This window comes from Pseudomonas sp. FW215-R2 (assembly GCF_058789255.1).
Window position 1 is genome coordinate 227020 of the sequence record NZ_JBYTBO010000003.1, and the last position, 56456, is coordinate 283475.

Consider the following 56456-nt stretch of genomic DNA (forward strand, 5'->3'; position numbering starts at 1 on the left):
TCGTGGAGCCTCCCATGCCTGTTCAAGCCTTGTTCAAACCGTTCCAGCTCGGTGCCCTCGAACTGCCGACCCGTGTGGTCATGGCGCCGATGACCCGTTCGTTTTCTCCGGGTGGCGTACCCAATTCCAAAGTGATCGAGTACTACCGTCGTCGTGCGGCGGCCGGTGTCGGCCTGATCATCACCGAGGGCACCACCGTCGGCCACCAAGCCTCCAACGGTTACCCGAATGTGCCGCAGTTCTTCGGCGAAGCGGCACTGGCCGGCTGGAAGAAAGTTGTCGACGCGGTGCACGCCGAGGGCGGCAAGATCGTCCCGCAACTGTGGCACGTCGGCAGCGTTCGTCGCATCGGTACCGAGCCGGATGCCAGCGTGCCGGGCTACGGCCCGACGGAGAAACTCAAGGACGGTCAGGTCGTGGTGCACGGCATGACCAAGCAGGATATCCAGGACGTGATCGCAGCCTTCGCCCAGGCCGCCAAAGATGCCCAGAGCATCGGCATGGACGGCGTGGAAATCCACGGCGCCCACGGTTACCTGATCGACCAGTTCTTCTGGGAAGGCAGCAACCAGCGCACCGACGAATACGGCGGTAGCCTGGCCAACCGTTCGCGTTTCGCCATCGAGCTGATCCAGGCCGTGCGCGCTGCGGTAGGTGAAGGCTTCCCGATCATCTTCCGTTTCTCGCAATGGAAGCAGCAGGACTACACCGCACGTCTGGTGCAAACCCCGGAGGCGCTGGGCGAGTTCCTCAAGCCGTTGTCCGACGCTGGCGTGGACATTTTCCACTGCTCGACGCGTCGTTTCTGGGAACCGGAATTCGACGGTTCCGAACTGAACCTGGCCGGCTGGACGCGCAAACTGACCGGCAAACCGACCATCACTGTCGGCAGTGTCGGCCTGGATGGCGAGTTCCTGCAGTTCATGGTCAACACCGACAAGGTCGCACAACCGGCCAGTCTGGAAAAACTGCTGGAGCGTCTGAACAATGACGAGTTCGATCTGGTGGCGGTAGGTCGCGCGCTGCTGGTGGACCCGGACTGGGCGCAGAAAGTGCGCGAAGGCCGCGAGCAGGACATTCTGCCGTTCAGCCGTGAGGCGTTGATGACGCTGGTTTGATTGCAGTGGGGGGCTTGTCGCGCAGGTCGCGGCAAGCTCCCTGCAAATGGTTTTCAAACTGCTCGATGATGGCCGCCCAGCCTTGGCGACTGGCATGCTGGCGGGCGTTCAATCTGACGCAACGCAAGGTTTCATCCTCTTCCAGCAGCCACTGCGCTGCATCGCAAAACGCCTCTTCATCCCCCGGCATCGCCAACACGCCGTTGTAGCCGTGGCGAATATGCTGCGCAGCCGCTGCCTGATCGTAGGCCACCACGCCAAGACCCGAGGCCAGCGCCTCCAGCACGACGTTGCCGAACGTCTCGGTCATGCTCGGAAACAGGAACAGATCGCCAGACGCATAGTGCGCTGCCAGCGCTTCGCCGCGTTGTGAGCCGCAGAAAATCGCCCCGGGCAATTCTTTTTCCAGGGCCACCCGCTGCGGTCCGTCCCCGACGATGATCAGCTTCAGATTGCGCTGTGGATAAGCACTGGCGAGCTTGTCGAAGCAGCGCTTGAGCAGGCCGAGATTCTTTTCTGGCGCCAGGCGTCCTACGTGAATCACCGCGATGTCCTGCTCGCTCAGTCCCCATTGCTCACGCAGGGCGTTCAGGCGTTTGGTTGGGTGGAACAACTGACTGTCGACCCCTCGGGACAGCAGTGCGAGACGATCGAAATGTCGTCGTTCCAGTTCCAGACGCTGGCTGACGCTCGGCACCAGGGTCAGCGCCGACCGATTGTGGAACCAGCGCAGATAGTGGGTCAGCAATCGCGTCAGCAGGCCGAGGCCGTACTGGTTGGTGTACTGCTGGAAATTGGTGTGGAAGCCGCTGACCACGGCGATGCCCAGGCGGCGCGCGGCTCGCAGTGCCGACAACCCGAGCGGGCCTTCGGTGGCGATGTACAACACATCCGGGCGTTGGCGTGTCCAGCGGCGCAGCAACTTGTGCATCGACGACTGACCCCACTGCAACCCCGGATAACCCGGCAGCGGCCAGCCTCGGCACAACAGCAGCGCATCGTCTTCACTGCGCTGCGGATCGTCACCCTGACGTGGCCGCACCAGTTCCACCCGATGCCCGCGCGCGCGCAAACCGTCGCACAAGCGGCCAAGGGTATTGGCCACCCCGTTGATTTCCGGTGGGAAGGTTTCGCTGATCAGAGTGATGTGTAGAGCTGTCGTCATGGCCTCAGTGTCGGCTGAGGCCATGTCGTGGTTGTGACGTTCGGATGATGGATTTGTGAACGCGACTTCAGCGTTGCGTCACGAGGTTTTCGGCACCGCGCTCGCGCACCCAGAACAACGTAGCCCCGGCCACCGCCGCCGGCATCATCAGGATGTTGACCACTGGAATCAGCAACGCCAGGTAAACGATCCCGCCAAAGCTCATGCTCTGCCAGCGCTTCTGCCGCAGCCAGGCCAGCATCTCGTTCCAGCCCAGCTTGTGGTTGTCCGCCGGGTAGTCGATGTACTGGATCGCCATCATCCACACGCCGAACAGCAGCCACAGCGGTGCGGCGACGATGTTTACCACCGGGATGAACGAGAGGATGAACAGGCCGATGGCGCGCGGCAGGAAGTAGCCCAGTTTGCGCATTTCACGGGCGAGGGTGCGCGGGATCATGGCGATCAGTTCGCCCCAGCTGAAGGCCGGGAAGTCGTCGGTGCCGCGCACCACGACTTCGACTTTTTCTGCGAGAAAACCATTGAACGGCGCCGCGATCACGTTGGCCAGCATGGTGAAGGTGAAAAACACCATCAATGCCACCAGCACCACGAACAGCGGCCACAGGATGTAGCTCAGAAAGCTCAGCCAGTCGGGGAGCGACGGCATCAGGGTATCGACCCACAGGCTGAACTGGTGGCCGGCGAAATAGATCAATCCGACGAACAGCACCAGGTTGATGGCCAGCGGCAGCAGCACAAAAAGGCGCAGGCCAGGGCTCAAGACCAGTTTGAGGCCTTCACGCAGGTATTGCGGGCCAGACATGACAGGGGCGGGCATAAGGTGCTCCGAGCAAGGGAAATCGCGCCGACCTTACCGACTTTGCATAACCTGTGAAAGCGCGGCAGCGGGATCGACATTCACTGTAACAAAGACGTCCATCTCGTCAGTGTGTCGGCATAGAGACCACCTATGAGCTGGATTGTTAAACCGTATTTCCTTAATCTTGCCCCCCTCGATACGCTGCACCCAACTTTTTACAGGACTGTCGAGCTCATGCCTTCCCCAAGGTTATCCACAGTCCTTTTTTATTCTCGCCGGCAGTCCGGCGTCCGCGCCTGATGTATTGGCCGGTCAACAGGAGACAGGTTCATGTCTGAAGTCCGTCATTCGCGAGTGATCATCCTCGGTTCCGGCCCTGCCGGTTACAGCGCTGCTGTCTACGCTGCCCGTGCCAACCTCAAGCCGCTGCTGATCACCGGCATGCAGGCCGGCGGTCAACTGACCACCACCACCGAAGTCGACAACTGGCCGGGCGACGTCCACGGTCTGACCGGTCCGGTGCTGATGGAGCGTATGCGTGAGCACGCCGAGCGTTTTGAAACCGAGATCGTGTTCGATCACATCAACGCGGTGGACTTCGCTTCCAAACCGTACAGCCTGACTGGCGACAGCGGCACCTACACCTGCGACGCCCTGATCATCGCCACCGGCGCCAGCGCTCGTTACCTGGGCCTGCCGTCGGAAGAAGCGTTCATGGGCAAAGGCGTTTCGGCCTGCGCGACCTGCGACGGTTTCTTCTATCGCAACAAACCGGTTGCCGTGGTCGGTGGCGGCAACACCGCTGTCGAAGAAGCCCTGTACCTGGCCAACATCGCCAGCAAGGTCACCCTGATCCACCGTCGCGAAACCTTCCGCGCCGAGAAGATCCTGATCGACAAGCTCAACGCCCGTGTGGCCGAAGGCAAGATCGAGCTGAAACTGAACGCGACCCTGGACGAAGTGCTGGGCGACAACATGGGCGTGACCGGTGCACGTCTGAAGAACAACGACGGCAGCTTCGACGAAATCAAGGTCGACGGCGTGTTCATCGCGATCGGCCACACCCCGAACACCTCGCTGTTCGAAGGTCAGCTGGAATTGAAAGACGGCTACCTGGTGGTTCAGGGCGGCCGTGAAGGCAACGCCACTGCGACCAGCGTCGAAGGCATCTTTGCTGCCGGCGACGTGGCCGACCACGTTTACCGTCAGGCCATCACCTCGGCCGGCGCCGGCTGCATGGCGGCACTGGACACCGAGCGTTACCTGGACGATCTGCAGAACGCTTCGTTCTAAGATCGCAGGTACAAAAAAAACCGGCCAATTGGCCGGTTTTTTCATGCTCGCGATTCGCTCGGAATCAACGGCGCGTCAGCGGCTGCGCTTCGAACTTCACGCCCGCCAGACCGTGCTGGATCAGCGCACGGATATTGCCGTGATCGCTGCCTTCAGGCGTCGCCACGACCGAACGGTAGTGTTCGCCGAATGCCAGCAGCGCTTCTTCGTCGTTCAAGCCTTCCAGCAGCGCCAGACCCAGCGTCTTGCACGAACCTTCATTCTGCCCGGCCGCGTTTTCCACGCCGCCGTTGTTGAACGCCTGAGGCTGGTAGTCGTAACCGGCGGCGACAAACGCCAGGGTGTCGGCAAAAACGTGTTCGCCGCTCTTGAGGCTGGCGCGCAGGGTGTTCAGATCACTCATTGGGTTTTCCTTTGGCGAACGCCGCTTGTTGTTCGGCGCTGGCTTCTTGCTGATATTGGGCTTTCCACTCGGCGTACGGCATGCCGTAAACCACTTCGCGGGCATCGTCGAGGCTGACGTCGATCTGGCGCTCGTCGGCGGCGGCCTTGTACCACTTGGACAGGCAATTGCGGCAGAACCCGGAGAGGTTCATCAGGTCGATGTTCTGCACATCCTTGCGGCTGTCCAGGTGGGCGACCAGCCGGCGGAAGGCGGCGGCTTCGAGTTCGAGGCGTTGTTGCTCGGTCATGATGGGCTCTGTGCAGTCAAATCGTGGCGCGGATGATAAAAGTCTGACGCTTGAAGCGCCAGACGCACTCAGCGGCTCGCGGCGAGGGTGATCGACACCGACTCGGCAAAACGCAACGCGTGCGGCTTGTCGACTTCGACCTCGGCGTACAGCACCGATTCGTTGACCATCACCAGATCCAGCAATTCCTGGGTCAGGCGTTCGAGCAGCGCGAAGCGGTTGCCTTCCACGTGGGCGATGATCGCCTTGGTGATGGTGCGGTAGTTCAGCGCGTGGTCGATGTCGTTGTCGCGCACCGCTTCCTGCGCGGCGTACAGGATGGTCAGGTTGATCAGCACATCCTGCTTGTTGAGGATTTCGTCCTCGTTGATCCCGATAAAGGTGCGCAGGCGCAGATCCTTGACCCGGATGCGCGCCATTCCCGGTTGAAGTTGTGGCATTTACTTGCTCCGTCCAATCAATTGCAGGAACTCCTGGCGGGTGTTGCTCGACTCGCGGAAGGCGCCGAGCATGACCGAGGTGTTCATGGTCGAATTCTGTTTCTCGACACCGCGCATCATCATGCACATGTGCCGGGCTTCGATGACCACCGCGACACCGGCGGCATCGGTGACTTGCTGGACCGCCTCGGCGATCTGCCGGGTGAGGTTTTCCTGGATCTGCAGGCGGCGGGCGAACATGTCCACCAGCCGTGCGATCTTCGACAGCCCCAGCACCTTGCCCGTCGGAATATAAGCCACATGGGCCTTGCCGATGAAGGGCAGCAGGTGATGTTCGCACAACGAGTAGAGCTCGATGTCCGCGACGATGATCATCTCGTCGGTGTCGGAAGCAAACAGCGCACCATTGACGATCTCGTCGACGCTCTGTTCGTAGCCGTGACACAGATACTGCATGGCCTTGGCCGCCCGCACCGGTGTGTCGAGCAAGCCTTCACGGTCGGGATCTTCACCGAGGCCGATCAGGATCTCGCGGTAGTTTTCGGGCAGGGAACGGGTCATGGAGCATCCTCGCGGGGGCGTTTTACTTGACGTGCCGCCCGCCGTTGACGGTCAGGGTCGTGCCGGTGACATAAGGGTTGTCGAGCAGGTAGCGCAGGCTCTGATAGATCACTTCGCTGCCGGGTTCGATGCCCAGCGCGGACTTGGCCAGCGCCTTGGCGCGGTATGCCGCGTCGTCGTCGGGATTGAACAATAGCAGGGCCGGCGCGATGCCGTTGACCTTGATTGACGGGGCGTAGCGCGCGGCGAAGGACAGCGTGAGACTGTCGAGCCCGGCCTTGCTGGCGCAATAGCCGATGTGTTTGCTGCTGCCCTTGCGGGTGACGTCGTCGCTGATGTGGATGATGTCGGCGGGGTTCGAGCGTCGCAGCAGGTCGGCGCAATGCAGATTGATCAGGTACGGCGCCAGCATGTGGATGTTGAACATGCGGGTGAAGGCTTCGGCTTCGTCGTCCCCGTTTTCCGCCAGCCACTCGGAGGCGTTGTGGACGATGGCTCGCAGGCTGTCGGTGTGGGTTTTCAGTTCGGCGATGAACGCCAGGATGGAAGCTTCACTGGAAAAGTCCGCGAACACGCCGATCGCGCCCAGGTCCTTCAGCGTCTTCACGCCCGGACGTTCGCTACGGTAAGTGAAGATGACCCGGTGACCGTCCTCCAGCAACCGCTGCGCACAATGCAGCCCGACGCGCTGGCCGGCACCAGTGATGAGAATGGGAGCTGCAAAAGAGGTCATGAACGGCTCGCGTCGAGGTTAGAGCAAAAACTATAACAGCGACGCGAGCGATGGTTTCAGCGATTTTGCGTGGACGCCGCGCCAGGCAGTGGACGGGGTGGGGAACTGTTGAGCCAGCCGGCCAGCAGGCGTGTCGACAGTGGAATGAAGAAATAGACCATCAACGGCGTCAGGCACAGTGTGCTGATGAACACGCGGGGCAACAGGCTCATTTCACCGAGCAGCGGACCGAGCACGAAGTTGAACAGCAGGGAAACCGGGAAAAACGCCAGCCAGATGGCCACGGCCTGTTTCCAGCGCGGAGGACGCACGCCGGCTGCACCGAACCAGCCTTCGATGCCGCTGACCCGATGTTCGGTCGGGTGGGCAAACAGATCACTGCCACGGGCAAGCCACGCGGTGCGCGAGGCCGAGTGCTCCCAGGCGTGCAGGGTCTGTTCGTCGACAAAGCGGAAAATGATCTGGAACTCATCGTCGCCGGGAGGCGGAGCCAATACGCCGGAACCCAGGTAGCCGGGAAAGTCGGTGGCCAGTTGTTCGCCTTCGCGCAGCCAGGCGATCAGGTCCTGATAGCGGCCATCGGCGACGCGACGCGCGACCATCAGCGTGACGGGGGAAGTAGACATCGTGTATCTCCGTATTACGTTTGCGTCGTTCCGGGTAGGAACTTCGCCTGACGCAGCGCCGGGGTAGAGGGCTGCGCTTTTCGACAAGCAAGGATTATTCCTGATTATTGTGACGAAACCAGAGAGTTTCGTCCCGTTTCATCGCTTGAACCGACAAGGGGCATCCGGAGTAGAATGGGATCCAACTACGCTAACAACGCCAACAAGGACGTGCCCGCACACATGCCTGTCATTACAGACGTTCGCCCTGCTTCGCAGGCATCTGTTGCGCTTGAGCGCGAGGAGCTTTTCCCCATACGTGAAGTGGCGCGTCTGACCGGAGTGAACCCGGTCACGCTGCGCGCATGGGAGCGACGTTATGGTTTGATCCAGCCGACACGCACCGAAAGTGGGCACCGGCTGTATTCGATGACCGATATCGAGCGCGTTCGCAGCATCGTCGACTGGATTGATCGTGGTGTGTCGGTGAGCAAGGTCGGCAGGATCCTGGCCAAGACCGAGCCGATGAAAGCGCTGGCGCACATCATTCCCGATGACATGGTGCAGGCCGACTATCTGCAATGGCAGGATCAGGTCCAGCGCGCGGTCAGTTCATTCGATGACCAGGAACTGGATCGGGTCTACGGGCAGATTTTCTCTTCCTACACGCTGCCTGTGGTGTTCCAGGACATCCTCATGCCGCTGTGGCTGCGCTTGTTGCAGCGCCAGGATTCATTCGGGCAAACCAGCGAGTGGCTGTTCCTTGATGGTTTCCTGAGGGCGCGGGTGCTGCAGCGCATTGTCGTGTTGCGTGGCTCGCATCCGCGCAAGGTGATTGTCAGCGCCCTGGCCGGGCAATGCCGTGAACTCGAATTGCTGGTGGCGGCGCTGTTTCTCAGTGGCAATGACACGGGCGTTCGTGTGTTGACCACCGGCCAGCCGTTCGATGAGCTGACGCTGGTTTGCGAAAAAATCAAACCGCAGGCGCTGGTGCTGTTTTCCAATCACGCCCCGACTACCGAATTGCCCCGGCGTCTGAACCGCCTGGCCCTGAGCCTGGATTGTCAGTTGATGCTGGCAGGCGATGCGTCGGATCTGGCACAGGACAGCCTGGCCGGTTCATCGGTGGGCTGTCTGGGCAATGAAGGTTCGACCATGCGCCAGCGCCTGAACCAGTTTCTCGCGGGGACGCTGGATACCTGAGACTCAGGTGTGCAGGGCAGGGTGAGTCAGGCGATGTTGCTGAAGGATGAACTGGCGCAGGCGCTCGGTCTCGTCGGCGTCGCTCTGGCTCAAGTCGTAGGCGTAGAAACCACCTTCGGTTTCCCGTTCGAAGGTGCCGCGCAGGGAAATCCGCTCATAGCCTGAAGGGCTGAACCACAGGGCGAAATGCTTCGGTGGCTTGGTCTTGTTGCGCACTTCCAGCAACACGCCTTTGTGCGAAACCTCGTGAACCCACAGCATGCCCGGTTGGCCCTTGGCATTCTCCAGCGCTACCGGTTCTTCAAGGGCCAGACGCCATGGGCGCACCATCGGCCCGTCTTCATAAATGCTTGGCACACCCAGGCGCAAATGCAGGGCGTGGAATTCGTCTTCCACCAGATGCAGCGGAAAGGTCATCTGCTGGTTTTCGAAGTTGGCCTGGATGGTGACTTGCTCATGGGCCGCCAGGCGCGTGAGCAGATCACGGATTTGCGAACCACCATTGACCAACAGGCTCGACGTCGCATCCCGCACATTGAGCTGCGGGTTGTGTTGCATGGTCTGGATAAAATCCAGCTCGTCCTGGGTCAGGAGGGCGTCGCGTTGCATGGCTAGCTCGAAATAAATAATTACAAAGTCATTGGTGATTGTAGTTAATGACACTTAGTTCGCTGTTTTGTTTGCGCCGTTCGTCGCTTTGATGGCCGCCAGCTCTGCCTCGAGTGCCGCGACCTGGGCTTCCAGCTGCGCCACTCGCTGCTGCGCCTTGACCTGAACGGTCACGTCCTTTTGCACGCCGACGAAGTAAGTCTGTCCATCGTCAGCGTTTTTTACCGTCGACAGCGACAGCTCGTTCCAGAACGGTGTGCCGTCCTTGCGGTAGTTACGCAGAATTTCGCGGCACGAGCCGTTATTGCGCAGGGTCTCTCGAATGAGGGGCAGGTTGTCCTGGTCCCGGTCTCCGGCCTGCAGAAAACGGCAATCCTGATACAGGATCTCTTCACTGGTGTAACCCGTCAGGCGTTCGAAAGCCGGGTTCACGTAAATCAGGATGTTGTCCTCTTTACCTTCCCGTTCGGCCACCACGATTCCATCGTTCGACGCGTTGATCACCATCTGCAGCAGGCTGGCATTGATCATCTTTGAATCCTTTCAAGGGTGTCGGTGGCAGGCATTCTAGAAGATCAATCGGCGCTGTCTACTGGCCATCAGCGCTTATCGAGAGCCAATCGCAACATTGCGCCGCCGGCTGTTACTATCGCCGCTCTTTTTTTCAGTTTCAGGATCAGATTGATGAAAGTCGCCATCCTCTCCGGCTCGGTGTACGGCACGGCCGAAGAAGTCGCCCGCCACGCCCAGAGCCTGTTGAAAGCCGCCGGTTTTGAAACCTTCTACAACTCGCGTGCCAGCCTCGCCGACCTCCAGGCCTTTGGCCCTGAAGCCTTGCTCGCCGTGACCTCGACCACGGGCATGGGCGAGTTGCCGGACAACCTGCAACCCTTGTACTCGACCCTCCGCGATCAGCTGCCGGCGGCCTGGCGTGGCTTGCCTGGCGCGGTGATCGCATTGGGCGACGCCAGTTACGGCGACACCTTCTGCGGTGGCGGCGAGCAGATGCGTGAGCTGTTCGGCGAACTCGGCGTGCGTGAAGTGCAGGACATGCTGCGCATCGACGCCAGCGAAAGCGTCACCCCGGAAACCGACGCCGAGCCTTGGCTGGAACAGTTGATCGCCACGCTCAAGGGCTGATCCCGCGTTCGCGCAACAGCGCGAGCCAGGCTTGTGCAGCCTTCGACAGATACGCGCCCCGGCGCCAGATGAAGGCGATGTCCCAGCGCAGGTAATCCGGTGCGTTCAAGGTCAGGCGAACCACGCCTGGCCGCACCAGCCCGCGCGCCACTACGCTCGGCAGCAGCACCACGCCTTGCCCGGCGGCCACCAGCGCCGCGAGAAAATCCGCCTGGCCGCTACGGCCACCTTCTTTCGGGGTGAAGCCCATCTGCTGGCACGCCTGAAGCAAACGATCGTTGAGCACGAAACTGCGCTGATACAAAAGGAACGGCGTCTCAGCCAATTCCTCCAGAGCGATCTCGCCTTTTGCCGCCAGCGGGTGATCCACCGGCAGCAGCGCATCGAGCGGTTCATCGCAGAAGGGCTGGAAGTCGAACTGTGGGTCTTTCGGCCGCAGACTGCCGCCCAGTTCCAGTTCACCGCTCAATACCGCCTGTTCGATATTGCGGCTGCCACCTTCGAGCAACTGCACGCTGATGTTCGGGTAACGCCGCCGGTACTCGGCGAACAGCCCGGCAAACAGTGCATCGCTGCCCAGCAAGGGCAAACCGAGACGCAGCTCGCCGCGCGCCAGTTGGCTGAGGTCATCCAGTTCACTGAGCAATTCATTGCGCAGGCGCAGCATGCCTTCAGCCCGTTGCAACACCACGCTGCCGGCGGCGGTCAGGCGTAGCTGCGAGCCCAGTCGTTCGAGCAGCGGCGTGCCCAGGCTCTGTTCGAGCTGAGCGATCTGCTTGCTCACGGCGGACTGACTGATGTGCAGGGTTTTTGCCGCCTGAGTGAAACCGCCCTGATGCATGACTTCGACGAAGCTTTTGAGCTGTTTGAATTCCATGGCCTGATTCCAGATTGGAATGGCTTTGAGTCTAACAATTCGCTTTGGGGATGGCAGTCCGGTTCGTAAAATAGGCCCCTGAAAGGAGCCCAACCATGAACGCCTCAACACTCAAATATCTCTCTCGCCTGCTGGCCGAACTGGCCGTGCTGCTCGGTCTCTATCTGCTCGGCTGCCAACTGGCTGTGTGGCTGGCATGGCCGATCCCCGGCGGCGTGATCGGCATGGCGTTGCTGCTGTTGGCTTTTGCGTTCGGCTGGGTCAAGCCGGCGGCGCTGCAAATGGGCGCGGGACTGCTGATGGCCGAGATGCTGCTGTTCTTCATTCCGGCCTTGATGAGCCTGCTGGATTACGGTGCATTGCTGCGTGACGACGGCTGGCGAATCCTGTTGGTGATCGCCGCCAGTACGCTGATGGTGATGCTGGTGACGGCGTTCACCGTGGAACTGGCCGTGCGTCTGAGGCGGTCCCATGAAGCTTGAACTGATGCCGATGTTCTGGCTGGCACTCACGCTGCTGGCCTACTTGTTCAGTCGCTGGCTGTATCGTCGGACCGGTCGCTACGTGCTGTCGCCACTGATTCTGGTCCCCGCATTATTGCTGGCCCTCGCCGTGCCGCTGCATACCGCCTACGCCGAATACTCCAGCAACACCCATTGGCTGATGCTGGTGCTCGGCCCGGTCACCGTCGCGTTTGCGGTGCCGATCTGGCAACAGCGGCGCCTGCTGGTGCGACATTGGTCGGCGTTGCTGCTGGGTATGCTCGCCGGCAGTACGGCGTCGATCGCGACTTCGTTTGGCCTGGCCAGGGCCTTGGCGCTGGACAGTTCGGTAACGCTGTCATTGGTGCCGCGCTCGATCACCACGCCGTTTGCCATGCCGCTGGCGCAGGATCTGGGCGGTGTGCCCGAACTGACGGCGGTGTTCGTGATGTTCACCGGGGTGTTCGGCGCGATGCTGGGCGGGGTGCTACTCAAGTGGCTGCCGCTGCGCAGTGCCCTGGCGCGCGGCGCCCTGTTTGGCGTGGGCGCTCATGGTGCGGGCGTCAGTCGCGCCCATGAAGTGGGGGGCGAAGAAGGTTCGGTGGCGGGGCTGGTCATGGTGCTCACCGGACTGCTCAATCTGTTCGCCGCGCCTTTGTTGGCGTCGTTGCTTTGACATGGATCCAAGCGGCTGGCGTGGCTGACTCGTTCAGTCATCAAGCTGGCTGCCAATGCAACTACGCGATCCCCCGGGGCTGACTAGACTGCTGACACCTGCCGAAAAAAACAAAAACAGAGGTGCATACAGTGAGCGTAGCCCCCGTCCCTTCTTCCTTGAATGTCAAAGACCAGGTCAGTGCTGCGGAGTGGCAGACCCGGGTCGATCTCGCCGCCTGTTATCGACTGGTCGCCCTGCATGGCTGGGACGATCTGATCTTCACCCACATCTCGGCCAAGGTGCCGGGCACCGAAGACTTCCTGATCAACCCGTTCGGCCTGATGTTCCATGAGATCACCGCGTCCAGTCTGGTGAAGGTCGACCAGGCCGGCAACAAGCTCATGGACAGCCCTTACGAGATCAACCCCGCCGGTTACACCATTCACAGTGCCGTCCACGAAGTGCGGCATGACGTGGCCTGCGTGCTGCATACCCACACCGCTTCCGGCGTTGCGGTGTCGGCGCAGAAACAGGGCGTGTTGCCGATCAGTCAGCAATCGTTGTTCGTGCTGTCGAGCCTGGCCTTTCACGCTTATGAAGGCGTGGCACTCAATCACGAAGAGAAGGCCCGGTTGCAGGCCGACCTCGGCGAAAACAATTTCTTGATGCTGCACAACCACGGCTTGCTGACCTGCGGCGGCACCATCGCCGACACGTTCCTGATGATGTTCACCTTTCAGCGTGCCTGTGACATCCAGGTCATGGCGCAAACCGGCGGTGCCGAACTGATCGCCATCGAACCGCAGATTCTGGCAGGTGCCAAGGCGATGATCGCTGGCGTCACCAAAAGTGCTCAAGGGATGGGCGGCGCACTGGCCTGGCCGGCACTGCTGCGCAAACTCGATAAACAAGACCCGGGGTATAAACTGTAATGCCTCTCGCCGAGATTCCTCTGAGTGCCTGGCGCAAACGCAGCCAGACGTTTGTCTTCCGTGGCCAGCCGATCCGTTACTGGACGGCCGGGCAGGGCGAGCCGCTGCTGCTGATCCATGGTTTTCCGACGGCCAGTTGGGACTGGCATTACCTGTGGCAGCCGCTGTCCCAGCGCTACCGGGTGATTGCCTGCGACATGCTCGGCTTCGGCGACTCTGCCAAACCGCTGAATCACACCTACAGCCTGCTGGAGCAGGCCGATCTGCAACAGGCCTTGCTCGCGCATCTGCAGGTCGAGCAACCAGTGCACATTCTGGCTCACGACTATGGCGACAGCGTTGCCCAGGAATTGCTGGCCCGGCATTACGATGACCTGATCGAGGTCGCCAGTTGCGTGTTCCTCAACGGTGGTCTGTTTCCGGAAACCCATCGGCCATTGTTGACGCAAAAACTGTTGCTCAGCCCGTTGGGCTGGATGATCGGACGCGCGTTTACCCGCGATGCGCTGGTGAAGAGTTTCCATCAGATCTTCGGCCCGGACACCCGGCCCAGTGAAAGTGAGATGGATGATTTCTGGAGCCTGATCGAGTGCAATCGCGGGCCGCGAATCATGCACAAACTGATCACCTACATCCCCGAACGCCGGGTGCAGCGTGATCGTTGGGTCGCGGCGATGCAGCGCGGCGAGGTGCCGTTGCGGGTGATCGATGGCGAAGTCGATCCGATCTCCGGTGCACACATGGTCGAGCGTTATCGCGAGCTGATTCCCGACGCGGACACCGTGCTGTTGCCGGGCATCGGTCATTACCCGCAAAGCGAAGCGCCGGTGCAGGTGCTCAAGCACTACCTCGAATTTCGCGATCACTTCGTGTTGCCGCCGCGCAAGGTGGCGTGTTCCTGATCGCAGGGCGGAGGCGCTTTGCGCCTCTGCACGGTTTCATCATCCCCCAGCCTTATCGCGCACCATTCAGCCTCAGCCGTGTTCGTTGTGACCGCACGCTCTGTACCTGACACTCAGGGACACTGTCCCTCAGGCCTGCTGGAGTTGCCTCGATGAATGAGTCTGTGCGTTTCGAAGATAAAGTCGTGATCGTCACCGGAGCCGGCGGTGGCCTGGGACGCGCACATGCTTTGCTGTTCGCCAAACAGGGCGCCAAAGTGCTGGTCAACGACCTCGGCGGCTCGACCCAGGGCGAAGGCGCCAACGCCTCGGCCGCCGACCGCGTGGTGGCGGAAATCCGCGAGGCCGGCGGCATCGCCGAAGCCAACCATGACTCGGTCACCGACGGCGACAAACTGGTGCAGAACGCCCTCGATGTATTCGGCCGCGTCGACGTGGTGGTCAACAACGCCGGGATCCTGCGCGACAAGACCTTCCACAAAATGGAAGACGCCGACTGGGATCTGGTCTACCGCGTCCACGTCGAAGGCGCCTATAAAGTGACCCGCGCCGCATGGCCACACCTGCGCGAGCAAAACTATGGCCGGGTGATCTTCACCGCATCGACCTCGGGCATCTACGGCAACTTCGGCCAGTCCAACTATGGCATGGCCAAACTCGGTCTTTACGGTCTGACCCGCACCCTGGCCATCGAAGGTCGCAAGAACAACATCCTGGTCAACGCCATCGCCCCCACTGGCGGCACGCGCATGACCGAAGGCCTGATCCCGCCGCAAGTGTTCGAACAACTCAAACCGGAACTGGTCAGCCCGCTGGTGGTGTACCTGGCCAGCGAACAATGCCAGGAAACCTCGGGACTGTTCGAAGTCGGCGGCGGCTGGATGGGCAAGGTGCGCTGGGAGCGCAGCCTGGGCGCCGGGTTCGATCCGCGCGTGGGGTTCTCACCGGAAGAGGTGGCGGCGCACTGGCAGCAGATCTGTGATTTCGAAGGGGCGGCGCATCCGAAGGACAACATTGAGGCGCTGAAGGAAATGATGGCGAATTTGCAGAAGTATTCGCTTTAAGTAGTTCGGCCACCCGATGTAAGTCGTAGTCGGGTGGTTTTCTGTGTTTTATTCGTAGCGTTTATCTGTCATGAATGCCGGCGGTGTCCAATTAGGGCCCTTGATGGTTTTTCCATTTTCATCGTGAGCCAATACCCCGTCTCTTAAGAGCGACTTGTATATTTCTAAAAAGACAAAGTGGGGGGTGTCCTTTTGATACCTTGCATACATTTGATCGATGCGCATGGGGTGAAATGCTAGTGCGAAGACAGAAATAACATCTGCCATCGGCTCGGTTTTTATAATTTTCTCGACAGTACTCATTGGTCGAAGCTCCTCAGGTCGTGTTGATATTCTCGTTCATCTTGAGTATTCATTGGATTCATTGCCTGTTCGTTGTAGAGGAGAGTTAATTCGCTGTCGAGTTTGTAGTCCTTAAGGGGTGGCGAATCTGCAGAAGTATTCGCTTTGAAAGGCGTTTAAAGCGAGCAGGTAGTGGATACACTGCTCGCTGTCGTTTTCTTATCCCTCAGCTTTAAAGCCTGGCTTCCCGTTGGCTGCCCGCCATTGCTTTATAGCATTCAGCGCTCCGCTGGCGCTGTCTTCGACACCTTCCTCTGGGTAATACAAAATATCGGTGCCATCAGGGTGTTCGGAAGTTGCTACGATATTTTCAACGATTGCGTCATGCTCCATTTCTGATGAGTAATCTCCTTCAAATAAACGAATTATGAGAGCTGAATATTCCAGCTCTGTGTAGTCTTCGAATTTTTTCTTGAATTCAATCATCACTGTTCTCTTTTTTTGAGTGTTTAGCAATGTGCTGCTTTGGAGTTAATAGTGTCAGGTTGGCCAAGTCGTAAACAGCCCCGCCCTCATTGATCGGTTTTATATGATGGATTTCAAGTTTCCTCCTTCTGCCGACCTGCTCTATGAAGCGCGTGCTGGGAGACAGACCTTTTCTGATATCAACCTTGTTGATTTCAGTAAATTGATCTGCCAGTAACTTTTCCTTCGCTATAGCCCTCCAGAATGCCCGGCGAAACGCATTGAAACTTGAAAACTCCCTTCCTCTGAGTCTATCCGCAATCTGCTCAGGAATCGGCGCGCCATGGGGTTTCGCCGCCTCCCCCAACCAACTGTCTGACGCCGGTTTCCCCACCCCGAAGACAACTCCGGGTTCCTGCCGCCGATCCCTGAACATGGTAAAGGTGGGCGGTATACCCGACTCAATCGGAAAAACCGTGATAAACCCACCCAACTCATACCGATCCAGTTCAGGAAACGGATCAATCCGTCCCTCTCCGGGAATCACTTCAGCTCCGTCGTAAACCGGCAGATCCGTATCGGCCTGCGGTAAATCCGTCGAAGGATTCAGTGGATTGACCAATGGCGTCCAGGTCAGCGTGGGGCCGTTGGCGTCGCTGGCAGTGGAAACGTAGGTGTTGGTGCGAGCGTCGAAGTGGGCGGCCCTGACGGGCACATTGGCAGGGACAGTCAGACCATCCGTGGTGACAACAACGAACTCGATTTTGTCGCCCATCGTCGACGAACCGAGCCTGACCGGCAGATTGACTTCCCCTCCAATGGCGGCCAACTGATACAGCTCATCGCTGCTCAAGTCGGGTGCGAGGTCTGACAGTGGAACGCTGGCAGAGTAAAGATCGCCATTGCCCAGTTTCGAGGGGGCGAGCAAAGCGGCGAATCCGACGATCACTGGTGCCGCCGCTGTGGAGATGGCCGCCAGCGCCAGGGACACCGCCGTTCGCAGCGACGTTCTGAGTGCCAGCGTGGTTGCCGGGTTGTTGCCAAAAACACCGAGCGGCCCGGTAAAGGTCGGGCCGAATGCGGCCATCGATCCGGCATTGGCAAAGACGGCAGATTGTCCGCTCAGGGCGTTTTCTGCTTGCCTTCGGGCTTGTTCCCTGGCGTTCTTGCGCGCTTTTTTACGGCGTCTTTTCTGTGCCTTTCGCAGCGCTTTCTGTTGTTTTTCCTGCCGTGTTTTTTCAGCCAGCAGCCGGCGCTCTTCATTGCGGCGCTGAGCATCGGCTTGCGCTTGCAGACGTGCCTGTTCGGCAGCAATCTGTTGCGCGGCAGCGTCGGCGGCGATTTGCGCCTGCTCAGCGGCGAGCCGTTGTGCTTCAGCCAGCGCTGCAAGGCGCGCCTCTTCACGAGCCTGGATTTCCTCTTGTTCCTTTTGCTGCCGTGCCGCCTCTGCGAGTGCTTGCTGACGGTGTTGTTCGGCGGCAACGCGCTCTCGCTCGGCCACTACGCGTGCAGCTTGTGCCAGCGCTTCAAGTCGAGCTTGTTCATTGATCCGCGCCAGTTCGGCAGCAGCTCTCTGCGCTTGTTGCTCTGCAGCGATTCGTGCTTGATCGTTGGCCTGAACGGTCGCCAGCCAGTTGAGCACATTGACTTGCTGCTGGTTGAGCAACTGCAACGATTGCGACAACAGCCTCGCTTCGTGAGCGGCCCGGTATGAGAACGACCAGGTCTGAAAGGCAATGCCATCAGGCTTGAGAGGGCGCTCCATCGTTCGCGCTCGCGCGGTGAAATCGTTCAACGGCCGGTTCAGGGGATCGCTGCCATAAAACGTGTTGCCCAAGGCGGTCTGGCGATGAAACTCGGCAGTCTTGCGCGCCATCAGCGTATTGCGAACACCGAGCTCGCGAATGATTGCCTCGGCGGGCGGCAGAGGGTGAGTTGAAACTTCAAGTCTGGCGGCGGCAAGTTCATGTTCGAGGGTTTGTGCAAGTTGACTGGCTCTGGCCTGAAACTCCTGATCCAGAACTTGAGCGGTGCCTTTCACGATATGTACGTTGCCCGCAAAAGCAGGCGGCCTTTGAAAGGCGCCGCTGCTGCTGATATCGAATGTCGTTGCCGGTAACGGGTTGTAGCCGGGAGGCGCTGGTGCTGTCGTGTGGACAGGTTCGGTCAGCTCCCATGCTGGAGGCCTTTGCATATTCATATCCTTTTGAATGTGCGCTGTTTAAAAGTGATGAGTTGTTCTGCCATTAGAAGTTACAGGTGAAACCTCGGGTGCGGGTCCGAGAGTCCTGTAGGCAGTTACAGAAGAGTGCGGCAGAAAACTCGGTGATAAATAACGAATAGAAGTTGTTCGTTATTTCAATAAGGAAGTTTCCGAAAAGGATTCAGGAAGCATCTGACAGTGGCGGGGGGAGTGACTGATTGCTGACTCGGCGCGATAAACCATCGCCCATAAAAAAGGCCGCTGCAAACGCAGCGGCCAAGGTAAGACGTTGGATCAAGGAGCTACAAATCAACGTCAGTGAACACGGGGGCGATGGAGCGAAAAACGCTTCGGTCCATCAGAAATCGGTTGCCGACGACTCGGTCGCGGGCTTTGTGCTTCGTGGCGGTCTGCCGTGAAAGCCCGCTCAGAATAAGGGCTTGAAGCCAAAGGAAAAATAGCGATTCCGGACATGCACTGTTACGGGGCATGTAACAGTGCTGCGTCTTGAGGTGGGCATCATCCGTTGAATTGATCATGGGTTATCCAGCTTGCCCATGCCTCGCGGCAAGCCCCGTTCCAGGCGGGGATTCATCCTTTCGGGCGACAGCGCGAATACCTCCTTGGTGCGCTTATCGTCCCCGTGTGGCGGCAGTAGGGTGGGGCCTTCTGTCACTCACCGGGGAAGACGCATGACAAAAACAACAATGCGCGCCATCTTCAAACCGCAGGCGCTGGCGGCTGCGGTCGCCTTGGGTTGCTGTGCCCAGGCCCATGCGATCGATTTCAACATCGGCGAAATCGAAGGCACGTTCGACTCATCGCTGTCGGTCGGCGCGAGCTGGGGCATGCGCGATGCAGACAAGTCGCTGGTCGGCACGGTCAATGGCGGTACGGGCCAGTCTTCGACCGGTGATGACGGGCGCTTGAACTTCAAGAAGGGCGAGACCTTTTCCAAGATCTTCAAGGGCATCCACGACCTTGAGTTGAAGTACGGCGACACCGGTGTGTTCGTACGTGGCAAGTACTGGTACGACTTCGAACTCAAGGACGAAGACCGCGAGTTCAAGCCCATCAGCGACAAGGGCCGCAAGGAAGGCGCCAAGTCTTCCGGCGGGCAGATTCTTGATGCGTTCGTCTATCACAACTATTCCATCGCCGATCTGCCGGGCACCGTGCGTGCCGGCAAGCAGGTGGTGAGCTGGGGCGAAAGTACCTTCATCGGCAACTCGATCAACAGCATCAACCCGATCGACGTTTCGGCGTTCCGTCGGCCCGGTGCGGAGATCAAGGAAGGCCTGATTCCGGTGAACATGCTGTTCGGCTCGCAAAGCCTGACTGACAAGCTCTCGGTCGAAGGCTTCTATCAACTGGAGTGGGACCAGACCGTTCTCGACAACTGCGGCACCTTCTTCGGTGTCGACGTCGCGGCGGATGGTTGCAACCATGGTTACACCGTCGCCAATCCGGCGATCGCCCCGCTGGCACCGGTGGCCGCCGCTTTCGGACAACCCATTGAAGTCACGCGCGAAGGCGTCGTCGTGCCCCGTGGCGGTGATCGCGATGCACGGGATTCCGGGCAGTGGGGTACGGCGCTGCGCTGGCTCGGCGACGATACCGAATATGGCCTCTATTTCCTCAACTACCACAGCCGTACGCCCACGGTGGGCACCACCACGGCGGGCCTGTCGACTCTGGCGGCGCTGCCGGGGATGGTCAGCACCGCCAATCGCCTGGCCCCCGGCAGCGGTTCCGGGCTGGCGCAAAGCGTGATGCTCGGACGCGGTCAGTATTACCTCGAATACCCGGAAGACATCCGTCTGTATGGCGCGAGTTTCGCCACCACATTGCCCACTGGCACTGCGTGGACCGGCGAGCTCAGCTACCGCCCCAACGCCCCGGTGCAGGTCAACACCAACGACCTGACGCTGGCGCTGCTCAACCCGATCGCTGGCGGCGCGGCATCCCCGTTGACCACCTCGCCGGGCGCCGACAACAAGGGTTATCGGCGCAAGGAAGTGACGCAACTGCAGAGCACCCTCACGCACTTCTTCGATCAGGTGCTGGGCGCCGAACGCCTGACCGTGGTCGGTGAGGCGGCGGTGGTCCGGGTCGGTGGTCTGGAGTCGCGCAGCAAGCTGCGTTACGGCCGCGATTCGGTGTACGGCCAGTACGGTTTCGGTGGTGACACCGGCGGGTTCGTCACGTCGACCTCCTGGGGCTATCGCGCCCGGGCCATCCTCGACTACGCCAACGTGATCGGCGGGATCAACCTCAAGCCTAACCTGTCCTGGTCCCACGACGTCTCCGGTTACGGCCCCAACGGGCTGTTCAACGAAGGCGCCAAGGCAATCAGCGTCGGGGTCGATGCCGACTACCGCAACACCTACACCGCGAGCCTCAGTTACACCGACTTTTTCGGCGGCGATTACAACGTCCTCACCGACCGTGACTTCGTGGCCCTGAGCTTCGGCGTGAACTTCTGATCTGCCCGAGAAGGATGAAATCAATGCGCAAGATGATTCTGCAATGCGGTGTCCTGGCCTTGAGTCTGCTGGCCGCCAACGTGATCGCGGCGGTGTCGCCGCAAGAGGCCGAGAAACTCGGCACCAGCCTGACGCCGCTGGGCGCCGAAAAGGCGGGTAACGCCGATGGCTCGATTCCGGCCTGGACCGGAGGCATCCCGAAAAACGCCGGGGCGGTGGACAGCAAAGGTTTTCTCGCCGACCCGTTCGCCAGCGAAAAACCACTGTTCACCATCACCGCGGTCAACGTCGACCAGTACAAGGCCAAGCTTTCCGAAGGCCAGGTGGCGATGTTCAAACGCTATCCCGACACCTACAAAATTCCGGTCTACCCGACCCACCGCACCGTCGCCGTGCCGCCGGAAATCTACGAGTCGGCCAAGCGCAGCGCACTGAACGTGACCTCGATCAACGACGGCAACGGCCTGGCCAATTTCACCGGCAATCGCTACTACGCCTTCCCGATTCCGAAGAACGGTGTCGAGGTGCTGTGGAACCACATCACCCGTTACCACGGTGGCAACCTGCGCCGGATCATCACCCAGGTGACCCCGCAGACCAACGGCAGCTACACACCGATCCGCTTCGAGGAAGAGATCGCCGTGCCGCAGTTGATGAAGGAGCTGGATCCGGAGCAGGCGGCCAACGTGCTGACCTTCTTCAAGCAGTCCGTGACTGCCCCGGCACGTCTGGCCGGCAACGTATTGCTGGTGCACGAAACCCTCGACCAGGTGAAAGAACCGCGTCTGGCGTGGATCTACAACGCCGGTCAGCGCCGGGTTCGCCGTGCGCCGCAAGTCGCCTACGACGGCCCGGGTACCGCCGCCGATGGCCTGCGTACGTCGGACAACTTCGACATGTTCTCCGGCGCGCCGGATCGTTACGACTGGAAACTGGTTGGCAAGAAGGAAATGTACATTCCGTACAACAGCTACAAACTCGATTCGCCGAAGCTCAAGTACGACGACATCGTCAAGGCCGGGCACATCAATCAGGACCTGACCCGTTACGAACTGCACCGGGTCTGGGAAGTGATCGGCACGGTCAAACCAAGCGAGCGGCACATCTACGCCAAGCGTCACATGTACATCGACGAGGACAGCTGGCAAGTGGCGCTGGCCGATCACTACGACGGTCGCGGACAGTTGTGGCGGGTGGCCGAAGGTCATGCCCAGTACTACTACGATCACCAGGCCCAGGCCTACACCCTGGAAGCGCTCTACGACATCATTGCCGGTCGCTACATTGCCCTGGGCATGAAGAACGAGGAGAAGCACAGCTTCGAATTCGGCTTCGAAGCCAAGGCGGCCGACTTCACTCCTTCGGCCCTGCGCGCCGAGGGCGTCCGGTAAGGGGAGCGATACACTCGCGAGACAAAAGGCGACCGGTTGGTCGCCTTTTTTATGGGCAGCAATCAGCGTACTGAATACTCGTCAACAAGCATCGGGGAGAGGGCTAGGGTGAACGCACAACGATAAAAAGGCGCACCCGATGACCGCCATGACACCCCGTCTGGATCGAGCAGATTTTTTTCCGAGACTTTCTTCCCATCACCTGCCACGTCCGCGACTTTGCGATGCACTGCTTGAGTCGACGGCACGGGTCAAACTGATCTGCGCGCCGGCCGGCAGCGGCAAAACCGCGCTGCTCACCGAATGCCTGCTGCAGGCACCCGTCAATTGCACCGTCTGTTGGTTGCCGCTGGCAGGTGCATCCTTGAACGCTGGCGAATTTTGCGAACGACTCGCGCAAGCAATGGGGCTGACAACCTCGGACGAAGCGTCACTGCTGTATGAACTGGCGCGACGGTCTACGGTGACCTGGGTGCTGATCGACGATTACTGCCGATCCCCGGAGCCGGCGCTGGATGCATTGCTCGACCGGATGCTGGCGATCAGCAGTCCGGCCGTGACGTGGTGGATCGGCACGCGACGGCGCCCATCCTGCAATTGGCCGCGCCTGCTGCTCGATGACGCCTTGTACGAATGTGAAGGCGCGGCGTTGGCACTGACTCGGGATGAAATCGCAGGAGTGCTGCGTCATTTGCCTCCCGCCCAGGCCGACAGTGTGGCGGGGCGTATCTTTCAGCGCAGTGGCGGCTGGTGTGCCGGGGTGCGGATGCTGTTGATGCAAAAATGCGACTGGTCGCAAAAGACCTTGCCGCAGCAACGCATGGACACCTTGCTGGACTACCTGCAACACGAACTGTTCAGTGGTTTGAGCCCGGAACTGGCCGAGGCCTGGCGGGTGCTGGCGCATTTGCCGCGGTTCAATGCCGGCCTTTGCGACCATCTGTTCGGTGCTGGCGACGGGGCGCAATGGATGCGCAGTCTGCAAACCCTCGGGTGTTTTATCGAGCCCTGGCAAGGGGCGCCGGACTGGTTGCAGGTGTGTGCCCCGCTGTCGCGTTTGATGCGCGACGAACCCTGGCCTGCCGGACGTTCCTGGCATCGCCGGGCCTGTCAGTGGTTTGCTGCCGGACAGCATTGGAAATGTGCGTTCGAGCAGGCGTTGCTGGCCGAAGAGTACGAGGTTGCGGTGAGCCTGTTGCAGCACTTCACTTTCGAGCATCTGTTCGAGGAGCAGACGGTTGTGCTGTTGCTGCGTCTTTATGAGCAACGCGGTGAAGAACTGCTGCTGAGCTCTGCGCAATTGGTCGGTTTGATCACGGCGGCGTTGCTGTTCGCCGGGCGATTTGCGCAGGCTGCAGATTGCATCGGGCAACTTTCGCGCTTTTTGCCGCCACCGTCGGCTGACCAGCAACGGCAATTGATCGCCCGCTGGCAGGCTCAGCAAGGCTGGCTGTCGCATCTGCAAGGACGGATGGAGGAAGCACGCGATCACTTCGAGCAAGCCTTGAACGATCTGTCGCCGCAGGCCTGGACGGCACGCCTGCTTTGTCTATCGGGCCGCACTCAGCAGGCGTTGCTGTGCGGTGATCTGGAGTTGGCTCATTCGATCAATCGTGAAGCACTGTGCCTGGCCCGGGCTGAGGGTTCTCTGTTGTTCGAAGCGTTGCTGGAGCTTGATCATGCCCAGCTGCTGGAGCAACGAGGGGCATCGGCCAGAGCCGAAGAACTGCTGTCCGGCCTTTGCGAAATGCTTGGTTCGTCCGTCGAGCGACCGACGCCGCTGCTGGGGCGGATCGCCCTGCGCCGGGGGCGGCTGGCATTGAGCATGGGGCAACCAGGCCCGGCGGCCGAATTTTTCCAGCAAGGGCTCGACGACTGCCTGTGCAGCTTTGACAAGCGAGTGCTTTACGGATTTCTCGGTCAGGCGCAACTGGCCGCCAATCAGGGCGATTACGCTCAAGCCTTCATGCGACTGCGGGACGCCGAACGGTTGATGCAACAGCGACAGATTCCGGACACGGTCTATCGCGGTGTGCTGTTGCAGGTCAGCAGCGAATTCTGGTTGCAACAAGGACGCCCCGAACTGGCTCACGAGGCATTGAGCCGGGTGCTCAGACATTATCGTGGCCCACATGCACGGCAGGCACCGCCGGCGACGCTTGAGCTGATTCCACGCATCGAATGTTTGCTGGTTCTGGCCGAGACCCGATTGGATCAGATGCAAACGCCTCTGATCCGGTTGGGTGCCTTGCTGGCGTCGGCTCAGGCTCTCGGGCTGACCAGGCTGGAGGCCGAGTTGCTGTTGACACTGACCGAAGTGGCGCTGGTTCTCGGCGAGCCGGCCCAAGCCAGAAAGTTCTTCGAACAGGGCTGCCAGATCATCAAGCGTTGCAACCTGCAGCAAATGTTGGCCGAGCTCTACGCCCGGTGCGCGGAGATTCCCTTGCACTGGCGCGCTGTTGAAACAGCGGTACCTGTGGAAGAACAAAGTACGCCGCTCAATCCCCTCAGTCAGCGAGAACTTAAAGTCCTGGAGTTGATTGCCTTCGGTGATTCCAATCAGCAAATTTCCGAGAAGTTGTTCATTTCATTGCATACAGTTAAAACTCATGTGCGACGCATACATGGGAAATTAGGCGTTGAACGCCGGACTCAAGCAGTGGCCAGGGCGAAGTTGCTAAATTTATGTTGAGTAATTAAGGCTGGGTGTTGCTGTATAGATATGTTGAAATAAGCAGCGTCTTTAGATTTTAAATCAGATGAGTAATCGTTGGTCCTGTAAGGAAGTGGCATGAGGCTATTTCCACATAGACGAATTTACAGGATGTATCCAATGGGTGTGATGTTCAAAAGTTCAACGGCCGACGCCGTTCTGAAAAATGCGGATGGTCAGGTAGCGCTGGAGAACGTACAGCGTGCGGGGGATGAATTGAGAGCGGTGCTGGAACGTTCTCCGTCCTTGAGGGATATCTTGCGGAAAAGACTCTCGGAACGATTCGAACGACTGGGAAAGTCTATTGATGTAGAACGTCTATATATTAATTCCGGTGATGATCCGTATGATATTTTGAACAGGCCGTCCGGTTCGATACTTGATGTTTTTTTTGATTGTCTGGGGCGCGGTGCTTATACGTCTTATGTACTTGGTCTTGATTTTGTCTATTCGCGCCCGGATACAACAGATGCGCGCTTGAGAGTCGGAAATGTCAAGATTTCAGATGTCGAGGATGTTTTGATTCAGGCGTTGCAGCAGGTGGCAACTGATCAGGCGAGTGCACTCCGTCAGTACTGGAACAGTCCGGCCCGCAGCGAATCCGGGGAATCGACAACTCAAAAGGCATTGTTGGAAGTTGCCTTTTCCGAAGCATTGCAGGCCGAGTTGGCCCTGACGGAAGTGGCGGGTTCGCTTAAAAGCTTCCAGGCTCTGCGCGCTAACGAGTTGCTGAAGGCGAAGTTATCCGGGGCCTACAAAATCAGTCTCCGTCAGGCGTCTGGCATTGAGCGGGATCTGGTATCCGGTTTTGTCATGCCCTATTCGAGCATCACAACTTCCGAAATCAAGTTGTCCGGCGACGCTTACGGCTGGTTCCTTTACACGCCGGACAACGGTTTCGAATACTTCTCCAGCAGTGCCGACCTGCATGCAGCAATGTGCAGCCGGCTGGCAGTTGCTCCTGATGCAATCAGGTATCCGGCATTGTCGGTCAGCGTGTTCTCGCACTGTGTGGGCAGCCGACTCAGGGATCAGGAGGCACAATTTGCTGCGCGCATCAGATCCGGTGAGCCACGCAAAGAGGGATTTGTCCGCGAGCTGGAGAATATTCATCAGGTTTTTCCGATGCACTCTGACCTGTACCAGCGGATCAGGGCGTTGCGCATACTGGTCAAACGCCTGGAGTGGCCAGACTGGTTAAAGTCGGCCGGTGAGGCGATACGCGATACCTACGAATCCCTTGAAACTTCGAAAGAGGGATATGAGTTCGAATATGCCCAAGTATCCGATCGGCTGTTTTCGCTACACGACTATGCCGTAGAGCACTTCGGTCGCTGGTGTGACAGCGCTTTGGGAATGCGGCCTGACCCGGATGCAATCAAGGTCCATAGCCTGTACCGGATAGAAGTCGGCGGACGTACGATCCAGCAGGAAGATATTCGCACGTTAACCGAGTTCATGGTTATCGGCCTGCATGATGCTGGCAACCGCGCGACCCTGCGTATCGAAGGCGCTCCGGCGGACAGCGGGTTGACCGTTGCCAAACTGGAAGGTTGGTTGGCCAATCGGGATCTGCGTGTGGAGTTCAGCAGGTCCCTGCCTTCCAGTACTCCGCAGGAGTTTCGCGAGGCTTATTTCAACTATCTGCGTAGTCAGGCGGAGTTCGCGCTGTTCGTTGCCCAACACTCTGCACGTTTCAATGCCACAGACGTTGCGTTGATCCAACGCACCTTGAAAGGTGATCCCTCCGTGGAAATACGGGGAGTGAAACTGAAATACCGGCCAGTGGTATTGCAAAACGTGCTGCTGTTCATGCCGCGCACAGCAACAACTCGTTATGCACTGATGAAGATGCCCCACGGCCAATTCGACTATGTGAAGTTCGCCGACATCTACCAGTTCAATCGTTGGATGGAGTCCATGCTTTCCGATAATCGTGCTTATGCCGAATCGTTGATCCCGCCTGACGATCTGGCTGCTGTCGGTGTATTGAGGGGGGGAGGAACTACGCCGTTACACTACATGTATGAATTGGATTTGGTGCCGGGACTCATGGCGTTGAATGCCGGTGAGCCGTTGTTCAGTCATAGTGAAGTGGCTTACGCGGGTGAGGCCGCTCGTGTCCGAGTGTTGGCGCCGGCTGCCTACTTCTCTGCCGGATCACTGGCGCGGCAAAGATACGCCCGCCTCAGTACTGAACTGAAAGCATTGTCGATGGTGGATTCCCGGGAGAACGGCTATCCGACTTTCGAGCAGTTTTCCCGTGATCTGATCAAGCAGCGAATTGAAGAAGTGTTGTTGTCACGTGGTCAGAGGGTTCAGGTCGATCCCGACAAAATCATGATTCAGACCGACGATTTCCATCTGGATCTGACCACTGTCCTGATTGAGGGCCGCCACTTTGAAGTCCCGGCGACGCCTGGCCGGTCGATTGATGAGAATCCGAAGTTCTACGTGACGGGTGGGCATCCGTCGATTGAAAAACTGGATATCAGGGATCTTTCCAGTTGGTCGAAAACCTTGCGTCCCGGGGACCACTACACCCGGTTTTTACAAAGCGATTACCTGGATCGCAATCACCCGGGCTATGAGTTCAAGCGGGCGGTGCATGCCACGAAAGTCCGCTGTGAGATGCACTACGACGCCTGTCATCAGTATTTCTCCGGGCAGCTTTCTACGGACGTTTTCAAAGGGATTCAACGCCTGGTCGACAACCTGAGTGAGACCGCAGGCAATGACGCTTCTCCTTTTCCATCGAATACAAACGAGGGGATCTACAAGTTCCGCCTGCAGAGCCGTCGAATTGTCGAAGGAGTCTATATTTTCCGGATGTCCATTTATGGGAAATTTCTTGACTATCTTTACACGCCCAACGCGCCTGACGATGTGGCTTTCCGCTCGGTCGACGAGTTTGTCGGTTCCATTCGTTTCCGCTACGGGCCGTTCCGCGATTACTACATGGCGCGAGTGAAGATTGATGATCGCAAGGTTGTGAATGATTACTTCGACAATCTGGTTGCCACGGTCAACACCGTCGCCCCCCCTCAACCGGAAGGCGCTGTGCGGATGCTGGGCTTCTCTATGCTTCATGACGACAGGATCTATCGCATTCTCAGCGACATCGACGCACGGACCACAAGTCTGAATGAGGTGATAGCCGGTCTGGTTTATGACAACGTGATTTTTGCCGCCAACATCATCAGTCTGGTGATTCCTCCGATCGGCATAGCCGTCACCGCCGTGGAGGTGTTCAAGAGCCTTTACGACGGTGCGAGAGCGTATGAGCGGGGTAATTACTCTGCCGCCCTTGATCATGGAAAATCCGCGCTGATCGGACTGGTGAGTCTCGGAAAAGCAGCCGCAGCCGGCAAGCCGGTCAAGGTTACGCCTGCTCAAAAGACCTTGTTTGACCTGGGCAAGGATGCCAGAACTGTGGTGGGCTGGATGTCCCAGGCCACGGGGCAGACGCTGGGAGAAAAGCGTCTGGTCGAAATCATCGAGCAATTGATGAAGGATAATCAGAGCCGCAGTAGTCAGACCACAGTGCACTGATAAGGCGATCGAGCCTCAAGCGTTCAGGCTTGAGGCTCATGGCCCATCCGCCAACTCACGGCCCGTGTCGCCGCCAGCAACCGCTGCGCCGCCGGGCCGTTTTCGTCGGCGTGGAACAGCGAGGTCGGGCCGACGATGGTCAACACTGCCGCGATCTGCCCGAGGGCGTTGAACACCGGTGCCGACAGGGCATCGACGCCGGGCATCAGCAAACCGTGCACATGATGCAGACCGCGTTCGCGGATCTGTTCGCATAACGCCGTATAGGCTTTTTCGTCCGCCAGCGGATGGCCGCCACTGGCGATTTCCTGTTCGCGCAATTCGTCGGTTTCCCGGTGCGGCAGGTAGGTGCTGAACACCAGACCGGTGGATGAACTGAGCAGCGGCAACACCGAGCCCAGTTGCGTCACGACCGTCACCGCGCGCACCGCCGGTTCGATGTGCACAACGGTTGCGCCCTGATTGCCCCACACCGCGAGGAAACAGGTTTCGTTGAGTTCGTCGCGCAGTTCGGCCAGCGGCAGGGCGGCGACTTTCAGCACGTCCATACTGTTGAGTGCGGCCAGGCCCACGCGCAGCGCTTCACGGCCGAGACCGTAATGGTTGGTGGCGGTGTTCTGCTCGGCGAAACCGCTGGCGATCAAGGCCTGCAGATAGCGGTGAACCTTGCTCGCCGGCATCTGCACATGTTCGGCCAGGCGCGACAGCGAAGTGGAGGGCGACAACTCGGCCAGGGCCTTGAGGATGTCGGTGCCGACTTCGGCGGAGCGGACTTTCTGTTTGCCGTTGCTGTCGCTGGTTTTTTCCATGGTGCTGCCGTGTCCCGGAACGAATGGGCGTCTTTATAGCTTGACGCTGGATAGCGAGCAAATTACGTTATGCGTAATTGAATTACGATAAAAATAACCCCGGCGTGCCAAGACCTCTGATCCAGAGCGTCCGGCCATGCCGACTCCCTGTTCAGGAGGCTCCATGAACCTCGATTCAGCCCTGGCTTACCAGTCCGGTTTCGGCAACGAATTCAGCTCCGAAGCGTTGCCCGGCGCACTGCCCGTCGGCCAGAACTCCCCGCAGAAAGCCCCGTACGGTCTCTACACCGAACTGTTCTCCGGCACTGCGTTCACCATGACCCGCAGCGAAGCGCGGCGTACCTGGATGTACCGGATCCAGCCGTCGGCCAATCACCCGGCATTCGTCAAACTGGAGCGGCAACTGGCGGGCGGCCCGTTGGGTGAAGTGACCCCCAATCGCCTGCGCTGGAACCCGCTGGAGATCCCGGCCGAACCGACCGATTTCATCGACGGTCTGGTGAGCATGGCGGCCAATTCCGCTGCCGAGAAACCGGCCGGCATCAGCATTTATCACTACTGCGCCAACCGTTCGATGGAACGTGTGTTCTTCAACGCCGACGGCGAGCTGCTGCTGGTGCCGCAACTGGGGCGTCTGCGCATCGCAACCGAGCTGGGTGTGCTGGAAGTGGCGCCGCTGGAAATCGCCGTGTTGCCACGGGGCCTGAAATTCCGCGTCGAACTGCTCGACCCGCAGGCGCGCGGTTACGTCGCCGAGAACCATGGCGCGCCGCTGCGCCTGCCGGATCTGGGGCCGATCGGCAGCAACGGCCTGGCCAATCCACGGGACTTCCTGACCCCGGTCGCCGCCTACGAAAACCTGCAACAACCGACCACCCTGGTGCAGAAATTCCTCGGCCAGTTGTGGGGCACCGAACTCAATCACTCGCCGCTGAATGTGGTCGCCTGGCACGGCAACAACGTGCCGTACAAATATGACCTGCGCCGTTTCAACACTATCGGCACCGTCAGTTTCGATCACCCGGACCCGTCGATCTTCACCGTGCTCACGTCGCCGACCAGCGTCCACGGTCTGGCCAACCTCGACTTCGTGATCTTCCCGCCGCGCTGGATGGTGGCCGAGAACACCTTCCGTCCACCGTGGTTCCACCGCAACCTGATGAACGAGTTCATGGGCCTGATCCAGGGCGAATACGACGCCAAGGCCGAAGGTTTCGTGCCCGGCGGCGCGTCGCTGCACAGCTGCATGAGCGCCCACGGCCCGGACGGCGAGACCTGCACCAAAGCCATCAACGCGGACCTGAAACCGGCCAAGATCGACAACACCATGGCTTTCATGTTCGAGACCAGCCAGGTGCTGCGCCCAAGCCGCTTTGCCCTCGACTGTCCGCAACTGCAATCCACTTACGACGCCTGCTGGGCCACGCTGCCCGCCACGTTCGACCCGACCCGGAGATAACCCATGACTCAGAATTCCATCACCCGCAGTTGGGTCGCTTCGGCCAACGGCCACACCGATTTCCCGTTGCAGAACCTGCCGCTGGGCGTGTTCAGCCTCAACGGCTCGGCGCCGCGCGCGGGCGTGGCGATTGGTGAACACATCTTCGATCTGCAAGTGGCGCTGGAGGCCGGGTTGTTCGACGGCGTCGCGCGCAATGCAGTCGAGGCCATGCGCGGCGGTCAGTTGAACGCCTTCTTCGAGCTCGGCCGCGACGCTCGCGTTGCCCTGCGCGAACGTCTGCTGGAACTGTTCAGCGAAGGCAGCACCCATCGCGACAATATTGAAGCCCAGGGCGCAAAACTGCTGCCGCTGGCCGCCGATTGCCAGATGCATTTGCCGGCGCGCATCAGTGACTACACCGACTTCTACGTCGGCATCGAGCATGCGCAGAACGTCGGCAAGCTGTTCCGTCCGGACAACCCGTTGCTGCCGAACTACAAACACGTGCCGATCGGCTACCACGGTCGTGCCTCCACCGTGCGTGCTTCCGGCACCGACGTGCGTCGCCCGAAAGGCCAGACCCTGCCGGCCGGTGCGACCGAGCCGACCTTCGGCCCGTGTGCGCGTCTGGACTATGAGCTGGAGCTGGGGATCTGGATCGGTCAGGGCAACGAGATGGGCGAGTCGATCGCCATCGGCGATGCCGCTGAACACATTGCCGGTTTCTGCCTGCTCAACGACTGGTCGGCCCGTGACATCCAGGCCTGGGAATACCAGCCGCTCGGCCCGTTCCTCTCCAAAAGCTTCATCACCAGCGTCTCGCCATGGGTGGTGACCGCCGAAGCGCTGGCGCCATTCCGCACCGCGCAACCGGCGCGCCCGGAAGGTGATCCGCAGCCATTGCCGTACCTGTTCGACAAGCGCGATCAGGATGGCGGTGGTTTCGATATCGAGCTGGAAGTGCTGCTGCTCACCGAGAAAATGCGCGAGCAGAACCTGCCGGCCCATCGCCTGACTCTGAGCAACACCCGCTACATGTACTGGACCGTCGCGCAAATGGTCGCGCACCACAGCGTCAACGGCTGCCAGTTGCAGGCCGGTGACCTGTTCGGTTCGGGCACTTTGTCCGGCCCTGAAAACGGCCAGTTCGGCAGCCTGCTGGAAATTACCGAGGGTGGCAAAAAGCCAATCGAGCTGGCTTCCGGTGAGGTGCGCAAATTCCTTGAAGACGGCGACGAAATCATCCTGCGCGCTCGCTGCGCCCGCGAAGGTTTTGCCTCGATCGGTTTCGGCGAATGCCGTGGCATTGTGCTGGCGGCGCGCTGACAGGAGCGGCTCATGGATCTCTATACCTATTACCGTTCCACCTCGTCGTATCGGGTGCGGATCGCGCTGGCGCTCAAGGGGCTCGACTATCAGGCGTTGCCAGTCAATTTGATCGCGCCGCCCGGCGGCGAGCATCGGCAACCGGCGTACCTGGCGATCAATCCCCAGGGCCGGGTGCCGGCGCTGCGTACCGATGACGGCAAGTTGCTGATTCAGTCGCCGGCCATCATCGAGTACCTGGAGGAACGTTATCCACAGGTGCCGCTGCTGCCCGAGGACCTCGTTGCCCGTGCACAAGTGCGCGGCGTGGCGGCGGTGATCGGCTGCGACGTGCATCCGCTGCACAACGTCAGCGTGCTCAATCGCCTGCGCGGTCTGGGTCATGACGAGCCGCAGGTCAACGAGTGGATCGCTCACTGGATCGGTCAGGGGCTGGCGACGGTGGAGCAGTTGATCGGCGACAGCGGCTTCTGTTTCGGCGAGTGGCCGTGCGTGGCAGACGTGTACCTCATCCCGCAGTTGTACGCGGCCGAGCGTTTCAACGTTTCGCTTGAGGCGTATCCACGGATCCGTCGGGTGGCCGCGTTGGCCGCTGAACATCCTGCGTTCATTGCGGCGCATCCGGCGAATCAGCCGGACACGCCGAAGTAGCATTTGATGGCTCCCGTGCAGCGCACGGGAGCCATTCCGGTTACCCGCAAAAAACATAAAAACAAAACAGGTACCTTGCGATGCATAACCAGATTGCCAGCTTCCGGGCGGCACTCGACGCCCGTCCTGTGTCCCGCTTTCAGTGGTTGCTCCTGATCCTTCTCGCCTTGTTGCTGGTCACCGACGGCTACGACGCCCAGGTGCTCGGCTATGTGGTGCCGGCGCTGGCGCAGGACTGGGGCCTGGAGAAATCGGCGTTCGGCCCGGTGTTCAGCGCCAACCTGTTGGGCCTGACTCTAGGCTCGCTCGCCGTGACGCCGCTGGCCGACCGTTTCGGCGTACGGCGGATTCTGCTCGCCTGTGTGCTGATCTACGCCAGCCTCACGGTGCTGATGGTATTCGCCGATTCCCTGAATACCTTGATGATCGCGCGCTTCATTTGCGGCATCGGCATGGGCGGCGCAATGCCCAGCGCCATGGCGTTGATGTCGGAATACTCACCGCCACGGCTGCGTACGTTGATGGTGACGCTGGCGGCCTGCGGCTTTTCCTTCGGTGGTGCGGCGGGTGGTTTTGTTGCGGCCGGGTTCATCGATCGATTCGGCTGGCAAGCGGTGTTCCTCGCTGGCGGCGTTACGCCGTTGCTGCTGTTTCCGTTTCTCTGGTGGATGCTGCCGGAATCCCTGCCACGCCTGCTGCGCGATGCGCCACCGTATGCGCGGCTGCGCAAGGTTACCGCGCGGATGCTGCCGGACTGGCAACCGCCCGCTGCGTCGGTCGAGCAGAACGAACGCGAGCAGGGCAGCAAACTGACGGTGGTGGAACTGTTCCGCAATGGTTATGCACGCCCGACCTTGCTGATCTGGGCGACCTTTTTCGTCAGCCTGATCCTGCTGTATTTCATGATCAGCTGGCTGCCGTCGCTGCTGCTGGAAAGTGGCCTGAAACTCAATGAAGCGAATCTGGTGACGTCGATGTTCCTGTTCGCCGGCACCTTGGGCGCCATCTGCATGGCGTGGTTCGCTGATCGTCTGAAGCGCAAGGTACGGTTGCTGTCCGGTGTGCTGGCCGGCGCGGCGGTCTGCACGATCCTGCTGGGCCTGAATCACGACAACCCACGCTATCTGGTGGCCTGTGTGTTTGCGGCGGGCTTCTGCATCATTGGCGGGCAACTGACGCTCAATGCGTTTGCCAGCAATTTCTATCCGGCGCACGTGCGCGCCACCGGCACCGGTTGGGCGTTGGGAGTGGGGCGTTTCGGCTCGATTTTCGGGCCGCTGTTCGGCAGCCTGCTGCTGGCGATGCACATTCCGGTGGAGCAGATTTTCTTCTTCTGCGCGATTCCGGCAGTGATTGCGGCGTTGTTGATCATTCAGGTGCGTTCGCCTGCTGCGGCGTCAGTCAGTGCACCACCGAATTGGGCGGCAGATGCCCCAGTCGTTCAGTCAGGCGAAGCCGCTGAATCGGGTCGTCACTGAGCAGCAGCGCGTGCTCAAGATCGAAGCGCTCGGCGTTCGGGCAGTCGAGACGCTGGTACAGGCTGGCCCGGGCCAGGTAGTCGGCGGCGCTGGCATCGCCCATTTCGAGTACGCGTTCGGCATCGATCAGCGCGGCGATGAAGTCATCGTGGGTCAGGTGCAACTGGCGCAGGTTGCGCGACAGGCGTTGAAGCATCTGTAGCGGTGTGGCAGCCAGCAGGTGGTCGGCGTTGAGTTGCATCTGGTGGCCGTATTGGCGATGCAGCAGTTCGCGGCAATCGTTCGGATACAGGCGCCGCCCACCGCACGGATCGAGCAAGTGATCAGCCCCGGGCACCTTCAGCAGGAAATGTCCGGGGAAGTTCACGCCCACCAGCGGGATCTCCAGGCCTCGGGCCAGTTCCAGCGCGATCAGCGCCAGGGCCAACGGTTGGCCGCGTCGGGTCTGCAACACCTTGTTGACCATCGCGGCCTGCGGGCGCAACGGCGCAAAATCATCCTGTGCAAAACCCAGATCGGTCATCCGCCGCAGGAGCGGCTGCGCCAGTTCGCTGACCGGCAACAGTGGCAAACCGGAACTGACGCGCTGTTGCAGTTCCTTGAACTCCTGCAATAGCGCTTCGGGGGCGACGTGTTTGTCATGCTCGGCAGCCATCCACAACGCCGCCTCGAACAGCGCGGGCGGTGAACGGTGCAGACAGTCGAAAAAACGTTGGCGCGGACTCATCAAAATCTCCGGGGAATGCCTCGTTTTAGCCCCGTCTCTGTCATTCGTCCAGTGCCGCGCCGCTCTGCCACCGGGTTATGCCGCAACGCATTGGTCGCTGTCGGGCCTTATTCCCGTGCGCTTCAGCAATTTTTGGGCGCAAGCCTATACTGGCGTCTACCAGAAGTGATTCGGGGGCCTGCCGATGTTCGCTCTCATGCAAAGCACTCGCCTGGAATCGCTGCACCTTAGCGTTGATCCGGTCTCCGGATTGAAGGCGGTCATTGCCATCCATAACAGTCGCCTCGGGCCAGCCCTGGGCGGGTGTCGTTATCTTGCCTACCCGAACGACGAATCCGCTGTCGAGGACGCCATACGCCTGGCCCAGGGCATGAGCTACAAAGCCGCGCTGGCTGGTCTGGCCCAAGGTGGCGGCGTCGCCGTGATCGTGCGCCCGGCCCATGTGGAAAACCGCGCTGCGTTGTTCGAAGCCTTCGGCCGTTGCATCAATCAGCTCGACGGCCGCTACATCACTGCCATCGACAGCGGCACCTCGGTGGCGGACATGGATTGCATCGCCCAGCAGACCCAGCACGTCACCAGCACCACCTCGGCCGGCGACCCTGCGCCACATGCCGCGATGGGTGTGTTCACCGGGATTCGCGCCACCGCCATGGCGCGGCTGGGCAGCGACAACCTCGAAGGCTTGCGCGTGGCGATTCAGGGGCTGGGCAATGTCGGTTATGCCCTGGCCGAACAACTGCACGCCGCTGGCGCCGAACTGCTGGTCAGCGACATCGACCACGGCAAGGTGCAACTGGCGATGGAGCAGCTCAACGCCCACCCGATCGCCAACGACGCATTGCTCAGCACGCCGTGTGACATTCTTGCGCCGTGCGGCCTGGGCGGTGTGCTCAACAGTCACACCGTCACCCAGTTGCGCTGTTCGGCGGTGGCGGGATCGGCCAACAATCAACTGACGCATCTGGATGTGGCCGATCAACTGGAGCGGCGCGGCATCCTGTATGCGCCGGATTACGTGATCAATGCCGGTGGCTTGATCTACGTATCCCTCAAGCACCGTGGCGAAGAGCTGACGACCATCACCGCGCACCTGTCGAAGATCAGTTCGCGGCTGACGGAAGTGTTTGCTCACGCCCAGGCAGAAAAGCGTTCACCCGCGCGGGTGGCGGACGAGTTGGCGGAGAAGGTGTTGTACCGCTGAGGTTTTCCGGACATGAAAAAGCCCCTGAGTCTTGCAACTCAGGGGCTATTCAATTCAGGTATCGATTACTTTGCAGCCTTCGCCGCTTTGGCAGGTTTGGCAGGCGCTTCTGCCGCTTCGGCCGCGTCAGCTGTCTCGCTCGCCACAACCGGTTCGGCCGGTGCGTTGATCAGCTCCGACAGGGCATCAGGCTGGCTCTTGAACGCTCGGGCGAACACGTCGCGGTTCTTCGCCATGAAGATCCCGACTTCTTCCACTTGCTGCTCGCTCAACGATGGAACGGCTTTTTCCAGCACTTCGGCCAGTAACTCGGCCAGTTCGAGCATTTTGTCATGACGGTCAGCTTCGGCTTTATCCATGAACAAGCGCTCCAGATCTCGGCTGCTGCGGTATACCACTTCGACGGCCATTCACCACCTCACATGCCTTCACATTAAGTTGTCTTTGCGACTACTGTATCTATATACAGCGAAAAGGATAAGCGAATCCCTGCGCTTTGGGTAGTGGCTTTTTAATGTAGACCGGATTCGGATTTTGTCAGGCCGATGGCGCCGCGCAGGTGCGACCAAACGCCACGGCGCGGGTTTCGCGGCGCCTCGCCATGATGGCGTGGCCTCTTTTCTGCATGCATCCGTGTGCGTGCGCAATAACCGTCACATCCAAGCGTGCAACATCCGCTCGAACCGGGCTAAGGAACCTTCATCGTGAAAATCAACTGGGCCGAGAAACTGCGGCAAAACGTGCACCAACTGGCCGAGTCTCTGGGCAACCTGTTCGTCGAGACCTTCCACTACCTGGCGCTGTTCGCCATTGGCGCGGTGACCGCCTGGGCGGCAGTGATGGAATTTCTCGGGATGCTCGAGGAAGGGCACATCAAGATCGATGACATTCTGTTGCTGTTCATCTATCTGGAACTGGGGGCGATGGTCGGGATTTACTTCAAGACCAACCACATGCCGGTGCGCTTCCTGATCTATGTGGCGATCACCGCACTGACACGCCTGCTGATTTCCAACGTCTCGCACCACAACCCGCCGGACATGGGCATCATTTACCTGTGCGGCGGGATTCTGCTGCTGGCGTTCTCGATCCTGGTGGTGCGTTACGCCTCGTCGCAATTCCCTTCGGTGAAAATCGAGAAGCCGCAACGCAAGCTCGGTGCGGGTTCCGGTGAACACCCCGAGATCGAGAAGGGCGAGCTCTAAAGACCGATCGATGGACGATGCTGGCCCTTGATCTGGCGCGGTGGCGGGGTGAGCCCGTCGCCGCGGGTCATGGCTTCCAGGATCGCCATGGCGCTGTGGCCCTGTTCGATGGCGATGCCGAACTGGATGCTCTGCACCAGTCGTTTGAGGCGCTTGGGGTCGTTGCGCTGATCGGCGCTGATCATCCGTTTGGCGACGATCCGGCCGCTGTTGGAAAGGGTCAGCATGATGCTGCCGTCGAGGCCCTGAATGCTCAGGTTGATCTGATAGTCCGGCGCGAAGGCATCGGTAATGATCTGAAAAGGATTGTCCATGATGCGTCACCGCCTGATTGAACGTGCAGTTGTTGACCGGCCTTGATCGGGTTGGTTCGCCAAACCTGACCGTCGGCCATTCCGTGGTCCTGTCTCCTTCAGGGATGTAGCAAGGGACATGCCGGGAATTTTGTCGAACAATGAAACCGGCCAAAAAGAAGGCGAGCTCATGGCTCGCCTTCTTCGTTTGCGGCCCGTTTCAGGGCAGAACCGAGTAGATGATCGCTGACAGTGCAATCAGGCCGATCAGCACCACAAACACGTTCGACACCTGGCCCGAATACTGGCGCAAGGCTGGCACGCGGCGGATCGCGTACATCGGCATCAGGAACAACAGGCAGGCAATCACCGGCCCGCCGAGGGTTTCGATCATGCCGAGGATGCTCGGGTTGAAGGTCGCCACGGCCCAGCAGCTGAGGATCATGAACAGCGCCGTCGCACGGTTCAGCCAGCTTGCCGACATTACCCGGCCACGGCTGCGCAGGCTTTTGACGATCATGCCCTGGAAGCCTTCGCTGGCGCCGATGTAGTGGCCGAGGAAGGATTTGGTGATCGCCACCAGCGCAATCAGCGGCGCGGCGTAGGCGATGACCGGGGTCTGGAAGTGGTTGGCCAGGTACGACAGGATCGAAATGTTCTGCGCCTTGGCCGCTGCCAGATCAGCCGGCGACAGTGCCAGCACGCAGCTGAAGCAGAAGAACATCACGGTCACCACCATCATGCCGTGGGCCATGGCGAGGATGCCGCTGCTCTTGCGTTCGGCCTGGTCGCCGTAGCGCTGTTTCTGCTCGACGGCGAACGCGGAAATGATCGGCGAATGGTTGAACGAGAACACCATCACCGGGATCGCCAGCCACAGGGTCTTGAAGAACACCGACATCGGCATCGCTTCCCGGGCGTTGGCGAAGAACGCGCCGTTCCAGTTCGGAATCAGGCTGATACCGAGCAACAGCAACGCGGCGACGAACGGATACACCAGCACGCTCATGGCTTTGACGATCACGCTCTGACCGCAACGCACGATGGCCATCAAACCGAGGATCAACGCCAGCGACAACACTGCGCGCGGCGGCGGGGCGATGTGCAACTGGTGTTCGAGGAAGCTGCTCAGGGTGTTGGTCAGCGCCACGCTGTACACCAGCAGGATCGGGAAGATCGCGAAGAAATACAGCAGCGTGATCAATTTGCCGGCACCGACGCCGAAGTGTTCTTCCACCACTTCGGTGATGTCACCGGAGCGGCCCGACAGCACGAAGCGGGTCAGGCCCCTGTGCGCGAAGAAGGTCATCGGAAACGCCAGCACCGCCAGGATCAGCAACGGCCAGAAACCGCCGACACCGGCGTTGATCGGCAGGAACAAAGTGCCGGCACCGATGGCCGTGCCGTACAGGCCAAGCATCCAGGTGGTGTCGAATTTGCTCCAGCCCTTGTGGGCGATTTCGCTATTGCGTGTGCGGTCTACAGCGGGGTTTTCGGCAGCAGGTGTGCGTACATCGGTCATCGTTTTTGCCTCGTTATTATTCTTGCTCGGGCTCACGTGTTACAGGCGGTCAGGGAGCGCTCCTCAGCACTCCACCCAGCTCACGGCCAGGCCGCCTCGTGAAGTCTCTTTGTATTTGTCATGCATGTCGGCGCCGGTATCGCGCATGGTGCGGATCACCCGGTCGAGGGAAATGAAGTGTTTGCCGTCACCGCGCAGGGCCATTTGTGTGGCGTTGATCGCCTTCACCGCAGCGATGGCGTTGCGCTCGATGCACGGCACCTGCACGAGTCCGCCGACCGGGTCGCAGGTCAGGCCGAGGTTGTGCTCCAGGCCGATTTCGGCGGCGTTTTCCAGTTGCTCCGGGGTAGCGCCGAGCACGTCGGCGAGACCAGCAGCGGCCATGGCGCAGGCAGAGCCGACTTCACCCTGGCAGCCGACTTCGGCGCCGGAAATCGAGGCGTTTTTCTTGCACAGGATGCCGACCGCTGCCGCGCCCAGAAAGAACGCGACCACGTCATCGTCGGACGCGTCCGGATTGAATTTCATGTAGTAGTGCAGGACGGCCGGAATGATCCCGGCGGCACCGTTGGTCGGCGCGGTGACCATGCGCCCGCCGGCGGCGTTTTCTTCGTTGACGGCGAGGGCGAACAGGTTGACCCACTCCATCGCCGACAGGGTCGAACTGATGACGTTCGGCTTACCGATTTCCAGCAGGCTGCGGTGCAATTTCGCTGCACGACGCGGAACATTCAGACCGCCCGGCAGGACGCCTTCGTGACGCAAACCTTGCTCGACGCATTCGCGCATCACCGACCAGATATGCAGCAGGCCCTGACGGATTTCGGCGTCGCTACGCCAGGCCCGTTCGTTGGCCATCATCAGTTCGGAAACACGCAAGTTGTGTTTGTTGCACAGCGACAGCAGTTCAGCGGCGCTGGAAAAGTCGTACGGCAACACCACGTCGCCGGCCGGTGCTACACCGGATTCGGCTTCGGCCGCTTCGATGATGAAACCGCCACCCACTGAGTAGTACGTCTGCTCGAACAGTTGCCCGGATGCACCGAAGGCTGTCAGCGACATGGCGTTGGGGTGGTAGGGCAGGCTCTCGTCCAGCAGCAGGAGATCGTCTTGCCAGTTGAAGGCAATCGAGCGTGTACCTGCGAGGGACAGTTGGCCGGTCTCGCGCAGTTGTTGGATTCGCGGTTCGATGGTCGACGGATCGATGCTGTCCGGCCATTCGCCCATCAGGCCCATGACCGTTGCACGGTCAGTGGCGTGACCGACGCCAGTGGCCGAGAGCGAGCCGTACAAACGGATTTCCACCCGCTGTACGTCGAGCAGCAAATGCTGGTCGATCAGGGCTTGGGCGAAGGTCGCGGCGGCGCGCATCGGGCCGACGGTGTGGGAACTGGACGGACCGATGCCGACTTTGAATAGATCGAAAACACTGATAGCCATGCTAAACCCTTACAAGCAATGGAGTAGGAATCGCTGCCATTTTTTGTAGGACAAGCGCAATGTCGGCGATACTGCCTACCTCGCTTCAACGTGACTAACGAAACTTCCTAAGTAAGCCTTTAGCAGGACTAAACCATGAGTCGTCAATTGCATGCCCAGACTTACGTCTGGCTGCAGGTGTTTTCCTGTGCCGCGCGGCACCTGTCATTCACCCGTTGTGCCGAGGAGTTGCACATCACACCGGGGGCGGTGAGTCAGCAAATCCGACAGCTGGAAGAGCGTCTGGGTTTTCGCCTGTTTCACCGTCGCGCACGGGGCGTGGAGCTGAGTGCTGAGGGACAGCGACTGGCGATCACGGTCAACGAGGCTTATGGCAGCATCGATGCTGAGCTGCGTCGTCTGGATGCGGGGATGATCAGCGGGATTCTGCGGGTGCGTTCGATTCCATCGTTCCTCAGCAAATGGCTCACCCCGCGCCTGCCGCGCCTGCAACAGCGTTACCCGGATATCCAGTTGCGGCTGGTGGCCGAGGACAGCAGCGTGCCGTTGCATGAAGGGGATTTCGACCTGGCCATCGACTTGAACGACGGCAGTTATCCGGGATTGTTATCCACAGCCTTGCTCGACGAGCAGATTTTCCCAGTGTGCGCGCCGAGCCTGTTGCGCGGACGGCCGCCGCTGCACGGGCCGGCGGATCTTGTGCACTTCCCGCTGCTGCACGACATCACGGCCTGGCGCGGCAGTTATGAATACGCGGAGTGGGAGTTTTATCTCAATGCCATCGGATTCGATGGCGCCGACGTACGGCGCGGGCACACGTTCAATCGCAATCACTTGACCATCGAAGCGGCGATTGCCGGCATGGGTGTGGCGATTGCCCGGCGCACGCTGCTCAACGACGAGCTGGAGCGGGGGACGTTGATCGTGCCGTTCGGGATTTCGGTGCCCAATCACAAGCGCTATGTCTTGCTCTACGCACCAGGGGCGCTGAGCCATCCGGGCGTGCGGGCGGTGCATGACTGGCTGGTGGAAGAGGCGGGGATTTTTCGTAGCCTGCACCCGTTGGGTGATGGCCAATTGTGAGTAGATTTTGCAGGGAACTGAGGCGACCCAACTCCCGACCTTACCAGCGCTTCACTCGGTTGTCCGGCTTTTTTTGCGTATGAATATTTATCTTTTTTCAGGGGTTGAAATGTTCGTCACACGGGCCGATTGTTGTAATCAAGAGGTCACGAAATCCTGTTCAAGGCCTCTTGCGAGCTAGCTGAAATAAGGGATGAACTATGCAAATCCAAGTCAACAGCGACAACCATATTCAAAGCAGCAAACGACTGGAGGAGTGGGTACGAACCACAATTGAGAGCACGCTCGACCGTTATGAGGAAGACCTGACCCGTGTCGAAGTCCATCTGAGCGACGAGAACGGTGACAAACCGGGTCCCCATGATTTGCGCTGCCAACTGGAAGCGCGGCCAAAAGGCCATCAACCGATTTCCGTCACCCACAAAGCCGATTCGCTGGAACAGGCGATCGATGGTGCAGCCGAAAAACTGGAGCACGCGCTGGAGCACCTGTTTGGCAAACTGCGGGGCAAACCGCGAGCCGCAGTGGTGCCATTTACCAGCAAGGCGAATGACGCGCTGCTGGAGGAAGAATTTCTGGAAAACGAACAGGCAGCGATCAACAGTTGATGCGCTGATTTTATAAGTCACCCAATGAGAACGGGCCTGCAATTGCAGGCCCGTTTCGTTTCTGGTGGGTTTTGTGAGTGGATCAGATATGAAACCCCTCTCCCTTCGGGAGAGGGCTGGATGCATGTAGATCTCAGAAGGCAACGGAAGTCTGCACATACACCGTGCGCGGCTCACCCACGTATTTGCCCTTGTTGTTGTCATCGAACGAACGGGTGAAGTACTGGGTGTTGAAGATGTTCTTCACCCCCACCGCCACGTTCAGGTCCGACAGCTGCGGGCCGAAGTCATAACCGGCGCGGCTGCTGAACAGCATGTAGCCCGGAATCTTGCCGGTGCTGCCATCGGCGCTTTCTTTCGAGGTGTTGGCGTTGTCGGCGAACTGGTCGCTCTGGAAGCTGCTGTCCAGGTTCAGCTTCCACGGTCCTTCGGTGTAACCGACGCCGATCGTGCCCTTGTGTTTCGAGGAGAACGGCACACGATTGCCCTTGTTCGGCCCGTCTTCGCGGATGGTCGCGTCGACATAGGCGTAAGTGGCGTAGACATCGAAGCCGGCCAGCGCCGGGCTCAAGTCATCCAGCGCGTAATTGACGCTGGTCTCGATGCCCTGATGGCGGGTTTCGCCACGGGCGATCACCGAATCGTTGGTCTGATTGCTTTCGTACTGGTTGTCGAAGTTGATCAGGAACGCGCCGATTTCCGCTCGCAGGGCGCCGTTGTCGTAACGGGTGCCGAGTTCCCAGGTGCGAGCCTTCTCCGGTTTCACTTCACCGCTGCTCACGCGGTTGGGCATCTGGCTGTATTGCACGCTGCCGAAGGAGCCTTCGGTGTTGGCGTACAGGTTCCAGGTGTCGGTCAGGTGGTACAGCACGTTCAACGCCGGCAGCGCGGTGTTGTAGTCACCCTTGTATTTGACGTTGGTCAGGTTGTTGGTCTGCTGCGACTCGATCATCTCGTAGCGCACGCCCGGGGTGATCGTCCACTTGCCGATGTCGATGCGGTCATCGACGAAGAACGCATTGGCTTCGGTACCGCCACGGGTGTCGCGGTCGTTGCGGCTGTTGGTGGTCGGGTATTCGTTGCTGGCGATCGGGGTGCGATAGCGCAACTCGTGGCCGGCCTCATTGATGTAGCGATAGCCGACGCCAACTTCATGGCTGGTCGAGCCGAGGTCGAAACCTTGAGCGAAACGGGTTTCCAGACCGCGAACCCAGTATTCGCGCGGCGACAGCGACAGGAATGTGCCCTGATCCAGATAACCGCTGCGCAGGGTCTTGGTGAAGAAGGTGTTGGCGGTGAATTCGCGACGATCTTCCTGATAGCGGTAGCCGAAATTGAACATCGTGCGACGGCCCCAGAACTGGTCTTTCGGTCGGGTCGACTGATACGGATCGGCATCGTAGTCGGCGACGTTCAGGCCGCCGGGCATGTCAGCCTTGCCTTCGTAATACTGGGCCATGGCGTTGAAGCTGTTGGCTTCGTCGAGCTGGTATTTGCCCTTGAGGATCAGGTCGTCGATTTCCGTGTCGCTGTGTTCGCGCCAGTCGCCACCGCGAGTGCCGGAGTACAGCAGCGCGCCGCCCAGGCCGTTGGCATTGGTGCCGCCGGCCAGCAGGTTGGCGCTGGTCTTGAAGCCGTCATGGCTGGACGAAGGACTGGTTTCGGTCTGGAAACCGCCCTTGACGGTCGGCTCGTCAGGAATCGCCCGGGTCACGAAGTTGACCACGCCGCCGACGTTCTGCGGGCCGTAACGTACGGCGCCGCCGCCTCGCACGACGTCCACCGCGTCCATGTTGCCCATGCTGATCGGTGCGAACGACAACTGTGGTTGGCCGTAAGGCGCGAATGGCACCGGGATGCCGTCCATCAACACCGTCGAACGTGCGGCCAGGCGCGGGTTGAGGCCGCGAATGCCGAAGTTCAGCGCCATGTCGTGGCTGCCGGTGCCGTTGTTTTCCGGGGCGTTGACCCCGGGAATGCGATTGAGCACATCGCGGGCCTGGGTCGCGCCCTGGCGTTCGAACTCTTCGCGGCGGATCACGTCACGGGCGCCGGGATGTTCGAAGACGTTGACCTGTGCGGCTTCACCGAGCCAGTCGCCGACCACTTTCGAAGTATCCAACTCCAATGCGCTGTCATTCGACGGTTGCAGGCTGAAGGCATTGCCGCCCTCGGCGCGGGCTTGCAGGCCGGTGCCTTCGAGCAGCGCGTTCAGACCTTGTTCCGCTGTGTAGCTGCCTTCCAGCCCACGGCTTTGCACACCGCTGGTGACCTGCGAGCCAAAGGAAATCAGCACCCCGGCTTCACGGCCGAACTGGTTGAGGGCATTTTCCAGCGACGACGGGGCGATGTGGTAAGCCTTGGTGTCGGCAGCCAGCACATGGGGCAGGGCGCTGAAGCTCAGGCTGGCGCCTAGGACGAGATTGCGCAGGGTTCGGGCCAACGGCGTGAGGCGGGTGGGGTGCATGGAGGACGGTCCTGAGAAGGTTGAATCAAGGGGGCTTTCCTTCTCTGTCACGCCAGATCTGAAAAACGGCTCATTTATTTTTACGGTTGATCAAACCTTGGCTTCGACCGTCACCCAGTAACGGGTAAAGCGCCTCACTTTTACCGGCAGGCTGATTTCCAGCAGATCGAGAATCCGCTCGCTGTCGTCCAGTGGATAAGTCCCGGAGATCAGCAAGTCAGCGACTTTTGCATCGCAATTGAGCTGCCCGCGACGGTAGCGGCCGAGTTCGTCGAGGAAGTCGGCCAGTCGCATGTGGGCGGCCACGAGCATGCCGTCGGCCCAGGCGCCGCTGTTGGCGTCCAGCGGTTTTGCTTCGCTGATGGAGGTGGCGCTGAAGCTCAATTGTCGGGCGACCGGCAGCAACATCGGCGAGCGACCTTGTGCGTTCAACTCGACCCGACCTTCAAACAGCGCAACCTGCGTGCGGTCGGCAAACTGCCGCACGTTGATCCGCGCACCTTGAGTTTTCAGCACGCCTTGCGCGGTTTGCACTTCGAAGGATTGAGTGGCGGTCAGCAGCATTTCGCCTTCGAGCAGACGGATCAGTCCATCTCCCCGGACATCCGCCGCACTCGCGGTGTTGAGCTGCAACTGGCCACCCGCGCCGAGCGATATCTTGCGGCGCTGACCGACCGGGCTGCGGTAATCGGCCAGCAGCGACGGCAACGGATTGTGCTCGCGCATCCCCCAGGTGACTGCCGAACCGGCGCCGAGAAGCAGCAACAATTTGAGAGCCTGACGCCGACTGCCGGACTTTGGCGCGTTCAACGCGGCATGGGCCAGTGGCGATGACAAACCCCGCAACCGCGAATTGACCCGCTGAATGTGTTCCCAGGCGCGGCGATGTTCGCTGTGAGCGTCGATCCACTGTTGCCAGGCTTGTTGTTGACGCGGATTCAACGGGCCCTGCTGCATTTCCAGCAGCCAGTGCACCGCTTGCTCGGCAACCTGCGCGGAAAAATCCATCGGCGGATTCACAGAGCAAAGTAGCAGCGCATCGCTGCCTTGTTCAGATGACGTTTGACCGTGGCCACGGAGATACCCAGTTCGGCGGCGATCTGCGGATAGGTCAGGCCATCGACCTGCGCCAGCAGAAATGCGCGTTTGACGGCGCGCGGCAGGCCATCGAGCAACTGATCCAGCTCCATCAGGGTTTGCAGGATGATCGCTTTCTCTTCTTCCGAAGGCGCGACGACTTCCGGCATCTGCGCGAGGGTGTCGAGGTAGGCGCGTTCCAGGTCCTGGCGGCGGTAATGGTTGAACAACACACGCTTGGCCAGCGTGGTGAGGAACGCCCGAGGCTCGATGATGACCGGCGGTTCTCGTGCGGTCAGCACCCGAATGAACGTGTCCTGGGCCAGATCGGCGGCGCTGTCCGGGCAGCCGAGTTTGCGCCGCAGCCAGCCAGTGAGCCAGCTGTGGTGGGCCTGATACAGCGATTCGACGGGATGGGCGGACGACAACGGCATCACTCCGGGCGCATACGAATGCGTTAGAGAACAAGAATGGTTCGCATTGTAGGGCCGCGAATGCATGCCGGCAATCAGACTCTTTTGCGTATGAGAATATTTATCATTAATATTGCATGCCTGTCGTCTCGGCCTGTTGGCCGGACGTTAACCGTTTCAGGGTCGAAACATGAAAGCCAAACTCGCCACACTCCCCATGTCCTATCGTCTGGCCGTCACTTCGCGGGTGCTCGCGGCAGTGTTTGGCGGCTATCTGGTCGCGGCGCTGGCCAGTGTCACGCTGACAATGTGGTTGCCGCTGAATCGCGCCGAAGCGGTCATCACCGGCATGACGGTTTCGTTCCTCGTGTATCTGGTGGCCGTGCTCTGGTGCTTCGCCTGCCGTAGTGCCTGGGCGGCGTGGGTCGGTTTGCTGGTGCCGAGCGTGATTCTGGCGACGATCTCCGGTGCCGCTCGGGGTCTGGGTTACGCATGAAAGAGGGTTTCCGGCAGGCGATGGCCTGGCTGCACACCTGGACCGGGCTGGTCTTCGGCTGGCTGCTGTTTGCGATTTTCCTGACCGGGACGCTGGCCTATTTCAAGGACGAGACCAATCACTGGATGCAGCCGGAGATCCCGTCGCGTCCGCTCGATGCCGAAGCGAGCCTGACGCTGGCGCAAACCTATCTGCAGCAGCGCGCGCCCGATGCGCCGAGTTGGCAGATCACGCTTCCCGATGCGCGCGAGCCCGGGATCTCTGTCGGTTGGCAAGCCCCGACCCAACCCGGCCAGCGCGGCCGATTTACCGAAAAAATCCTCGACGCCCGGACCGGTGCCGAAGTGCCCGTGCGCAAAAGCTTCGGCGGCGAATTCTTCTACCGCTTCCACTTCCAGCTGCAAATGCCTTATCCGTGGGGCCGCTGGCTGGCGACCAGCGCGGCGATGGTGATGTTCATCGCACTGATTACCGGGATCATCACCCACAAGAAAATCTTCAAGGACTTCTTCACCTTCCGCCCGCGCAAAGGCCAGCGCACCTGGCTCGACGGGCATAACGCGGTGGGCGTGCTGGTGCTGCCTTTTCACCTGATGATCACCTACAGCAGCCTGGTGATCTTCATGGCGATGGTTATGCCGGCGAGCCTTCTGGCGTCCTACGGCAACGATCGCAGTACGTTTTACGATGAAGTGTTTCCCGAAACGCCGGCCCCGGAGCGCGCAGGCATTCCCACCACGTTGCCGCCGATGGCGCCGCTGCTGGCACGTGCAAGCGAGCACTGGGGCGGCGGACATGCCGCGCGGGTGACGGTGAACAATCCCGGCGACGCCAATGCCTCGGTGCAGGTGTCGCGTGCCAGTTCCGACAGGATCACCTACGAATACGGCAGCGACGTGACCTTCAATGGCGTGACCGGACAAATCCTCGGTGCGACCCCGGCCAAACCGCTGCCGATGACGATTGCCGGCAGTTTCTATGGTTTGCACATCGGCCATTTCGCCGGCCCGGTGCTGCGTTGGCTGTATTTCATTTGCGGCTTGGCCGGCACGGCAATGATCGGCACCGGACTGGTGATCTGGCTTGGCAAACGTCAGCTCAAACATGCCAAGACCGGGGGCATGCCGTTCGAGTTGCGGCTAGTCGAAGTGCTGAACATCGCCAGCATGGCCGGGCTGGTCAGTGCGGTGGCGGCGTTCTTCTGGGCCAACCGTCTGTTGCCACTGAGTCTCGACGGCCGGGCCAAGTGGGAAGTGAACGCGTTCTTCATCGCTTGGGCTTTGAGCCTGGTGCATGCCTTGCTCCGACCGGGTCGCAAAGCCTGGGTCGAACAATTGACACTGGCAGCGCTGCTGTTCACCACGATGCCATTGCTCAACGCATTGACCACTGCGCATCACCTCGGCGTCACGCTGGCCCAGGGTGACTGGGCCTTGGCCGGTTTCGACCTGACCTGCCTCGGCGCCGGTCTGTTCCTGGGGTGGGCCGCCTGGAAAATGCAGCGTGCCGGCCACACCGTCCGCGTGAAAAAGACACCTCGCGAAACGCCCCGGCCGATCACGCTTGAGCAGGGGACGCACTGATGCTGCTGGCGCTGTTGCTGTGTTACGCCGGATTTACTGTGCTGTGTCTGTCGATGCCGCGGCATCACGATGAGCTGCTGGGTCACAAGCCTTCAACCCGACGCGCAAAAAGTCTGAAGCTCGCCGGTTGGTTGCTGCTGTGTCTTTCACTCTGGGCCGCCGTGGCTGCCAACGGCTGGGGTTTCGGTCTGGTCGACTGGTTCGCCGTGTTGATGATCAGCGCATTGTTGCTGGTGCTGCTGATGCCCTATCGACCGAAACTGGCAATGGCGATGGCGGCGTTGAGCCTGTTGGCGACGCCGGTCGCCGCATGGGCGTGGTGATGCAATGCTGATCGGTCATCCCCCGGAATCCCGCGACGACGAACCGAGCGGCGCGCGCGCGCATTTTCTTCAGGTGTTTCTCTCGCAGCGCCCGCAAATGGAAGCGCTGGTGAACCGCCGTGTCGGTTGCCGGGCGACGGCAGCGGACCTGGTGCAGGATCTGTTTTTGCGATTCTGGCGTCGGCCGCTGGTGCAGGTCGAAGAGCTCAGCACCTACCTGTTGCGCTGTGCCGGCAACATCGCCATCGATCATTTGCGCAGCGAAGGCACGCGGGTTCGGGTCAATGAAGGCTGGCAACCGGATGAGCCGGACAGCAGCGCCAGCGAGCCGCAAGCCGCACTCGAAGCAGGCAACGATCTGCGCCACGTCGAAGCGGCGTTGCGCGCATTGCCCGAGCGCACGCGGCAGATCTTTTTGCTCAATCGCATCCACGGGCGCAAGTACGCCGAGATCGCCAAGGCCATGGGCCTGTCCCAAAGCGCTGTGGAAAAACATATGATGCGCGCCCTCGAGGCCTGCAAGGCCAGCCTGCGCGAACCCGCGCCACGCCTGCCAGGGAAAGCACCGTGAATCACACCGACCGCGTCATCCCGACGCCCGCTCAGGAGCAGGCGGCTTTTGCCTGGCTGAGCCTGTTGCACGACCGCCCCAGCACCGGTGACCAACTGACCTTCAGCCAATGGCTGCGAGCCGACCCGGCCCACGCCGAGGCATACGCCCAGGCGCAAGTCATCTGGGAATTGAGCGAAGGGCCGGCCCGCACTCTGGCGGATGAAGAGGCATTCGCCTTGCAGGGCTATCTGAATGCGATGGACCGGCCGCGCCGTCCGCAGATTCGACGTTGGGCCGGAGCGCTGGCAATGGCGGCCTGTCTGTTGTTGATGATCAGCCTCGGCACCGGTTGGCAGCCGCAGCGTTGGGTCGATGATCTGGGCGCCGACTATGTTTCGGCACCCGGCGAAATCCGCACCGTGACTTTGGCCGATCAGTCCCAGGTCACGCTGGACGCCGACAGCGCCATCGCCGTGGATTTCAGTCATGGCGAGCGGCATGTTCAGGTACGTCGAGGCGCCGGTTTTTTCAGCGTGACCCACACCGGCGAGCCGTTCGTGGTCGAGGCTGAAAAGGGCCAGGCGCGTGTGCTCGGTACGCAGTTCGAAGTGCGCCTGCAACCGCATGGCGCACAAGTCACCGTGTTGTCCGGGCGCGTTGGCGTGACGGCGGCGCGGGATGCCGAGCAGCAGATTCTCACCGCCGGCCAGCAAGTGGCATATGGCAAAGGCATCGCGGAAAAACTGCACGCCGTGGACAGCGAAGCGCAACTGGCCTGGCGTCAGGGCTGGCTGACTTACTACAAGTCGACACTGGCGGATGTGGTGCAGGATCTGCGGCGTTATTACCCCGGGCGCATCGTGTTGCTCAACGACGAACTGGGCGCGCGCAAGGTCAGCGGAAGCTTTCCGAGCAAGGATCCGCAAGCCGTGCTGAATTCGCTGCAGGGGGTTCTGGGATTCGAGCAGTATCAGGTGCTGGGCAAGCTGATTATCCTGCGCTGAAAATATTTTCACATTTGTGGTGAGGTAAATCCCGACGCCATCCGTGTAGTGACTGAAACTGCGAGTCATTCGCATCCGTTGCGGTTCTACACAGGTCATGAGCAATGAAGTCCAGGGCAAAATCGGGTTCGGTCAAACAGTGGTTCGGTGCCTCGGCGCTGAGTTTTGCGGCGTTGGCGTTGTTGCCGATGAGCGTGGCGCAGGCCGCCGAAAGCAACAGCAGCCAGCCACAGAAACAGTTCAGTTTTTCCCTGGCCGCCAAACCGCTGCCGCAAGCCTTGAGCGACTTCAGTCGCGTGACCGGCCAGAGCGTGGTCTACACCGTTGAAGCGCCGTACGGCCTCAACGCCCCAGCGGTCAACGGGCAGATGAGCGCCGAGCAGGCGTTGCAACGTCTGCTCACCGGATCCGGCCTGACCTTCCGCCGCACCGACAGCCATACTCTGGCACTCGAACCGCAACCGACCGCAGGTGCGTTGAACCTCGGTGCGACCAACATCACCTCGGTTATGGATCAACCGATGAGTTACCAGCCACCGGAAACCAGTTCGGTGATGCGTTCCTCGGCCTCGCTCCAGGAAATTCCGCAGACCGTCAACGTGATCCCGGCCCAGGTCATTCGCGACCAGGCGCCGCGCAACCTCGATGATGCACTGGCCAACGTCAGCGGTATCACCCAGGGCAACACGCTGGGCAGCACCCAGGATTCGGTGATGACCCGGGGCTTCGGCGACAACCGCAACGGTTCGATCATGCGCGACGGCATGCCGGTGGTGCAGGGCCGTGGCATGAACGCGACCGTGGATCGCGTCGAAGTGCTCAAGGGCCCGGCCTCGCTGTTGTACGGGATTCAGGACCCGGGCGGCGTGGTCAACATGGTCAGCAAAAAGCCCGAACTGACCCAGTACAACGCCCTGACCCTGCGCGGTTCGACCTACGGCGATGGCAAGAACGGCAGCGGTGGCTCGTTCGACAGCACCGGTGCGTTGGGTGATTCCGGACTGGCCTATCGCATGGTGCTCGATCACGAAGACGAAGATTACTGGCGCAATTTCGGTACCCACCGTGAAAGCCTGATCGCGCCGTCGCTGGCCTGGTACGGCGAGCGCACCAAGTTGTTGTTTGCCTATGAGCATCGGGAATTCCTGACGCCGTTCGACCGTGGCACGCTGATCGATCCACGCACCAACCATCCGCTGGACATCTCGCGCAACGAGCGTCTCGACGAGAAATTCAACGACATGGAAGGGCGCTCGGACCTCTATCACTTCGAGGCCGACCACGAACTCAACGACGACTGGAAAGCCCATTTCGGCTACAGCTGGAACCGCGAAACCTACGACGCCAGCCAGGTCCGCGTGACTGCGATCGACACCAAGAAAGGCACCCTGACCCGCAGCATGGACGGCACCCAGGGCGCGATCAGCACTGACCGTTTCACCACCGCCAGCCTCGAAGGCAAGGTCAATGTACTGGGCATGCAGCATGACCTGGTGTTCGGCGTCGATGACGAGTACCGCAAGATCTACCGCGCCGACCTGATCCGTCAGAAAAGCCTGAGCACCTTCAGCTACGTCAATCCGGTCTACGGCCGCGAAGTCGCCGGCACCACTGTCAGCCCGGCGGACAGTGCGCAGACCGATCTGCTGCGCAGTGATTCGGTGTTCCTGCAGGACTCGATTCACCTCAACGACCAGTGGATTCTGGTGGCCGGCGGGCGCTTCCAGGAATACGACCAGTACGCCGGCAAAGGCGTGCCATTCAAGGCCAACACCGACAGCAACGGTCAGAAGTGGGTGCCGCGTGCAGGCCTGGTGTATCGCTACACCGACGCGTTGTCGTTCTACGGCAGCTACACCGAGTCGTTCAAACCGAACTCGACCATTGCTCCGCTGAGCGGCAGCAGCACCGTGCTCGACGGCAGCATCGCGCCGGAAGAAGCCAAGTCCTGGGAACTGGGCGCACGCCTCGACATTCCGGGGCGTGTCACCGGCAACATCGCTTTGTTCGACATCAAGAAACGCAACGTGCTGGTGGCCAACGCCGAAGGCCCGACCACGATCTACAGCGCCGCCGGTGAAGTGCGTTCCCGTGGCCTGGAAATGGACCTGACCGGCCAGCTCAGTGATCGCTGGAGCATGATCGGCAGCTACGCCTACACCGACGCCGAGGTTACGGAAGATCCCGACTACAAAGGCAACAAGCTGCAAAACGTGGCGAAGAATACCGGCTCGCTGTCGGCGGTCTACGACTTCGGCAGCGTGATCGGCGGCGATCAACTTCGGGTCGGTGCCGGTGCGCGGTATGTCGGTGACCGAGCGGGTAACGCGGTGAATGATTTCGATCTGCCGAGCTACACCGTGGCCGATGCGTTTGCCACTTACGACACCAAGGTTGAAGGGCAGAAGGTCAAGTTCCAGCTCAACGTGAAGAACCTGTTCGACCGCACTTACTACACCTCGGCGGCGAGCCGGTTCTTCGTGTCGATGGGCGACTCGCGGCAGATTTCGTTGTCGAGCACGCTGGAGTTCTGATCAGCGCAAAAACGCCTGGCGATACTCGCCGGGCGTTCCACCCAGCACCTGGCGAAAGCGGTTGGTGAAGTGGCTGGCACTGGCAAATCCGCACGCCAGGGCAATCTCCCCCAACGGCAACGCCGTCCCCCGCAACAACTCCCGCGCCCGGCTCAAACGCCGCGCCAGCACATACTGATGCGGTGGCAAACCGAAGCTCACCCGGAACATCCGCGCAAAGTGGTATTCCGACAATGCACACAACCCCGCCAGTTGCCCGAGGCTGATCGGCTCGGCCAATTGACTGTCGATGAACTCCACCAGTTGCCGGCGCTGGTGCGGCGCCAACCCACCTTTCAGACGCAAACCCTGACGCACGCCGACCTGGCTCAACAGGGTATGGCTGATCAATTCGTGGGCCAGGCTGCTGGTCAGCAAGCGCTCGGCAGGCTCGTCCCAGTTCAAGGTGAGTAACTGGCGAAACCGTCGGGCCTGTTGCGGATCTTCGAGAAAGGTCTGTTCGCGCAACTGCATTTCCCGGGGCTCGCGATCCAGCAGGGTGACGCAACCCAGGGCAAATTGTTCGGCGCTGAAATACAGGTGGGCCAGACGAATATCGCCATTGATCACCCAACCCGATTCGTGGTCTGCCGGCAGGATGCACAGCTTGTCCGGGCCGCCCTTGTGGCCGGGTTCGCCACGGCGAAAAGTGCCGGTGCCGCCGGCGATGTAGCAGGAGAGGGTGTGATGGCTAGGCGCTTCGTATTCCTGGGCGTCGTGGTGATTGGTCCACAAGGCTGCGGACAGGCCGTCACCCAACTCGGCGCTGTGCACAAGGCGTGCATTGGGCGAGTTGTTGAGGGCTTGGAATACTTGCAGGGTATCGATGGCGGCCATGATCGGTTCTCTTCAACGCCTTGCATCCTACTCCGTAGATTTCGCGCTGCCAGCCTGCGGTCCGACAAAAGCGCAAGTTTATGCAAGCGCGGGCAGAGGGGACGGGCGGACACTGAAACCCAATCGAGGAGTGTCTACCATGAACCTGTCGTTGTATTTGTTGACCGTGCTGATCTGGGGCACCACCTGGATTGCCCTGAAGTGGCAACTGGGCGTGGTGGCGATTCCGGTGTCGATCGTCTATCGCTTCGGTCTCGCCGCGTTGGTGTTGTTCGCGCTGTTGCTGCTCAGCCGGCGGCTGCAACCGATGAACCGGCGCGGTCATTTGATTTGTGTGGCGCAGGGCTTGTGTCTGTTCTGCGTCAACTTCATGTGCTTCCTGACTGCTAGCCAGTGGATTCCCAGCGGTCTGGTGGCGGTGGTGTTTTCTACCGCAACGTTGTGGAACGCGCTGAATGCGCGGGTGTTCTTCGGTCAACGCATCGCGCGCAATGTGCTGATGGGCGGGGCGCTGGGGCTGGGCGGTCTGGGCCTGTTGTTCTGGCCGGAGCTGGCCGGGCATCACGCCAGTCCGCAAACCTTGCTCGGTCTTGGCCTGGCACTCTGCGGCACCTTGTGTTTTTCGGCGGGCAACATGTTGTCGAGCCTGCAACAGAAGGCTGGCCTCAAACCGCTGACCACCAATGCCTGGGGCATGGCCTACGGGGCGGCGATGCTGTCGGTGTGGTGTCTGGTCAAAGGCATTCCGTTCGAGATGGAATGGACGTCGCGCTACATCGGCGCGCTGCTGTACCTGGTCATCCCCGGTTCGGTAATCGGTTTCACCGCGTACCTGACCCTCGTGGGTCGCATGGGTCCGGAACGCGCCGCGTATTGCACAGTGCTGTTCCCGGTGGTGGCGTTGAACGTTTCGGCGTTTGCCGAAGGGTATCAATGGACGGCGCCGGCGTTGGCGGGGTTGGTGCTGGTCATGCTGGGCAACGTGCTGGTGTTTCGCAAACCCCGCGCACCGATACTGCCGACTCAAGGCAAACTGGCCTGATGCACACGAGCGCTGAATGTTCAGCGCTCCACTTTTATAACGATGTATATCAATAACGGAAATATGAAATCGACAATGTGTCGGGCCCAGTCCTTGGCATTCCATGTTTGTGAAGTGTCCATATCGAACCATTCAACACCGATGGTTTGCAGGCCGACGTAATAAACGAACATGGCGATCAATAAACCAATGATCGAAAGTTTCTTCGCCTCATGGAAGGCTTCCGCTGATTCGTTGATTTTCCGAAAGAGGTGATAAGTGCCCAGCAGGCAGCAAACGGTATAAATCACTTCCAGGGTAATGATCAGCCAGTAAATTCGATGGTGCAGCATGGGTGAGGTAATTGCCCGATAGCGTATGTTCTCGTTGATCTGAGTGGTGTCCATACTGAGGATGTGCCCGACATATTCATAGTTTGACGGGTAGTCGGTGAAGTTGCTGTACATCACGAAAAGGCCGAAGATGCTGATGTAAGCCATGAGTATGACTTTGCTGTGGCGGACAAGTTGATCGGTGGTCAGGTTTTTCAAAGTGGGTGCTCTCCATAAAGTTTTAACTTCTGGAGAGTCTATAGCGGCAGTGTCTGTTTCGTTATTCAGTTCAATTGCAAGTTATGTGTGCCGGATAAAAGATCGGGCAAGTGCGATACACACTTGCCCGATTTTTTTAACCGCGCCAGACCTGCGGATTGACCAGGTCCTGCGGCCGCTCACCGAGCAGGGCGCTGCGCAGATTGGCCAGTGCGCGGTTGGCCATGGCTTCGCGGGTTTCATTCGTCGCCGAACCGATGTGCGGCAAGGTCACTGCGTTTTTCAACTGGAACAGCGGCGATTCGGCCAGCGGTTCCTTCTCGTAGACGTCGAGGCCGGCGCCGCGAATGCGGTTGTTCTGCAGGGCTTCGATCAGTGCCGGTTCATCGACCACCGGGCCGCGGGAGATGTTCACCAGAATTGCGCCCGACTTCATCAATGCCAGTTCGCGATGGCTGATCAAGTGGCGGGTCTTGTCGCTGAGCGGCACCACCAGGCAGACGAAATCCGCTTCGGCCAGCAGTTGGTCAAGGCTGCGGAACTGCGCTCCGAGTTCCTGTTCCAGTTCGGTCTTGCGGCTGTTGCCGCTGTAGATAATCGGCATGTTGAAGCCGAAGCGTCCACGTCGAGCGACGGCGGCGCCGATGTTGCCCATGCCGACGATGCCCAGGGTCTTGCCGTGTACGTCGCACCCGAACAGTGGTGCGCCGACGCTGGCCTGCCATTGGCCGGCCTTGGTCCAGGCGTCCAGTTCGGCGACGCGGCGGGCACTGCTCATGATCAGGGCGAAGGCAAGGTCAGCGGTGCTTTCGGTGAGGACGTCCGGGGTGTTGGTGAGCATGATCCCGCGCTCGTTGAAGTAGGCAAGGTCGTAGTTGTCGTAGCCGACGGAGACGCTGGAGACCACTTCAAGTTTCGCGGCGTTTTCCAGTTGGGCCTTGCCGAGTTTGCGACCGACGCCAATCAGGCCGTGGGCGTGGGGCAGGGCTTCGTTGAACTGGGCGTTGATGTCGCCGTTTTTCGGGTTGGGGACGATGACGTCGAAGTCCTGTTGCAGGCGTTCGATCATGGGGGGGGTGATGCGGCTGAAGGCCAAAACTGTTTTTTTCATTGGCTTGGGCTCGGCTGGGCGGCTGATGTGATTGCCAAGCAAGCTAACATTTTCTGTTTGGGGTTGTCTTGGCGGCCTCTGGGCCGACCAGGCTTTTGGGGTTTTGGGTGAATATCCGTTGCTGCGGTAACGGCTTCTTATGGTTTCGCCCTTACGGCGAGTCACTTTTGCAGACGCCCAAAAGTAACCAAAACGCTGGGCCCCGGCGTTCGGCACCTCGCTTTGGCTCGGTGTTCCTTCGTTCCGGGATTCATCCGGGGGCATCGCCTACGGTTTGCTTCGCTGCACCTCC

The 56456-nt window shown here is 60.2% G+C and carries 53 protein-coding genes and 1 pseudogene; 28 read left to right on the forward strand and 26 right to left on the reverse strand.

Annotated elements, in window-relative coordinates:
- Positions 1-14: 14 nt before the first annotated feature.
- Entirely contained in the window at positions 15-1118 is a 1104-nt protein-coding gene (locus AC3WRD_RS05950; protein WP_085711765.1) for an NADH:flavin oxidoreductase, read from the forward strand.
- Here AC3WRD_RS05950 and AC3WRD_RS05955 read toward each other — a convergent pair.
- Together AC3WRD_RS05955 and cysZ are read right to left on the reverse strand one after the other, a co-directional pair.
- Positions 1087-2307, reverse strand: a complete 1221-nt coding sequence (locus AC3WRD_RS05955; protein ID WP_102619448.1) for a glycosyltransferase family 4 protein — start codon at positions 2305-2307, stop codon at positions 1087-1089. The two genes, AC3WRD_RS05950 and AC3WRD_RS05955, sit on opposite strands and share 32 nt — an antisense overlap.
- Before the next feature lie 43 nt (positions 2308-2350).
- Entirely contained in the window at positions 2351-3103 is a 753-nt protein-coding gene (cysZ, locus tag AC3WRD_RS05960) for a sulfate transporter CysZ (protein ID WP_102619449.1), read from the reverse strand.
- 312 nt (positions 3104-3415) lie between these two features.
- On the opposite strand from cysZ, the gene trxB reads away from it, so the two are divergent.
- The gene (trxB, locus tag AC3WRD_RS05965; RefSeq protein ID WP_085711762.1) at positions 3416-4378 is read left to right on the forward strand and encodes a thioredoxin-disulfide reductase; all 963 of its coding nucleotides are present in this window, start codon (positions 3416-3418) and stop codon (positions 4376-4378) included.
- 64 nt (positions 4379-4442) lie between these two features.
- Here trxB and AC3WRD_RS05970 read toward each other — a convergent pair whose 3' ends face one another.
- From AC3WRD_RS05970 to AC3WRD_RS05995, 6 genes are all read right to left on the reverse strand, one after another.
- Positions 4443-4781: a HopJ type III effector protein gene (locus AC3WRD_RS05970; protein WP_102619450.1), complete on the reverse strand. Its 339-nt coding sequence runs from the start codon at positions 4779-4781 to the stop codon at positions 4443-4445.
- Complete coding sequence (locus tag AC3WRD_RS05975; RefSeq protein WP_102619451.1) at positions 4774-5070, reverse strand: DUF1244 domain-containing protein; 297 nt, start codon at positions 5068-5070, stop codon at positions 4774-4776. Before AC3WRD_RS05975 ends, AC3WRD_RS05970 begins: the two co-directional genes overlap by 8 nt.
- 68 nt (positions 5071-5138) lie before the next feature.
- On the reverse strand, positions 5139-5510 hold the full coding sequence (folX, locus tag AC3WRD_RS05980; RefSeq protein WP_096819038.1) for a dihydroneopterin triphosphate 2'-epimerase: 372 nt from the start codon (positions 5508-5510) through the stop codon (positions 5139-5141).
- Positions 5511-6071 (reverse strand): GTP cyclohydrolase I FolE, encoded by a 561-nt coding sequence (gene folE / locus AC3WRD_RS05985; RefSeq protein ID WP_096819040.1) that lies wholly within the window; start codon positions 6069-6071, stop codon positions 5511-5513.
- 22 nt (positions 6072-6093) lie between these two features.
- Positions 6094-6804, reverse strand: a complete 711-nt coding sequence (gene folM, locus AC3WRD_RS05990; protein ID WP_102619452.1) for a dihydromonapterin reductase — start codon at positions 6802-6804, stop codon at positions 6094-6096.
- Between the two features lie 56 nt (positions 6805-6860).
- Positions 6861-7430, reverse strand: a complete 570-nt coding sequence (locus tag AC3WRD_RS05995) for an antibiotic biosynthesis monooxygenase (protein WP_102619453.1) — start codon at positions 7428-7430, stop codon at positions 6861-6863.
- Between the two features lie 222 nt (positions 7431-7652).
- On the opposite strand from AC3WRD_RS05995, the gene AC3WRD_RS06000 reads away from it, so the two are divergent.
- A complete protein-coding gene (locus AC3WRD_RS06000) occupies positions 7653-8612 on the forward strand; it encodes a MerR family transcriptional regulator (protein ID WP_102619616.1) in 960 nt (319 codons plus the stop codon).
- A 3-nt stretch (positions 8613-8615) separates the two neighbouring features.
- On the opposite strand, the gene AC3WRD_RS06005 is transcribed toward AC3WRD_RS06000, so the two are convergent.
- On the reverse strand, positions 8616-9221 hold the full coding sequence (locus tag AC3WRD_RS06005; protein WP_102619454.1) for a hypothetical protein: 606 nt from the start codon (positions 9219-9221) through the stop codon (positions 8616-8618).
- 54 nt (positions 9222-9275) lie between these two features.
- On the reverse strand, positions 9276-9752 hold the full coding sequence (locus AC3WRD_RS06010; protein ID WP_096819048.1) for a PAS domain-containing protein: 477 nt from the start codon (positions 9750-9752) through the stop codon (positions 9276-9278).
- Positions 9753-9905: 153 nt separating this feature from the next.
- Here AC3WRD_RS06010 and AC3WRD_RS06015 point away from each other — a divergent pair, with 153 nt between their 5' ends.
- Positions 9906-10361 carry a flavodoxin gene (locus AC3WRD_RS06015; RefSeq protein ID WP_096819050.1) on the forward strand — a complete coding sequence of 152 codons (456 nt, stop codon included), beginning with the start codon at positions 9906-9908 and terminating at the stop codon, positions 10359-10361.
- Here the strand turns inward: AC3WRD_RS06015 and AC3WRD_RS06020 are convergent.
- On the reverse strand, positions 10351-11238 hold the full coding sequence (locus tag AC3WRD_RS06020) for a LysR family transcriptional regulator (protein WP_102619455.1): 888 nt from the start codon (positions 11236-11238) through the stop codon (positions 10351-10353). The two genes, AC3WRD_RS06015 and AC3WRD_RS06020, sit on opposite strands and share 11 nt — an antisense overlap.
- Positions 11239-11333: 95 nt before the next feature.
- Between AC3WRD_RS06020 and AC3WRD_RS06025 the strand changes: the two genes are divergently transcribed.
- From AC3WRD_RS06025 to AC3WRD_RS06045, 5 genes are all read left to right on the forward strand, one after another.
- A complete protein-coding gene (locus AC3WRD_RS06025) occupies positions 11334-11720 on the forward strand; it encodes a CidA/LrgA family protein (RefSeq protein WP_102619456.1) in 387 nt (128 codons plus the stop codon).
- Positions 11710-12396 carry an LrgB family protein gene (locus AC3WRD_RS06030; RefSeq protein ID WP_102619457.1) on the forward strand — a complete coding sequence of 229 codons (687 nt, stop codon included), beginning with the start codon at positions 11710-11712 and terminating at the stop codon, positions 12394-12396. Before AC3WRD_RS06025 ends, AC3WRD_RS06030 begins: the two co-directional genes overlap by 11 nt.
- Positions 12397-12527: 131 nt before the next feature.
- The gene (locus AC3WRD_RS06035) at positions 12528-13310 is read left to right on the forward strand and encodes a class II aldolase/adducin family protein (protein ID WP_085729651.1); all 783 of its coding nucleotides are present in this window, start codon (positions 12528-12530) and stop codon (positions 13308-13310) included.
- A complete protein-coding gene (locus AC3WRD_RS06040; protein ID WP_102619458.1) occupies positions 13310-14212 on the forward strand; it encodes an alpha/beta fold hydrolase in 903 nt (300 codons plus the stop codon). Before AC3WRD_RS06035 ends, AC3WRD_RS06040 begins: the two co-directional genes overlap by 1 nt.
- Before the next feature lie 152 nt (positions 14213-14364).
- Positions 14365-15276 carry an SDR family oxidoreductase gene (locus AC3WRD_RS06045; RefSeq protein ID WP_102619459.1) on the forward strand — a complete coding sequence of 304 codons (912 nt, stop codon included), beginning with the start codon at positions 14365-14367 and terminating at the stop codon, positions 15274-15276.
- A 48-nt stretch (positions 15277-15324) separates the two neighbouring features.
- Here the strand turns inward: AC3WRD_RS06045 and AC3WRD_RS06050 are convergent, their stop codons facing one another.
- From AC3WRD_RS06050 to AC3WRD_RS06060, 3 genes are all read right to left on the reverse strand, one after another.
- Entirely contained in the window at positions 15325-15579 is a 255-nt protein-coding gene (locus AC3WRD_RS06050) for an immunity protein (RefSeq protein ID WP_102619460.1), read from the reverse strand.
- Positions 15580-15777: 198 nt separating this feature from the next.
- Positions 15778-16044, reverse strand: a complete 267-nt coding sequence (locus AC3WRD_RS06055; RefSeq protein ID WP_219737151.1) for a bacteriocin immunity protein — start codon at positions 16042-16044, stop codon at positions 15778-15780.
- On the reverse strand, positions 16037-18217 hold the full coding sequence (locus tag AC3WRD_RS06060) for a pyocin-S2/colicin E7-DNase domain-containing protein (protein WP_102619461.1): 2181 nt from the start codon (positions 18215-18217) through the stop codon (positions 16037-16039). Before AC3WRD_RS06060 ends, AC3WRD_RS06055 begins: the two co-directional genes overlap by 8 nt.
- A 701-nt stretch (positions 18218-18918) precedes the next feature.
- Between AC3WRD_RS06060 and AC3WRD_RS06065 the strand changes: the two genes are divergently transcribed.
- The 4 genes from AC3WRD_RS06065 (at position 18919) to AC3WRD_RS06080 (ending at position 28368) form a co-directional block, all read left to right on the forward strand.
- Complete coding sequence (locus tag AC3WRD_RS06065) at positions 18919-20712, forward strand: DUF1302 domain-containing protein (protein ID WP_096819067.1); 1794 nt, start codon at positions 18919-18921, stop codon at positions 20710-20712.
- A gap of 23 nt (positions 20713-20735) precedes the next feature.
- Positions 20736-22103, forward strand: a complete 1368-nt coding sequence (locus AC3WRD_RS06070; RefSeq protein WP_102619463.1) for a DUF1329 domain-containing protein — start codon at positions 20736-20738, stop codon at positions 22101-22103.
- Between the two features lie 139 nt (positions 22104-22242).
- Positions 22243-24795: a helix-turn-helix transcriptional regulator gene (locus AC3WRD_RS06075; protein ID WP_102619464.1), complete on the forward strand. Its 2553-nt coding sequence runs from the start codon at positions 22243-22245 to the stop codon at positions 24793-24795.
- A gap of 141 nt (positions 24796-24936) precedes the next feature.
- Positions 24937-28368, forward strand: a complete 3432-nt coding sequence (locus AC3WRD_RS06080; RefSeq protein ID WP_102619465.1) for a DUF6543 domain-containing protein — start codon at positions 24937-24939, stop codon at positions 28366-28368.
- A gap of 23 nt (positions 28369-28391) precedes the next feature.
- Here the strand turns inward: AC3WRD_RS06080 and AC3WRD_RS06085 are convergent, their stop codons facing one another.
- A complete protein-coding gene (locus AC3WRD_RS06085) occupies positions 28392-29177 on the reverse strand; it encodes an IclR family transcriptional regulator (RefSeq protein WP_102619466.1) in 786 nt (261 codons plus the stop codon).
- A gap of 163 nt (positions 29178-29340) precedes the next feature.
- Between AC3WRD_RS06085 and hmgA the strand changes: the two genes are divergently transcribed.
- The 4 genes from hmgA to AC3WRD_RS06105 all read left to right on the forward strand — a co-directional run bounded on the left by hmgA (position 29341) and on the right by AC3WRD_RS06105 (position 34073).
- Positions 29341-30636 (forward strand): homogentisate 1,2-dioxygenase, encoded by a 1296-nt coding sequence (hmgA, locus tag AC3WRD_RS06090; RefSeq protein WP_064593461.1) that lies wholly within the window; start codon positions 29341-29343, stop codon positions 30634-30636.
- A gap of 3 nt (positions 30637-30639) precedes the next feature.
- On the forward strand, positions 30640-31944 hold the full coding sequence (fahA, locus tag AC3WRD_RS06095; protein WP_102619467.1) for a fumarylacetoacetase: 1305 nt from the start codon (positions 30640-30642) through the stop codon (positions 31942-31944).
- Between the two features lie 12 nt (positions 31945-31956).
- Positions 31957-32595 (forward strand): maleylacetoacetate isomerase, encoded by a 639-nt coding sequence (gene maiA, locus AC3WRD_RS06100; RefSeq protein WP_102619468.1) that lies wholly within the window; start codon positions 31957-31959, stop codon positions 32593-32595.
- Between the two features lie 80 nt (positions 32596-32675).
- Positions 32676-34073 (forward strand): MFS transporter, encoded by a 1398-nt coding sequence (locus AC3WRD_RS06105; RefSeq protein ID WP_102619469.1) that lies wholly within the window; start codon positions 32676-32678, stop codon positions 34071-34073.
- On the opposite strand, the gene AC3WRD_RS06110 is transcribed toward AC3WRD_RS06105, so the two are convergent.
- Positions 33997-34800 (reverse strand): SirB1 family protein, encoded by an 804-nt coding sequence (locus tag AC3WRD_RS06110; protein ID WP_102619470.1) that lies wholly within the window; start codon positions 34798-34800, stop codon positions 33997-33999. The genes AC3WRD_RS06105 and AC3WRD_RS06110 overlap by 77 nt on opposite strands.
- A 184-nt stretch (positions 34801-34984) precedes the next feature.
- Here AC3WRD_RS06110 and AC3WRD_RS06115 point away from each other — a divergent pair, with 184 nt between their 5' ends.
- Entirely contained in the window at positions 34985-36004 is a 1020-nt protein-coding gene (locus AC3WRD_RS06115; protein ID WP_096819082.1) for a Glu/Leu/Phe/Val dehydrogenase family protein, read from the forward strand.
- A 155-nt stretch (positions 36005-36159) separates the two neighbouring features.
- Here the strand turns inward: AC3WRD_RS06115 and AC3WRD_RS06120 are convergent.
- A pseudogene (locus AC3WRD_RS06120) lies at positions 36160-36414 on the reverse strand (YebG family protein); the annotation flags it as partial.
- A gap of 294 nt (positions 36415-36708) precedes the next feature.
- Between AC3WRD_RS06120 and AC3WRD_RS06125 the strand changes: the two are divergent.
- On the forward strand, positions 36709-37209 hold the full coding sequence (locus AC3WRD_RS06125) for a phosphate-starvation-inducible protein PsiE (RefSeq protein ID WP_003221775.1): 501 nt from the start codon (positions 36709-36711) through the stop codon (positions 37207-37209).
- Here AC3WRD_RS06125 and AC3WRD_RS06130 read toward each other — a convergent pair.
- From AC3WRD_RS06130 to AC3WRD_RS06140, 3 genes are all read right to left on the reverse strand, one after another.
- On the reverse strand, positions 37206-37523 hold the full coding sequence (locus tag AC3WRD_RS06130) for a DUF3509 domain-containing protein (RefSeq protein ID WP_096819085.1): 318 nt from the start codon (positions 37521-37523) through the stop codon (positions 37206-37208). The two genes, AC3WRD_RS06125 and AC3WRD_RS06130, sit on opposite strands and share 4 nt — an antisense overlap.
- Before the next feature lie 199 nt (positions 37524-37722).
- Positions 37723-39024 (reverse strand): HAAAP family serine/threonine permease, encoded by a 1302-nt coding sequence (locus AC3WRD_RS06135; RefSeq protein WP_102619472.1) that lies wholly within the window; start codon positions 39022-39024, stop codon positions 37723-37725.
- A gap of 63 nt (positions 39025-39087) precedes the next feature.
- Positions 39088-40464 (reverse strand): L-serine ammonia-lyase, encoded by a 1377-nt coding sequence (locus tag AC3WRD_RS06140; protein WP_102619473.1) that lies wholly within the window; start codon positions 40462-40464, stop codon positions 39088-39090.
- Positions 40465-40599: 135 nt separating this feature from the next.
- On the opposite strand from AC3WRD_RS06140, the gene AC3WRD_RS06145 reads away from it, so the two are divergent.
- Together AC3WRD_RS06145 and AC3WRD_RS06150 are read left to right on the forward strand one after the other, a co-directional pair.
- Entirely contained in the window at positions 40600-41547 is a 948-nt protein-coding gene (locus tag AC3WRD_RS06145) for a LysR substrate-binding domain-containing protein (RefSeq protein WP_102619474.1), read from the forward strand.
- Between the two features lie 200 nt (positions 41548-41747).
- Complete coding sequence (locus AC3WRD_RS06150) at positions 41748-42155, forward strand: HPF/RaiA family ribosome-associated protein (protein ID WP_096819094.1); 408 nt, start codon at positions 41748-41750, stop codon at positions 42153-42155.
- 133 nt (positions 42156-42288) lie between these two features.
- Here AC3WRD_RS06150 and fecA read toward each other — a convergent pair whose 3' ends face one another.
- The 3 genes from fecA to AC3WRD_RS06165 all read right to left on the reverse strand — a co-directional run bounded on the left by fecA (position 42289) and on the right by AC3WRD_RS06165 (position 46127).
- Complete coding sequence (gene fecA / locus AC3WRD_RS06155) at positions 42289-44622, reverse strand: TonB-dependent Fe(3+) dicitrate receptor FecA (protein ID WP_102619475.1); 2334 nt, start codon at positions 44620-44622, stop codon at positions 42289-42291.
- Positions 44623-44712: 90 nt separating this feature from the next.
- Positions 44713-45642 (reverse strand): DUF4880 domain-containing protein, encoded by a 930-nt coding sequence (locus tag AC3WRD_RS06160; protein WP_102619476.1) that lies wholly within the window; start codon positions 45640-45642, stop codon positions 44713-44715.
- Complete coding sequence (locus AC3WRD_RS06165) at positions 45639-46127, reverse strand: sigma-70 family RNA polymerase sigma factor (protein WP_085730110.1); 489 nt, start codon at positions 46125-46127, stop codon at positions 45639-45641. Before AC3WRD_RS06165 ends, AC3WRD_RS06160 begins: the two co-directional genes overlap by 4 nt.
- Positions 46128-46302: 175 nt before the next feature.
- On the opposite strand from AC3WRD_RS06165, the gene AC3WRD_RS06170 reads away from it, so the two are divergent.
- From AC3WRD_RS06170 to AC3WRD_RS06195, 6 genes are all read left to right on the forward strand, one after another.
- Positions 46303-46608, forward strand: coding sequence for a DUF3649 domain-containing protein (locus tag AC3WRD_RS06170; protein WP_102619477.1), 306 nt, complete (start codon positions 46303-46305; stop codon positions 46606-46608).
- Positions 46605-48191, forward strand: coding sequence for a PepSY-associated TM helix domain-containing protein (locus AC3WRD_RS06175; protein WP_102619478.1), 1587 nt, complete (start codon positions 46605-46607; stop codon positions 48189-48191). Before AC3WRD_RS06170 ends, AC3WRD_RS06175 begins: the two co-directional genes overlap by 4 nt.
- A complete protein-coding gene (locus AC3WRD_RS06180; protein ID WP_102619479.1) occupies positions 48191-48514 on the forward strand; it encodes a DUF3325 domain-containing protein in 324 nt (107 codons plus the stop codon). Before AC3WRD_RS06175 ends, AC3WRD_RS06180 begins: the two co-directional genes overlap by 1 nt.
- A gap of 4 nt (positions 48515-48518) precedes the next feature.
- Positions 48519-49085 (forward strand): RNA polymerase sigma factor, encoded by a 567-nt coding sequence (locus AC3WRD_RS06185; RefSeq protein ID WP_096819110.1) that lies wholly within the window; start codon positions 48519-48521, stop codon positions 49083-49085.
- The gene (locus tag AC3WRD_RS06190; RefSeq protein WP_102619480.1) at positions 49082-50071 is read left to right on the forward strand and encodes a FecR family protein; all 990 of its coding nucleotides are present in this window, start codon (positions 49082-49084) and stop codon (positions 50069-50071) included. Before AC3WRD_RS06185 ends, AC3WRD_RS06190 begins: the two co-directional genes overlap by 4 nt.
- Positions 50072-50175: 104 nt before the next feature.
- The gene (locus tag AC3WRD_RS06195) at positions 50176-52605 is read left to right on the forward strand and encodes a TonB-dependent siderophore receptor (protein WP_102619481.1); all 2430 of its coding nucleotides are present in this window, start codon (positions 50176-50178) and stop codon (positions 52603-52605) included.
- Here AC3WRD_RS06195 and AC3WRD_RS06200 read toward each other — a convergent pair whose 3' ends face one another.
- Positions 52606-53481: an AraC family transcriptional regulator gene (locus tag AC3WRD_RS06200; protein WP_102619482.1), complete on the reverse strand. Its 876-nt coding sequence runs from the start codon at positions 53479-53481 to the stop codon at positions 52606-52608.
- Between the two features lie 139 nt (positions 53482-53620).
- On the opposite strand from AC3WRD_RS06200, the gene AC3WRD_RS06205 reads away from it, so the two are divergent.
- Entirely contained in the window at positions 53621-54523 is a 903-nt protein-coding gene (locus tag AC3WRD_RS06205; protein ID WP_102619483.1) for a DMT family transporter, read from the forward strand.
- 20 nt (positions 54524-54543) lie between these two features.
- Here the strand turns inward: AC3WRD_RS06205 and AC3WRD_RS06210 are convergent, their stop codons facing one another.
- Together AC3WRD_RS06210 and AC3WRD_RS06215 are read right to left on the reverse strand one after the other, a co-directional pair.
- A complete protein-coding gene (locus AC3WRD_RS06210; RefSeq protein ID WP_102619484.1) occupies positions 54544-55053 on the reverse strand; it encodes a DUF2165 family protein in 510 nt (169 codons plus the stop codon).
- A gap of 136 nt (positions 55054-55189) precedes the next feature.
- The gene (locus AC3WRD_RS06215; RefSeq protein WP_102619485.1) at positions 55190-56164 is read right to left on the reverse strand and encodes a 2-hydroxyacid dehydrogenase; all 975 of its coding nucleotides are present in this window, start codon (positions 56162-56164) and stop codon (positions 55190-55192) included.
- Positions 56165-56456: the final 292 nt, after the last annotated feature.

Coding starts and splice junctions, on each gene's coding strand:
- folX (WP_096819038.1), bottom strand. CDS start 5,510: ATGCCACAACTTCAACCGGGAATGGCGCGCATCCGGGTCAAGGATCTG.
- AC3WRD_RS06115 (WP_096819082.1), top strand. CDS start 34,985: ATGTTCGCTCTCATGCAAAGCACTCGCCTGGAATCGCTGCACCTTAGC.
- AC3WRD_RS06030 (WP_102619457.1), top strand. CDS start 11,710: ATGAAGCTTGAACTGATGCCGATGTTCTGGCTGGCACTCACGCTGCTG.
- AC3WRD_RS05975 (WP_102619451.1), bottom strand. CDS start 5,070: ATGACCGAGCAACAACGCCTCGAACTCGAAGCCGCCGCCTTCCGCCGG.
- AC3WRD_RS06185 (WP_096819110.1), top strand. CDS start 48,519: ATGCTGATCGGTCATCCCCCGGAATCCCGCGACGACGAACCGAGCGGC.
- trxB (WP_085711762.1), top strand. CDS start 3,416: ATGTCTGAAGTCCGTCATTCGCGAGTGATCATCCTCGGTTCCGGCCCT.
- AC3WRD_RS06130 (WP_096819085.1), bottom strand. CDS start 37,523: ATGGACAATCCTTTTCAGATCATTACCGATGCCTTCGCGCCGGACTAT.
- AC3WRD_RS06205 (WP_102619483.1), top strand. CDS start 53,621: ATGAACCTGTCGTTGTATTTGTTGACCGTGCTGATCTGGGGCACCACC.
- cysZ (WP_102619449.1), bottom strand. CDS start 3,103: ATGCCCGCCCCTGTCATGTCTGGCCCGCAATACCTGCGTGAAGGCCTC.
- fahA (WP_102619467.1), top strand. CDS start 30,640: ATGACTCAGAATTCCATCACCCGCAGTTGGGTCGCTTCGGCCAACGGC.
- AC3WRD_RS06000 (WP_102619616.1), top strand. CDS start 7,653: ATGCCTGTCATTACAGACGTTCGCCCTGCTTCGCAGGCATCTGTTGCG.
- AC3WRD_RS06055 (WP_219737151.1), bottom strand. CDS start 16,044: ATGATTGAATTCAAGAAAAAATTCGAAGACTACACAGAGCTGGAATAT.
- AC3WRD_RS06050 (WP_102619460.1), bottom strand. CDS start 15,579: ATGAGTACTGTCGAGAAAATTATAAAAACCGAGCCGATGGCAGATGTT.
- AC3WRD_RS06015 (WP_096819050.1), top strand. CDS start 9,906: ATGAAAGTCGCCATCCTCTCCGGCTCGGTGTACGGCACGGCCGAAGAA.
- AC3WRD_RS05955 (WP_102619448.1), bottom strand. CDS start 2,307: ATGGCCTCAGCCGACACTGAGGCCATGACGACAGCTCTACACATCACT.
- AC3WRD_RS05995 (WP_102619453.1), bottom strand. CDS start 7,430: ATGTCTACTTCCCCCGTCACGCTGATGGTCGCGCGTCGCGTCGCCGAT.
- AC3WRD_RS06170 (WP_102619477.1), top strand. CDS start 46,303: ATGAAAGCCAAACTCGCCACACTCCCCATGTCCTATCGTCTGGCCGTC.
- AC3WRD_RS06020 (WP_102619455.1), bottom strand. CDS start 11,238: ATGGAATTCAAACAGCTCAAAAGCTTCGTCGAAGTCATGCATCAGGGC.
- AC3WRD_RS06025 (WP_102619456.1), top strand. CDS start 11,334: ATGAACGCCTCAACACTCAAATATCTCTCTCGCCTGCTGGCCGAACTG.
- AC3WRD_RS06110 (WP_102619470.1), bottom strand. CDS start 34,800: ATGAGTCCGCGCCAACGTTTTTTCGACTGTCTGCACCGTTCACCGCCC.
- AC3WRD_RS06215 (WP_102619485.1), bottom strand. CDS start 56,164: ATGAAAAAAACAGTTTTGGCCTTCAGCCGCATCACCCCCCCCATGATC.
- AC3WRD_RS05950 (WP_085711765.1), top strand. CDS start 15: ATGCCTGTTCAAGCCTTGTTCAAACCGTTCCAGCTCGGTGCCCTCGAA.
- AC3WRD_RS06080 (WP_102619465.1), top strand. CDS start 24,937: ATGGGTGTGATGTTCAAAAGTTCAACGGCCGACGCCGTTCTGAAAAAT.
- AC3WRD_RS06045 (WP_102619459.1), top strand. CDS start 14,365: ATGAATGAGTCTGTGCGTTTCGAAGATAAAGTCGTGATCGTCACCGGA.
- maiA (WP_102619468.1), top strand. CDS start 31,957: ATGGATCTCTATACCTATTACCGTTCCACCTCGTCGTATCGGGTGCGG.
- AC3WRD_RS06065 (WP_096819067.1), top strand. CDS start 18,919: ATGACAAAAACAACAATGCGCGCCATCTTCAAACCGCAGGCGCTGGCG.
- AC3WRD_RS06085 (WP_102619466.1), bottom strand. CDS start 29,177: ATGGAAAAAACCAGCGACAGCAACGGCAAACAGAAAGTCCGCTCCGCC.
- AC3WRD_RS06105 (WP_102619469.1), top strand. CDS start 32,676: ATGCATAACCAGATTGCCAGCTTCCGGGCGGCACTCGACGCCCGTCCT.
- AC3WRD_RS06140 (WP_102619473.1), bottom strand. CDS start 40,464: ATGGCTATCAGTGTTTTCGATCTATTCAAAGTCGGCATCGGTCCGTCC.
- AC3WRD_RS06005 (WP_102619454.1), bottom strand. CDS start 9,221: ATGCAACGCGACGCCCTCCTGACCCAGGACGAGCTGGATTTTATCCAG.
- AC3WRD_RS06180 (WP_102619479.1), top strand. CDS start 48,191: ATGCTGCTGGCGCTGTTGCTGTGTTACGCCGGATTTACTGTGCTGTGT.
- AC3WRD_RS06075 (WP_102619464.1), top strand. CDS start 22,243: ATGACCGCCATGACACCCCGTCTGGATCGAGCAGATTTTTTTCCGAGA.
- folE (WP_096819040.1), bottom strand. CDS start 6,071: ATGACCCGTTCCCTGCCCGAAAACTACCGCGAGATCCTGATCGGCCTC.
- fecA (WP_102619475.1), bottom strand. CDS start 44,622: ATGCACCCCACCCGCCTCACGCCGTTGGCCCGAACCCTGCGCAATCTC.
- AC3WRD_RS06135 (WP_102619472.1), bottom strand. CDS start 39,024: ATGACCGATGTACGCACACCTGCTGCCGAAAACCCCGCTGTAGACCGC.
- AC3WRD_RS06010 (WP_096819048.1), bottom strand. CDS start 9,752: ATGATCAATGCCAGCCTGCTGCAGATGGTGATCAACGCGTCGAACGAT.
- AC3WRD_RS06195 (WP_102619481.1), top strand. CDS start 50,176: ATGAAGTCCAGGGCAAAATCGGGTTCGGTCAAACAGTGGTTCGGTGCC.
- AC3WRD_RS06070 (WP_102619463.1), top strand. CDS start 20,736: ATGCGCAAGATGATTCTGCAATGCGGTGTCCTGGCCTTGAGTCTGCTG.
- AC3WRD_RS06040 (WP_102619458.1), top strand. CDS start 13,310: ATGCCTCTCGCCGAGATTCCTCTGAGTGCCTGGCGCAAACGCAGCCAG.
- AC3WRD_RS06060 (WP_102619461.1), bottom strand. CDS start 18,217: ATGCAAAGGCCTCCAGCATGGGAGCTGACCGAACCTGTCCACACGACA.
- AC3WRD_RS06150 (WP_096819094.1), top strand. CDS start 41,748: ATGCAAATCCAAGTCAACAGCGACAACCATATTCAAAGCAGCAAACGA.
- folM (WP_102619452.1), bottom strand. CDS start 6,804: ATGACCTCTTTTGCAGCTCCCATTCTCATCACTGGTGCCGGCCAGCGC.
- hmgA (WP_064593461.1), top strand. CDS start 29,341: ATGAACCTCGATTCAGCCCTGGCTTACCAGTCCGGTTTCGGCAACGAA.
- AC3WRD_RS06200 (WP_102619482.1), bottom strand. CDS start 53,481: ATGGCCGCCATCGATACCCTGCAAGTATTCCAAGCCCTCAACAACTCG.
- AC3WRD_RS05970 (WP_102619450.1), bottom strand. CDS start 4,781: ATGAGTGATCTGAACACCCTGCGCGCCAGCCTCAAGAGCGGCGAACAC.
- AC3WRD_RS06175 (WP_102619478.1), top strand. CDS start 46,605: ATGAAAGAGGGTTTCCGGCAGGCGATGGCCTGGCTGCACACCTGGACC.
- AC3WRD_RS06145 (WP_102619474.1), top strand. CDS start 40,600: ATGAGTCGTCAATTGCATGCCCAGACTTACGTCTGGCTGCAGGTGTTT.